Source organism: Variovorax ureilyticus, from assembly GCF_050632185.1.
GTDB lineage: Bacteria > Pseudomonadota > Gammaproteobacteria > Burkholderiales > Burkholderiaceae_C > Variovorax > Variovorax ureilyticus_A.
This window is the reverse complement of sequence record NZ_CP192579.1, coordinates 2256686-2313797: the sequence shown is the minus strand read 5'-3', so window position 1 is coordinate 2313797 and position 57112 is coordinate 2256686. Positions and strand designations below refer to the sequence as shown.

At 66.5% G+C, this 57112-nt stretch carries 43 protein-coding genes, 2 tRNA genes, 1 other RNA gene and 10 pseudogenes (1 of these 56 only partly in view); 35 read left to right on the top strand and 21 right to left on the bottom strand.

Annotated elements, in window-relative coordinates; all coding sequences use genetic code 11:
* Positions 1-285 precede the first annotated feature (285 nt).
* Both ACQ858_RS11440 and ACQ858_RS11435 read right to left on the bottom strand, forming a co-directional pair.
* A tRNA-Arg gene (locus tag ACQ858_RS11440) sits at positions 286-362 on the bottom strand.
* Between the two features lie 52 nt (positions 363-414).
* Positions 415-1203 (bottom strand): SDR family oxidoreductase, encoded by a 789-nt coding sequence (locus tag ACQ858_RS11435; RefSeq protein WP_431276719.1) that lies wholly within the window; start codon positions 1201-1203, stop codon positions 415-417.
* A gap of 103 nt (positions 1204-1306) precedes the next feature.
* On the opposite strand from ACQ858_RS11435, the gene ACQ858_RS11430 reads away from it, so the two are divergent.
* Entirely contained in the window at positions 1307-1561 is a 255-nt protein-coding gene (locus ACQ858_RS11430; RefSeq protein WP_431276718.1) for a hypothetical protein, read from the top strand.
* 45 nt (positions 1562-1606) lie between these two features.
* Here ACQ858_RS11430 and ACQ858_RS11425 read toward each other — a convergent pair.
* The 3 genes and pseudogenes from ACQ858_RS11425 to ACQ858_RS11415 all read right to left on the bottom strand — a co-directional run bounded on the left by ACQ858_RS11425 (position 1607) and on the right by ACQ858_RS11415 (position 4195).
* Positions 1607-1683 (bottom strand) — tRNA-Pro (locus ACQ858_RS11425).
* Between the two features lie 50 nt (positions 1684-1733).
* Positions 1734-2438, bottom strand: coding sequence for a glutathione binding-like protein (locus ACQ858_RS11420; protein ID WP_431276717.1), 705 nt, complete (start codon positions 2436-2438; stop codon positions 1734-1736).
* Between the two features lie 75 nt (positions 2439-2513).
* Positions 2514-4195 (bottom strand): annotated as a pseudogene (locus ACQ858_RS11415) (FAD-dependent oxidoreductase).
* Between the two features lie 143 nt (positions 4196-4338).
* Between ACQ858_RS11415 and ACQ858_RS11410 the strand changes: the two are divergent.
* From ACQ858_RS11410 to ACQ858_RS11400, 3 genes are all read left to right on the top strand, one after another.
* On the top strand, positions 4339-5214 hold the full coding sequence (locus ACQ858_RS11410; protein ID WP_431276716.1) for a GNAT family N-acetyltransferase: 876 nt from the start codon (positions 4339-4341) through the stop codon (positions 5212-5214).
* Between the two features lie 74 nt (positions 5215-5288).
* Complete coding sequence (gene ppk1 / locus ACQ858_RS11405) at positions 5289-7466, top strand: polyphosphate kinase 1 (protein ID WP_431276715.1); 2178 nt, start codon at positions 5289-5291, stop codon at positions 7464-7466.
* A gap of 4 nt (positions 7467-7470) precedes the next feature.
* Positions 7471-7932, top strand: coding sequence for a SixA phosphatase family protein (locus tag ACQ858_RS11400; RefSeq protein ID WP_431276714.1), 462 nt, complete (start codon positions 7471-7473; stop codon positions 7930-7932).
* A gap of 20 nt (positions 7933-7952) precedes the next feature.
* On the opposite strand, the pseudogene ACQ858_RS11395 reads toward ACQ858_RS11400, so the two are convergent.
* Positions 7953-9487, bottom strand: a pseudogene (locus ACQ858_RS11395) (exopolyphosphatase).
* A 235-nt stretch (positions 9488-9722) separates the two neighbouring features.
* Between ACQ858_RS11395 and pstS the strand changes: the two are divergent.
* From pstS to phoR, 7 genes and pseudogenes are all read left to right on the top strand, one after another.
* Positions 9723-10766, top strand: a complete 1044-nt coding sequence (gene pstS / locus ACQ858_RS11390; protein ID WP_431276713.1) for a phosphate ABC transporter substrate-binding protein PstS — start codon at positions 9723-9725, stop codon at positions 10764-10766.
* A 17-nt stretch (positions 10767-10783) separates the two neighbouring features.
* Positions 10784-11854, top strand: coding sequence for a phosphate ABC transporter permease subunit PstC (pstC, locus tag ACQ858_RS11385; RefSeq protein ID WP_431276712.1), 1071 nt, complete (start codon positions 10784-10786; stop codon positions 11852-11854).
* The gene (gene pstA / locus ACQ858_RS11380; RefSeq protein ID WP_431276711.1) at positions 11851-12735 is read left to right on the top strand and encodes a phosphate ABC transporter permease PstA; all 885 of its coding nucleotides are present in this window, start codon (positions 11851-11853) and stop codon (positions 12733-12735) included. Before pstC ends, pstA begins: the two co-directional genes overlap by 4 nt.
* 5 nt (positions 12736-12740) lie before the next feature.
* On the top strand, positions 12741-13520 hold the full coding sequence (gene pstB / locus ACQ858_RS11375) for a phosphate ABC transporter ATP-binding protein PstB (RefSeq protein WP_431276710.1): 780 nt from the start codon (positions 12741-12743) through the stop codon (positions 13518-13520).
* A 9-nt stretch (positions 13521-13529) separates the two neighbouring features.
* Positions 13530-14231, top strand: a complete 702-nt coding sequence (gene phoU, locus ACQ858_RS11370; protein ID WP_431276709.1) for a phosphate signaling complex protein PhoU — start codon at positions 13530-13532, stop codon at positions 14229-14231.
* A 130-nt stretch (positions 14232-14361) separates the two neighbouring features.
* Positions 14362-15053: pseudogene (gene phoB, locus ACQ858_RS11365) on the top strand (phosphate regulon transcriptional regulator PhoB).
* 39 nt (positions 15054-15092) lie between these two features.
* Positions 15093-16427 (top strand): phosphate regulon sensor histidine kinase PhoR, encoded by a 1335-nt coding sequence (gene phoR, locus ACQ858_RS11360; RefSeq protein ID WP_431276708.1) that lies wholly within the window; start codon positions 15093-15095, stop codon positions 16425-16427.
* Here the strand turns inward: phoR and ACQ858_RS11355 are convergent.
* The 3 genes and pseudogenes from ACQ858_RS11355 to ACQ858_RS11345 form a co-directional block, all read right to left on the bottom strand.
* Positions 16411-17751, bottom strand: a complete 1341-nt coding sequence (locus ACQ858_RS11355) for an MATE family efflux transporter (RefSeq protein ID WP_431276707.1) — start codon at positions 17749-17751, stop codon at positions 16411-16413. The two genes, phoR and ACQ858_RS11355, sit on opposite strands and share 17 nt — an antisense overlap.
* Positions 17744-19474, bottom strand: a pseudogene (locus ACQ858_RS11350) (hypothetical protein). The gene ACQ858_RS11355 and the pseudogene ACQ858_RS11350 overlap by 8 nt, the downstream one beginning before the upstream one ends.
* Before the next feature lie 81 nt (positions 19475-19555).
* The gene (locus tag ACQ858_RS11345) at positions 19556-19813 is read right to left on the bottom strand and encodes a type B 50S ribosomal protein L31 (protein ID WP_088957310.1); all 258 of its coding nucleotides are present in this window, start codon (positions 19811-19813) and stop codon (positions 19556-19558) included.
* Between the two features lie 117 nt (positions 19814-19930).
* Between ACQ858_RS11345 and ACQ858_RS11340 the strand changes: the two genes are divergently transcribed.
* Positions 19931-20992, top strand: a complete 1062-nt coding sequence (locus ACQ858_RS11340; protein WP_431276706.1) for an oxidoreductase — start codon at positions 19931-19933, stop codon at positions 20990-20992.
* Here the strand turns inward: ACQ858_RS11340 and rho are convergent, their stop codons facing one another.
* Together rho and trxA are read right to left on the bottom strand one after the other, a co-directional pair.
* Positions 20993-22258, bottom strand: coding sequence for a transcription termination factor Rho (rho, locus tag ACQ858_RS11335; RefSeq protein ID WP_088957308.1), 1266 nt, complete (start codon positions 22256-22258; stop codon positions 20993-20995). It abuts the gene before it with no gap.
* A 180-nt stretch (positions 22259-22438) separates the two neighbouring features.
* The gene (gene trxA, locus ACQ858_RS11330; RefSeq protein ID WP_340358648.1) at positions 22439-22771 is read right to left on the bottom strand and encodes a thioredoxin TrxA; all 333 of its coding nucleotides are present in this window, start codon (positions 22769-22771) and stop codon (positions 22439-22441) included.
* A gap of 93 nt (positions 22772-22864) precedes the next feature.
* Between trxA and ACQ858_RS11325 the strand changes: the two are divergent.
* From ACQ858_RS11325 to ACQ858_RS11315, 3 genes and pseudogenes are all read left to right on the top strand, one after another.
* Positions 22865-25449, top strand: a pseudogene (locus ACQ858_RS11325) (PD-(D/E)XK nuclease family protein).
* Positions 25446-28690, top strand: a pseudogene (locus ACQ858_RS11320) (UvrD-helicase domain-containing protein). Before ACQ858_RS11325 ends, ACQ858_RS11320 begins: the two co-directional pseudogenes overlap by 4 nt.
* Entirely contained in the window at positions 28687-29925 is a 1239-nt protein-coding gene (locus ACQ858_RS11315) for a TIGR03862 family flavoprotein (RefSeq protein WP_431276705.1), read from the top strand. The pseudogene ACQ858_RS11320 and the gene ACQ858_RS11315 overlap by 4 nt, the downstream one beginning before the upstream one ends.
* Positions 29926-30212: 287 nt before the next feature.
* Here ACQ858_RS11315 and ffs read toward each other — a convergent pair.
* Positions 30213-30308, bottom strand: an RNA gene (ffs, locus tag ACQ858_RS11310) — signal recognition particle sRNA small type.
* A gap of 68 nt (positions 30309-30376) precedes the next feature.
* Between ffs and dnaX the strand changes: the two are divergent.
* From dnaX to ACQ858_RS11275, 7 genes and pseudogenes are all read left to right on the top strand, one after another.
* Positions 30377-32213: pseudogene (dnaX, locus tag ACQ858_RS11305) on the top strand (DNA polymerase III subunit gamma/tau).
* Between the two features lie 40 nt (positions 32214-32253).
* Positions 32254-32586 (top strand): YbaB/EbfC family nucleoid-associated protein, encoded by a 333-nt coding sequence (locus ACQ858_RS11300; protein WP_431276704.1) that lies wholly within the window; start codon positions 32254-32256, stop codon positions 32584-32586.
* A gap of 14 nt (positions 32587-32600) precedes the next feature.
* Positions 32601-33191, top strand: a complete 591-nt coding sequence (gene recR / locus ACQ858_RS11295; RefSeq protein WP_431276703.1) for a recombination mediator RecR — start codon at positions 32601-32603, stop codon at positions 33189-33191.
* Between the two features lie 62 nt (positions 33192-33253).
* A complete protein-coding gene (locus ACQ858_RS11290) occupies positions 33254-33610 on the top strand; it encodes an MAPEG family protein (RefSeq protein WP_431276702.1) in 357 nt (118 codons plus the stop codon).
* A 112-nt stretch (positions 33611-33722) separates the two neighbouring features.
* Positions 33723-34761, top strand: a pseudogene (locus ACQ858_RS11285) (ABC transporter substrate-binding protein).
* Between the two features lie 47 nt (positions 34762-34808).
* The gene (locus ACQ858_RS11280) at positions 34809-35624 is read left to right on the top strand and encodes an ABC transporter ATP-binding protein (protein ID WP_431276701.1); all 816 of its coding nucleotides are present in this window, start codon (positions 34809-34811) and stop codon (positions 35622-35624) included.
* Between the two features lies 1 nt (position 35625).
* A pseudogene (locus ACQ858_RS11275) lies at positions 35626-36458 on the top strand (ABC transporter permease).
* Between the two features lie 13 nt (positions 36459-36471).
* Here the strand turns inward: ACQ858_RS11275 and ACQ858_RS11270 are convergent.
* The gene (locus tag ACQ858_RS11270; protein WP_431276700.1) at positions 36472-38040 is read right to left on the bottom strand and encodes a transglycosylase SLT domain-containing protein; all 1569 of its coding nucleotides are present in this window, start codon (positions 38038-38040) and stop codon (positions 36472-36474) included.
* A complete protein-coding gene (gene gloB, locus ACQ858_RS11265) occupies positions 38037-38834 on the bottom strand; it encodes a hydroxyacylglutathione hydrolase (protein ID WP_431276699.1) in 798 nt (265 codons plus the stop codon). Before gloB ends, ACQ858_RS11270 begins: the two co-directional genes overlap by 4 nt.
* Here gloB and ACQ858_RS11260 point away from each other — a divergent pair.
* Together ACQ858_RS11260 and rnhA are read left to right on the top strand one after the other, a co-directional pair.
* On the top strand, positions 38833-39648 hold the full coding sequence (locus ACQ858_RS11260; protein WP_431276698.1) for a class I SAM-dependent methyltransferase: 816 nt from the start codon (positions 38833-38835) through the stop codon (positions 39646-39648). The genes gloB and ACQ858_RS11260 overlap by 2 nt on opposite strands.
* A complete protein-coding gene (gene rnhA / locus ACQ858_RS11255) occupies positions 39645-40094 on the top strand; it encodes a ribonuclease HI (protein WP_431276697.1) in 450 nt (149 codons plus the stop codon). The genes ACQ858_RS11260 and rnhA overlap by 4 nt, the downstream gene beginning before the upstream one ends.
* Here rnhA and ACQ858_RS11250 read toward each other — a convergent pair.
* The 6 genes and pseudogenes from ACQ858_RS11250 to ACQ858_RS11225 all read right to left on the bottom strand — a co-directional run bounded on the left by ACQ858_RS11250 (position 40091) and on the right by ACQ858_RS11225 (position 45790).
* The gene (locus ACQ858_RS11250; RefSeq protein WP_431276696.1) at positions 40091-40570 is read right to left on the bottom strand and encodes a Crp/Fnr family transcriptional regulator; all 480 of its coding nucleotides are present in this window, start codon (positions 40568-40570) and stop codon (positions 40091-40093) included. The two genes, rnhA and ACQ858_RS11250, sit on opposite strands and share 4 nt — an antisense overlap.
* Before the next feature lie 34 nt (positions 40571-40604).
* Entirely contained in the window at positions 40605-41915 is a 1311-nt protein-coding gene (gene moeA, locus ACQ858_RS11245; RefSeq protein ID WP_431276695.1) for a molybdopterin molybdotransferase MoeA, read from the bottom strand.
* 16 nt (positions 41916-41931) lie between these two features.
* A complete protein-coding gene (gene mobA / locus ACQ858_RS11240) occupies positions 41932-42582 on the bottom strand; it encodes a molybdenum cofactor guanylyltransferase MobA (RefSeq protein ID WP_431276694.1) in 651 nt (216 codons plus the stop codon).
* The gene (gene moaA, locus ACQ858_RS11235) at positions 42579-43697 is read right to left on the bottom strand and encodes a GTP 3',8-cyclase MoaA (RefSeq protein WP_431276693.1); all 1119 of its coding nucleotides are present in this window, start codon (positions 43695-43697) and stop codon (positions 42579-42581) included. Before moaA ends, mobA begins: the two co-directional genes overlap by 4 nt.
* Positions 43698-43781: 84 nt before the next feature.
* Entirely contained in the window at positions 43782-45215 is a 1434-nt protein-coding gene (locus tag ACQ858_RS11230) for an aldehyde dehydrogenase family protein (protein WP_431276692.1), read from the bottom strand.
* Between the two features lie 24 nt (positions 45216-45239).
* Positions 45240-45790 (bottom strand): annotated as a pseudogene (locus ACQ858_RS11225) (peroxiredoxin).
* A 90-nt stretch (positions 45791-45880) separates the two neighbouring features.
* Here ACQ858_RS11225 and ACQ858_RS11220 point away from each other — a divergent pair.
* From ACQ858_RS11220 to ACQ858_RS11205, 4 genes are all read left to right on the top strand, one after another.
* On the top strand, positions 45881-47467 hold the full coding sequence (locus tag ACQ858_RS11220) for a phospholipase D family protein (RefSeq protein WP_431276691.1): 1587 nt from the start codon (positions 45881-45883) through the stop codon (positions 47465-47467).
* Between the two features lie 64 nt (positions 47468-47531).
* Positions 47532-47876, top strand: coding sequence for a hypothetical protein (locus ACQ858_RS11215; protein WP_431276690.1), 345 nt, complete (start codon positions 47532-47534; stop codon positions 47874-47876).
* The gene (locus ACQ858_RS11210; protein ID WP_431276689.1) at positions 47869-48114 is read left to right on the top strand and encodes a hypothetical protein; all 246 of its coding nucleotides are present in this window, start codon (positions 47869-47871) and stop codon (positions 48112-48114) included. The genes ACQ858_RS11215 and ACQ858_RS11210 overlap by 8 nt, the downstream gene beginning before the upstream one ends.
* A 176-nt stretch (positions 48115-48290) precedes the next feature.
* Positions 48291-48851, top strand: a complete 561-nt coding sequence (locus ACQ858_RS11205; protein ID WP_431276688.1) for a hypothetical protein — start codon at positions 48291-48293, stop codon at positions 48849-48851.
* Between the two features lie 64 nt (positions 48852-48915).
* Here the strand turns inward: ACQ858_RS11205 and ACQ858_RS11200 are convergent, their stop codons facing one another.
* On the bottom strand, positions 48916-51117 hold the full coding sequence (locus ACQ858_RS11200) for a sodium-translocating pyrophosphatase (protein ID WP_431276687.1): 2202 nt from the start codon (positions 51115-51117) through the stop codon (positions 48916-48918).
* A gap of 318 nt (positions 51118-51435) precedes the next feature.
* Here ACQ858_RS11200 and ppa point away from each other — a divergent pair, with 318 nt between their 5' ends.
* The 7 genes from ppa to ccoP all read left to right on the top strand — a co-directional run.
* Positions 51436-51894: an inorganic diphosphatase gene (gene ppa, locus ACQ858_RS11195; protein WP_431276686.1), complete on the top strand. Its 459-nt coding sequence runs from the start codon at positions 51436-51438 to the stop codon at positions 51892-51894.
* Positions 51895-52018: 124 nt separating this feature from the next.
* Positions 52019-54343: a heavy metal translocating P-type ATPase gene (locus tag ACQ858_RS11190; RefSeq protein WP_431276685.1), complete on the top strand. Its 2325-nt coding sequence runs from the start codon at positions 52019-52021 to the stop codon at positions 54341-54343.
* A 5-nt stretch (positions 54344-54348) separates the two neighbouring features.
* Positions 54349-54486, top strand: coding sequence for a cbb3-type cytochrome oxidase assembly protein CcoS (gene ccoS / locus ACQ858_RS11185; RefSeq protein WP_431276684.1), 138 nt, complete (start codon positions 54349-54351; stop codon positions 54484-54486).
* Between the two features lie 68 nt (positions 54487-54554).
* A complete protein-coding gene (ccoN, locus tag ACQ858_RS11180; RefSeq protein ID WP_431276683.1) occupies positions 54555-55994 on the top strand; it encodes a cytochrome-c oxidase, cbb3-type subunit I in 1440 nt (479 codons plus the stop codon).
* 19 nt (positions 55995-56013) lie between these two features.
* Positions 56014-56643: a cytochrome-c oxidase, cbb3-type subunit II gene (gene ccoO / locus ACQ858_RS11175; RefSeq protein ID WP_431276682.1), complete on the top strand. Its 630-nt coding sequence runs from the start codon at positions 56014-56016 to the stop codon at positions 56641-56643.
* A gap of 11 nt (positions 56644-56654) precedes the next feature.
* Positions 56655-56792, top strand: a complete 138-nt coding sequence (locus tag ACQ858_RS11170; RefSeq protein WP_431276681.1) for a cbb3-type cytochrome oxidase subunit 3 — start codon at positions 56655-56657, stop codon at positions 56790-56792.
* Positions 56793-56796: 4 nt separating this feature from the next.
* Positions 56797-57112: the 5' end (the start) of a cytochrome-c oxidase, cbb3-type subunit III gene (gene ccoP, locus ACQ858_RS11165; RefSeq protein WP_431276680.1), read on the top strand. Its footprint extends 608 nt past the window's final position; only the first 316 of its 924 coding nucleotides appear in the window; the start codon lies at positions 56797-56799; its stop codon lies beyond the right edge, outside the window.

Sequence of the window (57112 nt, the reverse complement as noted above, 5' to 3'; positions counted from 1 at the left end):
AGACTGGAATTCCGGTGTTCAAGAACAATTGGAAACGTGCGCTTTTGGACGAGTTTATTGATCGCTATCCGAGGTCTCGCGGAACCTCTACAGGATCTAGCTAAGGTTCTCATGGCGGGCGGGCGGTTAGCCATGGGCTCATCCGGCTTGCCGTCTAGGTTAGAGCGCGTTGGAGCCGTATCTGTCTGCGGCGTTTGCCTCCCCTTTTTCCGGCATATCTTGTCATTCCGGCCAAGTTATGCCGGAATCCACAACGACGGCGGCGCCGGTTCTCGACGAAATGGGTGGCCTGCCCGGAGGGGATCGAACCCCCGACAACCTGCTTAGAAGGCAGGTGCTCTATCCAACTGAGCTACGGGCAGTGAGTGTGGGTGCGAGATTCTAAGGCGGCGAGGGGGCGCAGGCCCGCGGGGCTCAGACCACCATCGGTGTCGCCGCGCCGTCCATCGAGACAATCGCGCCGGAGATGTAGCCCGCGCCCGGCGATGCGAGGAAGACGACCGCGTTGGCGATGTCCTCCGCCTGGGCGAGGCGGCCGAGCGGCATGCGAGCCTCTGCGTCGCGCAACACCTCGGCTTCGGGAATCTTGCGCAGGCGCGCATCGGCCGCAATGCCTTCGGCCATGCGGTCGGTCAGCGTCAGGGCCGGATTGACTGCGTTGACGCGAACGCCGCGGGGCCCGTAGGCCGCGGCGAGACCGGCCGTGGCCAGCATCAGCGCCGCATTTGCGGCCCCGCCCGCGAGATGCGTCGGCGTGGCCACCTTGCCGCCCATGCCGATCACGTTCACGATCGCGCCCGAGCCCCGTTCGCCCATGCGCTTGATCACGGGGTCCATCACGTTGATGTAGGTGAAGAATTTCGCCTGCATCGCGTCCCGCCAGGTTTGCGGCTGCAGTTCGTCGAACGGCGTCCGCCGTGCGGCGCCGGCGGAGTTGACGAGGATGTCGATCGGGCCGGACGCTGCCTGTACCGCGTCGACCATGTGCTGCGCGGCGCGCGGATCGCTCAGGTCCGCGCTGTAGCCGCCGACCGCGTGCCCTTCCGCCAAGAGCTGCGCAGCAGCCGCTTCGAGATGCGCCGGGCTTCGGCCCGCGATGCTGACCTTCGCGCCTTCCTTGAGGAAGGCTCGCGCGCAGGCCAGCCCGATGCCCCGGCTGCCGCCCGTGACGAGTACGTGTTTGCCGGTCAGTTGAAGGTCCATGCCGTCTCCAGGAGGTTGTTCGCAATCGGTGGATTGTGCGGTGTTGCCGGGATGGGGACTCGTCCATACTGCGGGCACCTGAATCGTCACGTGGGGATTCCCGATGAGATCTCTTCTGCTTGCCGCGATGGTGTTGTTGTTCGCCGGGTGCGCCAATCTCGGAAAGCCCGAGGGCAGCGCGCTGGCCCCGCCCTTGATGGGCCACTACTGCGATGCACCGGTGGACGGGGCCTGCCTTGGCTGCGACATCCGCTGCTCGTACTACGAGCGTGCAAGCTGCAAGGCCGGCGTGACGACGCGCGTGGCGGGAAGTGCCCAAGGGGTGTGCACGCGCGGCGCGGTGTGCGAATGCAAATGAAGAATGCCCGCAACGACTGACGTCGATGCGGGCATTGCGTTTTGATGGTCGGGGCGGCGGGATTCGAACTCGCGACCCTCTGCTCCCAAAGCAGATGCGCTACCAGGCTGCGCTACACCCCGACAAGCCTTCTATTCTAACCTGATGGCGGAGCGCCCCGGGACGCAGCACATCAGCGACGCTGATATTGCGTCTTGCCGAAGAGAATCTCGCGTTCCTTGTCGCCCGTGATCGGCGTGCGCAGGTCCGCAAGAACCTTGACGCCGCGCTGCACCGCAGGCCGTGCTGCGATGCCTTCGAACCATTGCTTCAGGTGCGGGAAGTCCTCGAGCGTGATGCCCTGGTTTTCATAGCTGCGCAGCCACGGGAAGATCGCGATGTCCGCGATCGAATAGCTGTCGCCTGCGATGAACTTGTGCGTCGAGAGCTGCTTGTCGATCACGCCATAGAGGCGCTTGGCCTCGTTCGAGTAGCGGTCGATGGCGTATTGGATCTTCTCCGGCGCGTAGTTTCGGAAGTGGTGCGTCTGCCCGAGCATCGGTCCGACGCTGCCCATCTGGAACATCAGCCACTGCAGCACCGCAAATCGGCCGCGGTCATCTTCGGGCAGGAACTTGCCGGTCTTGCCGGCGAGGTAGACGAGGATCGCGCCGGATTCGAAGAGCGAGATCGGCTTGCCGTCCGGTCCTTGCGGATCGGTGATCGCGGGGATCTTGTTGTTGGGGCTGATCTTCAGGAAGGCGGGCTCGAACTGGTCGCCCTTGCCGATGTTGACCGGATGCGCACGATAGGGGAGGCCGCATTCCTCCAACATAATGTGAACCTTGTGGCCGTTCGGCGTGGCCCACGAATAGACGTCGATGGGTGCTTGGGACATGTCTCGGGATTCCAGGAAGAGTGATGACGGGCCGGCCAGCATAGCCGCCGTCGTCGATTCGTGCAGGCATTGCCTTCAGGCCACCGCGCCCTCGCGTGCCGCGAGGTGCTGATGGATGAGCGCCACGACCGCCGCGCCTTCGCCGATGGCGCCGCCCACGCGCTTGACGGAGCCCGAGCGCACGTCGCCGACCGCGAACACGCCGGGGACGCTGGATTCGAGCGGCGCAGCCACCTTCGCCGGAAAGCCGCCGCGCGCCGCGGGCCCGGTCAGCACGAAGCCGCTTCTGTCGAGCGTGATGCCGCAGCCTCCGAGCCAGTCCGTTTCCGGCACCGCCCCGATGAAGAGAAAGATGTTGCGTGCCGGGCAGTCCTGCTGGTCACCGCTGCGGCGGTCGCGCCAGGTGGCGCCGTTCAGCCCGGTCGCCGGCTCGCCGTGCAAGTGAACGAGCTCGGTGTAGGGCCGCAGCGAGATGTTGGGCGTGGCCTCGATGCGGTCGATCAGATAGCGCGACATCGTGGCCGCGAGCGACGGGCCGCGCACCAGCACGTTCACCTTCGCGGCGTGCTGCGAGAGGAATACGGCCGCTTGTCCCGCGGAGTTGCCACCGCCCACCAGCGCGACTTCCTGCTGCGCACACAGTTTCGCTTCGAGGGCGGAGGCCCAGTACCAGATGCCGCGCCCTTCGAATTCCGCAAGGCGGGGACCTCGGGCCGCCGGTAGCGCGCGCCGCTTGCAATCACCACCGTCTTCGAGCGCAGCCGCCGGCCGTCGACCAGTTGCACTGCGACCTCGCCCTTCGATTCCGCATCCGCGCAGTCAAGCGAGGACACCTGCGCCGGGATCAGCATCTCGACACCGAACTTCTGCGCCTGCACGTAGGCGCGGCCGGCCAGCGCGCCGCCCGAGATGCCGGTGGGAAAGCCAAGGTAGTTCTCGATGCGCGCGCTTGCGCCGGCTTGTCCGCCGAAGAAGCGGCAATCGACGACGATGACGCGAAGCCCTTCCGACGCCGCATAGACCGCCGTCGCGAGCCCGGCCGGGCCGGCGCCGACCACGAGGACGTCGAAGAGCTCCTGCCGCTCGATGGAGTCGACCATGCCCAGGCAGCGCGCCAGGGCGTTCTCCGTCGGATTGACCGAGACCGAGCCGTCGGGGCAGACCACCAGCAGCTGTGCCTCGCCGTATTGTTCGAGCAGGGCCGCCGCGTCGCGGTCTTGCGTGGCGTCGACGACGTGGTAGGGATGGCCGTTGCGGCCGAGGAAGTTCTGGATCCGCAGCAGGTCGGCCGACTGCGGCGGGCCGATGAGGACCGGCCCGCTCGCGCCCGATTCGATCAGCGCGACCCGCCGCAGGATCATGGCGCGCACCAGGCGCTCGCCCAGGTCGGCCTCGGCGATGATCAGCGCGCGCAACTGGTCCGGTGGCACCAGCAGGGTCTCGACCCGGCCTTCGGCATGGCCATCGACCAGCGCGGGGCGTCCGGAAAGCTGGGCGACTTCGGCCAGGAACTGGCCGGGCCCCTGCCGTTCGATCGGCACCACGTGCCCCAGGCCGTCGCGCTGCGTGATCGCCACCACGCCATCCAGAACGACGAACATGCCCGGCCCGGGCTCGCCGGCCGTGAAGAGGCACGCACCGTCGTCATAGCGGCGGACGGTGCCGAAGCGGCGGATGCGCTCGATGTCCGCGGCGCTCAGCACCGGAAACATCTGGTGGCGGCGGGTCTCGACCTCGATGCGTGCTTCGTTGGTCATGAAAACTCCAGGACTCCGTTGAGCGAATTCCCGGCATTAAACGCCGATGCGCCGGATTTGGTTCGAGTCACGCAATTGCCACCGGACTGACACGCTTGTTTCACCGCGGGTGCCGAGACTCCCTCCGCAGAAAGGGACCCCGCATGAAAGAACTGCCCACTCCGACGTTTCCGTTCTCGCAACTGGGCCTGCGTGCCGCCCTCTGGCCTGCCCAGGCTCCGGCGCCTCGTTCCGAGGCAATCGCCGTGCCGCACGCAGCGCAGCCGGCAGAGAAGGAGGGGGCGGGTGGCATCAGTGTGAGCTGGGCGCGTCATCTGGATGAAGTGCGTGCGGCGCAGCGCCTGCGCTACGAGGTCTTCGCCGGCGAAATGGGCGCGCGCCTCTCGACCTCGATCGAGGGACATGACGTGGACCTGTTCGATGACTTCTGCGAGCACCTGCTCGTGCGCGACGACGCGACCGGCCAAGTGATCGGTACCTACCGGGTGCTCACCCCCGCGCAGGCCCGGCGGGTCGGCAGCACTTACAGCGACACCGAATTCGACCTGACCCGGCTGCGCGACCTGCGCGAGCGGATGGTCGAACTCGGCCGCAGTTGCGTCCATGCCGAGCATCGTCAGGGCGGCGTGATCCTCGCGCTCTGGGGCGCGTTGGCCGGTTTCATGAGCCGCAACGGGCTCGACACCATGATCGGCTGCGCCAGTATCCCGATGTGCCACAACGGCGTGACGAGCGGCGACGCGGCGGCAAGCATCTGGCGCCAGTTGTCGGAAACCCACCTTGCACCTATTCAATATCACGTGCAGCCGCGCTTGCCGCTTCCGGTGCATCGGCTCGACGACTCGCTCGCCATCGAGCCGCCCGCGCTGATCAAGGGTTACCTGCGGCTCGGCGCCAAGGTGCTCGGGCCGCCGGCCTGGGACCCGGACTTCAATAGTGCCGACCTGCCCATGATGATGCGCATCGAAGACCTGCCCGCGCGCTATCGCAAGCACTTCCTTGGCAACCCGGCCGATTGAGGCCGATTGAGACAGCGGGGAAATACCGTCATATGACTGTCACTCAACTGTCATAAGCTGTCACCTTTTGGTCTATGGTTGCGTCTGTGTCGGCTGCTCCTGAGTTCGTATCCCCATCGCCGGAACCCGGCGACAACCCGATCGTCCCCGTCAAGCCCGGGCTCACGCTGCTCGATCGCGACCACAGCATCCTGGCCTTCAACGAGCGCGTGCTCGACTGGGCGCATCGACCGGAGGTGCCGCTGATCGAGCGGCTGCGCTACCTCACCATCGTTTCGTCGAATCTCGACGAGTTTTTCGAGGTTCGGGCCGCGCCGCATCTGGACGCTCACCTCGCCGGCGAGCACAAGGGCAACTACAGCATCGATTCGTTCGAGCGGCTGGCCGACGCGGCGCATGCGCTGGTGGACCGGCAGTACGCGCTGTACAACGACGAGCTCATCCCGGCGTTCGCGGCCAAGGGCATCCAGATCATCTCGCACGGCGAACGCAATGCGGTGCAGCGCAAATGGGTGCACGACTATTTCGAGCGCGAGGTTCGCCCGTTGCTCATCCCGGTCGGGCTGGATCCTGCCCATCCGTTCCCGCAGGTCGCGAACAAGTCGCTGAACTTCATCGTGCGGCTGGGCGGCAAGGACGCCTTCGGCCGCGAAAACCCGATCGCGATCCTGAAGGTGCCGCGCGTGCTGCCGCGCATGATCCGCATGCCGAGCAAGGTGTCGGGCGGCAAGACACTGTTCATCGCGCTGTCGAGCGTGGTGCGGGCGCATCTGTCGAGCATGTTCCCGGGGCGCGAGGTTGGCGAGTTCTCCCAGTTCCGGGTGACGCGCCATTCCGACCTCGCGGTCGACGAGGAAGATGTCAAGAACCTGCGCACCGCGCTGCGGCAAGGTCTTCAGCACCGTCATTTCGGGCAGGCCGTTCGCCTGGAGGTGTCGTCGAGCTGCGCCGAGTCGCTCGCGAGCTTCCTGCTCGCGCAGTTCGATTTGCCGCCGCAGGCGCTCTATCGCGTGCACGGGCCGGTCAACCTCGCGCGCGTCGCTCAGATGATCGACCTGATCGACGAGCCGCAGCTCAGGTTTCCGCCGTACCAGGCGTCCTACCCGGTGACGCTGTCGCCGGGGCAGTCCTTCTTCGAGCGGCTGCAGCAAGGCGATGTGCTCATTCACCAGCCTTTCGAGAGCTTCGAAGGCGTGCTCGCATTCCTGCGCGAAGCGGTGCAGGACCCGCAGGTGCTCGCGATCAAGCAGACGATCTACCGCACCGGCGCGGACTCGCAGATGATGGATCTGCTGCGCGAAGCGGTGCGTCGGGGCAAGGAAGTGACCGCGGTCGTGGAGCTCAAGGCGCGCTTCGACGAAGAGGCCAACATCAACTGGGCCGAGATGCTCGAATCGATCGGCGCCCAGGTGGTCTATGGCGTGGTCGGCCTGAAGACCCACGCGAAGATGCTGCTGGTCACGCGCCGCGAGGGCAAGCAAATGCGCCGCTACGGGCACCTGTCGACCGGCAACTACAACCCGCGCACCGCGGCGCTCTACACCGACATCAGCCATCTGACGGCCGATCCGCTGCTCACGGCCGACATGGAGGCGGTGTTCGTCCACATGGCCAGCCAGAGCCGCCTGCCGAAGCTCAACCGGATGTGGCTCGCGCCCTTCGATCTGCATCGCAACCTGATCGCACGCATCGACGCGCTGGGCGCGGCATCGGTCGCCGGGGAACCGACGCGCATCGTCGTGAAGATGAACGCCCTGACCGACGAGGCCCTGATTGCCGCGCTGGTGAAGGCGGGACAGAACGGCGTCAAGATCGACCTGATCGTGCGCGGCGCCTGTACCTTGCCGGCGAAGGTGCCGGGGCTGACCGACAACATCCGCGTGCGCTCGGTGATCGGCCGCTTCCTTGAACATTCGCGCGTGTTCTATTTCCGGCAGGGCAACGATGAATCGCTCTATCTGTCGAGCGCCGACTGGATGAACCGCAACATGATGCGGCGTATCGAGCTGGCCTGGCCCGTGACCGACCCGGTGCTGCGCCAGCGGCTCATCGACGAATGCCTGGTGGCCTACCTGCATGACGGACGCGATGCCTGGAACCTGGACCCCGATGGCGTGTATCACCGCGTCAACGGGGACACCCACGCGGGCGAGGAGGGGGCGAAGCGCTCCGATGAAGGCCATGGCGCTCAGACGGCGCTCATGAATCGTTATGCATCGCGCGGATTCCGACGCGCCGCACCCCGGAGCTGACACCATGGATCTGATTTTCTGGCGCCACGCCGAGGCCGAGGAGTGGGTCGAGGGCATGGACGACATGCAGCGCTCGTTGACCCCGCGCGGCGAGAAGCAGGCCAAGCGCATGGCCGCATGGCTCGACCGTCAACTGCCGGAAGGCACTCGCATCGTCTGCAGCCCCGCCCGGCGCTGCGAGCAGACGGTGCTCGCGCTCGGCCGCAGATACAAGTTGCGCAGCGAGCTCGCGCCCGACACGACGCCCGACGCCTTGCTCTCCGCCACGGGTTGGCCCAACGGCAAGTCGGTGGTGCTGATGGTCGGCCACCAGCCCTCGCTCGGCCAGGCCATTTCGCTGCTGCTGGGCTTGCAGCAGGACAGTTGCCCGGTGCGAAAGGGCTCGGTCTGGTGGATTCGCACGCGCGAACGAGACGGCGACGTGCAGACCGTGGTGGTGACGGTGCAGGCGCCCGAGCTGCTGTAGCTCGGTTCCTCGGGGTGGCCCTAGGCGGCTGCCTTCAGCCCGCCGGCGAGCTCGACCCGCCAGTTGGTCTTCTGCCACGACAGGGCCTCTTCCCGCAAGAGGTGGCTCGACTGGGGATAGATTTCGGCCCATTCCGGCCGCGTGGTGATCGTGAAGAGTCTGCTGCCGGGGGGTGGGTGATCCTGAAGCCCGACAGGTCCGGGTCCCGCCGCGCGTGGCAGAGGATCACCGCCAGGCGCAGGGCGAGGAGTTGCCAGACGAAGGTCTCGTCGTCCAGCACCATCTCCAGCTTGCGCAGCTTGCCCCGGTGGCCGAGCACGAGTTGGCTGAGCCAGTGCATCTCGTTGACCGCGAAACCCGGCGCCTCGGCGTTGTCGAGGATGTAGGCGCCGTGCTTGTGATAGTCGCTGTGCGAGACGTGGGTGCCGATCTCGTGGAGCTTGGCGGCCCATCCCAGCTTGCGTAGCGAGCGGCCGGCGCGGCTGGTGGTGCTGGCACCCCGCGCGCGTGGCTCGAGCTGCAGGAACAGTTCGGCCGCGGTCTCGCCGACCCGCCCGGCCTGCGCAGCGTCGGCCGCAAAGCGGTTCGCCAGCCGGGCGACCGTGGAACTGCGCAAATCGGCCACGACGTCGTCGCGTTCCAGCAATTCATAGAGCACGCCGTGCCGCAGGGCGCCCTGGGCGACGCGCATCTCCTCGATTTCGAGCAGGTCGAACACCGCGCGCAGCACGCTCACACCGCCGCCGATCACGGCCTTGCGGTCCTCGCGCATGCCTTCGATGCGCAGGCGGTCGGCACTGCCGGCCTTCAGGAGCTTGTCGAGCAGCCAGTCCAGCCCTTCGCGTGTGACGAGCCCGGGCTCGCTGCCGGAGGCCGCGAGCACGTCGCCGACCGCGCCGATCGTGCCCGATGAGCCATAGGCCACGTCCCAGCGGTCCGGCACGTAGGTGGATAGCGCTTCGTCGAGCACCGCCTTGGCCGCGACCTCCGCGGCACGGAAGGCCGCGGGCGTGAACAGGCCTTGCCCGAAGTGTTTCATCGACCATGCGACGCTGCCCACGCGGTAGGACTCCATGGCCTCGGGCTTGAGCCCCTGCCCGAGGATGATTTCCGTCGAGCGGCCGCCGATGTCGACGACCAGCCGGCGCTCGCTGTTCGAGGCGTCGGTGTGCGGCAGCATGTGGGCGACGCCCAGGTAGATCAGGCGCGCTTCCTCGTGACCGGAAATCACGTCGATCCCGAACCCCAGAATGGTGCGCGCGCGCAGCAGGAACTCCTCGCGGTTGCGCGCCTCGCGCAGCGTTTGCGTGGCGACTGCGCGGACCTCCGAGCGCTTGAAGCCTGCCAATCGCTCGGCGAAGCGGGCGAGGGTGTCCCAGCCCCGCTGCATCGCTTCGGGGGTGAGATTGCGGGCGCCGTCGAGGCCGTTGCCCTGGCGGACGGTCTCTTTGATGTACTCGGTACGGTGGATCTGGCCGTGATCGACCCGGCCGATTTCCAGTCGATAGCTGTTCGAGCCCAGATCGACCGCGGCGAGGCGGGTTCCGTTTTGCATGTTGAAGTGGAGATTTCGGGGCTTGATCGTAGCCGGATGGGCGCGATGGCCGTATCTGGCGAGGGGACAAGGCTAGGCGCGCTGTGTGACGATTCAATGACAGCGTCACACACTGACGCCCGTTCGGGAGGATGATTCTCCTCTGTCGAGTATGTCATCGCACTGTCACACAAGCTTTCTAGAGTGCATGCCAACCCCTGAAAGGGGGCATTTGTGCATTTCAAAGGAAGCCTTTATGAAAATGACGTTCAAGTTCGCAGCCGCCGCCGGCCTGATCGCCGCCGCATTTGCCGCGCATGTTTCCGCCTTCGCCGAGGAGGCCACGGGCGCCGGTGCCAGCTTCCCGGCGCCGCTGTACTCGAAGTGGGCGGCTGACTTCAACAAGGCCACCGGCGCCAAGATCAACTACCAGTCCGTGGGTTCCGGCGCGGGCATCAAGCAGATCGACGCCAAGACCGTGGACTTCGGCGCTTCGGACATGCCGCTGTCGGACGACGAGCTCAAGAACAAGGGCCTGATGCAGTTCCCCACCGTCATCGGCGGCGTGGTGCCGGTGATCAACATCCAGGGCATCAAGTCGGGCGAGCTCAAGCTCAGCGGCGCGGTGCTGGGCGACATCTACCTGGGCAAGATCGCCAAGTGGAACGACCCGGCCATCAAGGCGCTGAACCCGTCGCTGAACCTGCCGGACGCGGCCATCGCCCCGGTCCGTCGTGCGGACGGCTCGGGCACCACGTTCCTGTTTACCAACTACCTGAGCAAGGCCAACCCCGAGTGGAAGGCCAAGGTGGGCGACGGCACGGCGGTCAACTGGCCCACCGGCGCGGGCGGCAAGGGCAACGAAGGCGTTGCGGCGTTCGTGAACCGCCTGCCCAACTCGATCGGCTACGTGGAGTACGCCTACGTCAAGCAGAACAAGATGAACTACGCCCAGATGCAGAACAAGGAGGGCCACTTCGTGTCGCCGGACGATTCGGCATTCAAGGCGGCTGCGGCGGGCGCGGACTGGAGCAAGAGCTTCTACCAGGTGCTGACGGACCAGTCGGGCAAGGAATCGTGGCCGATCACCGGCGCGACCTTCATCCTGATGCACAAGACGCAGGACAAGCCGGCGCAGGCGACGACCACGCTGAAGTTCTTCGACTGGGCCTACAAGAACGGTGACAAGACCGCCGGCGACCTCGACTACGTGCCGATGCCCGACAAGGTCAAGGGCGCGATCGCCACCGCGTGGGGCGACATCAAGGATGCGTCGGGCAAGCCCGTCGCTTACAAGTAAGCAAGACCGGCGTGCCTATGGGCAAACCGCTTGACGGCACGCCGCTTTCGGAGCGCCCTGTGTCATCCACATTTCCTGCGAACGCCACGCCGCTCGACATCAATGCCGAGCGCCGGCGCGTGAAGGCGAGTCCGCCGCCGGCCAAGCGCCCGCGCTCCGGCCCTGCGGCCGACCGCCTGTTCGGCCTCGCCGCCAAAGGCGCGGCGCTGCTCACGCTGGCGATGCTGATCGGCATCCTCCTTTCCTTGCTGGTCGGCGCCTGGCCGGCCATCGCCAAATTCGGTCTGGGGTTCCTCACCAGCAGCGTGTGGGACCCCGTCCAGAACGAATTCGGCGGCCTCGTGATGATCTACGGCACGCTGGCCACTTCCTTCATCGCTCTGATGATCGCCGTGCCGGTGAGCTTCGGCATCGCGCTCTTCCTCACCGAGATGTCGCCGGCCTGGCTCAAGCGGCCGCTCGGCACCGCCATCGAACTCCTTGCGGCCGTGCCTTCGATCGTCTATGGCATGTGGGGCCTCTTGGTTTTCGGCCCGATCCTTTCCACCTACGTGCAGCAGCCGCTGCAGAAGCTCTTCGCGGGCGTGCCATACCTCGGTGCGCTGGTTTCCGGGCCGCCGGTGGGCATCGGCATCCTGTCGGCGGGGATCATCCTCGCGATCATGATCATTCCGTTCATCGCCTCGGTCATGCGCGACGTGTTCGAGGTCACGCCTTCCCTGCTCAAGGAATCGGCCTACGGGCTCGGCTCCACGACGTGGGAAGTGGTCTCCAAGGTCGTGCTGCCCTACACCAAGGCCGGCGTGGTCGGCGGCGTCATGCTCGGCCTCGGCCGTGCGCTCGGCGAGACGATGGCCGTGACCTTCGTGATCGGCAACACCAACCAGCTCGCATCGCTGTCGGTTTTCGAAGCGGCGAACAGCATCACATCGGTGCTTGCGAACGAGTTCGCCGAAGCCGGCGCAGGCCTGCATCAGGCATCGCTGATGTATCTCGGCCTCGTGCTGTTCTTCATCACGTTCGTGGTGCTGTCGCTGTCGAAGCTGCTGCTGGCGCAGATGCGCAAGAGTGAAGGGAAGAAGGCATGACCACCGTTGAACGCCTGCAGAGCGCCAAGGCGCTCGAGGAAACGCGCGCGGCCAAGTTTGCCGGCCGCAAGCGCGTCAACGTCATCGCGCTGGGGCTGTCGCTCGCTGCGATGGCCTTCGGCGTCTTCTGGCTCATCTGGATCCTCTGGGAGACGCTGCGCCTGGGCTTCGGCGGGCTCACGCTCTCTGCGTTGACGGAGATGACCCCACCGCCGAACGACGCCGGCGGCATCGCCAACGCGATCTTCGGGTCGGTGGTGATGGTGGCGCTTGCCACCTTTATCGGCGCACCGATCGGCATCATGGCCGGCATCTACCTGGCCGAGTACAACCCCAAGGGCTGGCTGTCGAGCGTCATTCGCTTCGTCAACGACATCCTCTTGTCGGCACCATCGATCGTGATCGGCCTGTTCGTCTACGCGCTTGTCGTGGCCCAGTTCAGGTCGTTCTCGGGGATCGCCGGCGCGGTGGCGCTTGCGCTGATCGTGATCCCGGTCGTGATCCGAACGACCGAGAACATGCTGCAGCTCGTGCCGCCCGGTTTGCGTGAAGCGGCCTATGCGCTGGGCACGCCGAAGTGGCGGGTCATCCTGAGCATCACCCTGCGTGCCGCGCGTGCGGGCGTCGTGACCGGCGTGCTGCTGGCGGTGGCGCGGATCGCGGGCGAAACCGCGCCGCTGCTCTTCACCGCACTGAGCAACCAGTTCTGGACTGCCGACCTGACGCAGCCGATGGCCAGCCTGCCGGTGACGATCTTCAAGTTCGCGATGAGCCCCTACGAGAACTGGCAGCAGCTCGCCTGGGCGGGTGTGTTCCTGATCACGCTCGCGGTTCTCGCACTCAACATCCTCGCGCGGGTTCTCACGCGCAACAAGCTCTGATCCACATGCCATCCACCATCGCTCAACCCACGCGCGCGAAGATCTCGGTCAAGGACCTGAACTTCTACTACGGCAAGTTCCACGCGCTCAAGGGCATCAACCTCGACATCCCCGAGAACAAGGTCACGGCCTTCATCGGCCCGTCGGGCTGCGGCAAGTCGACCTTGCTGCGCACTTTCAACCGCATGTTCGAGTTGTATCCGGAGCAGCGCGCCGAAGGCGTGATCGCGCTCGACGGCGAGAACCTGCTGACCTCCAAGCAGGACGTGGCGCTGATCCGCGCCAAGGTCGGCATGGTGTTCCAGAAGCCGACCCCGTTCCCGATGTCGATCTACGACAACATCGCCTTTGGCGTGAAGCTGTTCGAGAACCTCAGCGCTTCCGAGATGGACGACCGTGTCGAGTGGGCACTCAAGAAGGCCGCGCTGTGGACCGAGGTGCGCGACAAGCTGCAGCAGAGTGGCTCGGGCCTCTCCGGCGGCCAGCAGCAGCGCCTGTGCATCGCGCGTGGCATCGCGATCAAGCCCGAAGTGCTGCTGCTCGACGAGCCGTGCTCGGCGCTCGATCCGATCTCGACCGCGAAGATCGAGGAACTGATCGCCGAGCTCAAGAACGAGTACACGGTGGTCATCGTGACACACAACATGCAGCAGGCCGCACGCTGCAGCGATTACACCGCCTACATGTACCTCGGCGATCTGATCGAGTTCGGCGCGACTGAAGAGATGTTCTTCAAGCCCAAGCGCAAGGAGACCGAGGACTACATCACGGGCCGTTTCGGCTAAGGAGCTCGAATGACCGAAAAACACCTTTCCAGCCAGTTCGACAGTGAACTCAACATGGTGTCGTCGCGCGTGATGGAGCTCGGCGGCATCGTGGAATCGCAGATCAACCAGGCCGTCTACGCGCTGCAGGAGTTCGACTCCGAGACGGCGGAGCGCGTCATGGAGACGGAGAACCGCGTCAACGCGATGGAGATCGAGATCGACCGCGAACTGTCGTCGATCATCGCGCGCCGCCAGCCGACCGCGCGCGACCTGCGCCTCCTGATCGCGATCTCGAAGACCACCGCCAACCTCGAGCGCGTGGGCGACGAGGCGAACAAGATCGCGCGCATGGTCAAGTCGATCATCGAGAGCGGTGCGGCGCGCGCCTTGCCGTCGACCGAGCTGCGCATCGCCGCGGACCTGGCCGCGGGCCTGCTGCGCAAGGCGCTCGATGCGTTCGCGCGGCTCGATACCGCCGCGGCGCTGTCGATCCTCAAGGACGACGATCTGATCGACAAGGAGTTCGACGGCTTCGTGCGCAAGCTGGTCACCTACATGATGGAAGACCCGCGCACGATCTCCGCCAGCCTCGACCTGCTGTTCCTCGCCAAGGCGATCGAGCGCATCGGCGACCATGCGAAGAACATCGCCGAGTTCATCATCTACATCGTGAAGGGCGCGGACGTCCGCCACGCCTCGATGAACGAGATCGAAGCACAGCTGCAATGAGCTCGCCCGCAGGCTTGCCCACTTCGTGTGGCCGCCAACCCCCTGCTGGGAGCAACACCAGCGGACCGGCAAAGCCGGGGCCGCGGTGTTTCCGGACTTCGTTCGCTGACACACTCCAGCCTTGCTCTCTATGAAGAAACCACGCATTCTGATCGTCGAGGACGAGTCGTCGATCGCCGAGCTGATTGCCGTCAACCTCCGGCACAACGGCTTCGAGCCGATCTGGGCCGAAGACGGCGAATCCGCGCAGCGCGAGATCGATGCGTTTCTGCCGGACCTGGTTCTGCTGGACTGGATGCTTCCGGGCCAGAGCGGACTGCAGCTCGCGCGCCAATGGCGCAAGGATCCGCGCACCAAGACCATCCCGATCCTGATGCTGACCGCGCGCGGCGACGAGCCCGACAAGGTCGCCGGGCTGGACGCCGGCGCCGACGACTACATCACCAAGCCTTTCTCGACGCAGGAGATGCTCGCTCGCATCCGGGCGGTGCTGCGCCGCCGCGCGCCCGAAGTCGTGACCGAGCGCGTCGAGATCGGCGAACTCGCGCTCGATACCGCGACGCACCGCGTCACCGGCAAGGCAATCCGCTGAAGGTGGGGCCGACCGAGTTCAAGCTGCTGGGCTTCCTGATGCAGCACGCCGAGCGCGTGCACAGCCGGGCGCAACTGCTCGACAAGGTCTGGGGCGACCACGTCTATATCGAGGAGCGGACGGTCGACGTCCACGTCAAGCGCCTGCGCGAATCTCTCGGCCCGGCCGCGCCTATGGTCGAAACGGTCCGGGGTGCGGGTTACCGGCTCACCGCGCAGGCCACCGTCTGAGAGGCCCGCCCGCTGAGGTGGGCGGGATAATGTCCGGGCATGCCGTTTCGTATCGCGACTTTTCTTCTGGCTTCGCTCGTCGGCGGCGGCGTTGCTGCATTCGCTGCCTGGCGCTTCGTCTGGCTCGGTGCATGGCTTGGCGCCGTGGTGTGGCTCGCGCTCGACGCATGGCGCGCACACAGGCTCCTGTACGTGCTGCGGAACGACGCCGTCGGCCTGCCATCGCGTGGCCCGGGAATCTGGGTCGAACTGGCTGAGCGCATTCGCAAGTTGTTGCGCGATCGCGAAAAGCTCGCGCAGCAGGCCGAGGAGCGGCTGCAGGAGTTCCTCGCTGCGATCCAGGCCTCGCCCAACGGCGTGGTGCTGCTCGACGAGCAGGGCCGCATCGAATGGTGCAACCAGACGGCGGGGGAGCAACTCGGCATCGACACCGAGCGCGACCTGCTGCAGCACCTTTCGAACCTGGTGCGCGACCCGGCCTTTGTCGCCTACCTGGCTTCGTGGAACTACAGCCGGGATGTGGTGATCGATGCGCCCTCGAAGGCGATGCATCGCAATCAGCCCTGCCGTTTGTCCGTGCAAGTGCATCCTTATTCCGGCAACCGCCGCATGCTCCTGACGCGCGATGTCACGTCCCTCGAGCAGGCCGAGGCCATGCGCCGCGATTTCGTCGCCAACGTCTCGCACGAGATCCGCACGCCGCTGACCGTATTGGCCGGTTTCGTCGAGACCTTGCAGAACCTGCCGCTGGATGCCGAGGAGCGCGCCCGCTACCTCAACCTGATGAGCCAGCAGTCGCACCGCATGGAAACGCTGGTCAACGATCTGCTGACCCTGTCGCGCCTCGAGGGCAGTACCGCACCGCCGCAGAACCGGTGGATTCGCGTGCGTGCCTTGCTGGCCCAGTGCGAGGACGAAGCGCGCGGTCTTTCGAATCGTCTGTCGCAGCAGGGCCATCGTCTGTCGTTCACCCTGGAGGCGGACTCCGAGATCGCAGGCGTACCCACCGAGCTGCAAAGCGCCATGTCGAATCTGGTGAGCAACGCCGTGCGCTACACGCCGCCAGGCGGCGAGGTGGCCGTGGTGTGGCGCGTGCTGCCCGATGGCCGCGGCGAGTATTCCGTGCGTGACACCGGCCCCGGGATCGCCGCCGAGCACATCCCGCGGCTCACGGAGCGCTTCTACCGCATCGACCGCAGCCGCTCGCGCGAGACCGGCGGCACCGGTCTTGGCCTCGCGATCGTCAAGCACATCGCGCAGCGGCACGGCGCCGAATTGCGCATCGAAAGCAAGGTGGGCGAGGGTTCGCGCTTCGCGCTGATCTTTCCGGTCGCGCGGCTGCGCAAGACGGCGGCGGTCAGCGCCGTCGCCTGAGGGTCCACGCGAGCAGCAAGAGAAAGAGCACGGCCGTGATGAAGAGCGCCGCGGCGCTCATCAGCCAGAACGCGAGCGGGGACTGCATCGCGGCCCACGGCCCGATCCCGCGATAGGCCAGCAGATAGCTGCCTCCCAGGCCCACGCCCCACAGCAGGGTGCAGTACAGGATCAGCGGCATCACCGTCACCTGATAGCAGCGCAGCACGAAGACGCACAGCGTCTGCAGCGCGTCGGCGAGGTGATAAAGGGAGGTTGCGAGGAGCAGCGTGGTGCCGAGCGCGATGACCGCAGGATTCGCAGAGTAGATGCTGGCCAGCTGCCAGCGGAACAGCGCCATCGCCGAGGCGATCAGCAACGCGAAGAGCACGGCCAGCTGGAAGCCCTTGCGCCCCGCCTCCCGCGCGCGCTTCGGATCGCCCGCACCGAGCCAGAAGCTCACCCGTGCGCTCGTGGCGATGGCGAGCGACAGCGGCACCATGTAGGCGACCGCCGTGAGGTTCGAGGCGATCTGGTGCGCTGCCGAGGCCGTCGTCCCGAGGCGGGCGATGAACAGTGCCATCAGCGTGAAGGAGGTCACTTCCACCAGCACGGCAAGCCCCGCGGGAATGCCCAGCCTTGCGAACTGGCGCAGCTGCGCCCAGTCCGGCGCCTCGATCCGCTGCCAGAGGCGGTATTCGCGGTATGAAGGCTCGGAGCGCAGGAGCCAGAGTGCCGCGCCGAGCATCGCGTAGTTCACCACCAGCGTGGACCAGCCGCATCCGACGAGGCCCATCGCGGGCAGGCCCGCGCCGCCGAAGGCGAACCAGATCGACAGCGGCAGCTTGATGCCCAACGCTGCCAGTTGCAGCCAGGTTACGAGCCGTGGCTTGCCCAGGCTCTGGTTGAGCGTGCTGAAAAGACGAAAGAGCAGGGCCGGCGCCAGCGCGAAGGCCAGCACGCCGAGATAGGTCTCGATGTCGCCGCGCAAGCCCTGGGGGACATCGGTCCAGCGCAGCATCGGCGCCGGGAACAGCAGGATCGCCATGCCCAGCGCGATCGCGGCGCCGCAGACGTAAAGGGCTTGCCGGACCGATCGGCCGACCTCGGAGGTGCGCCGTGCGCCGTGGAGTTCCGCCCAGACCGGCAGCAGCGCCTGGAGCGCGCCCATGAGCGAGACGAAGACGCTAATGAAGATCGCGGACCCCACCGACAGCGCCGCCAGCGCGCCTTCGGCGTAGCGCCCCGCGACGATCGTGTCGGTGACGCCGAAAGCCATGACCGCCATCTGCCCGACGAACACCGTCGTGGCGTGGCGTCCGATGACGCCCCGTTCGCTAGTCACCGACGGGCGTCAGGCGTTGATACAGCAGCAGGTCGTCCGCGGCGCTGGTCGGACGGCGCAAGGTACCGACGAGGCGCCAGCTTTCGAGATTGACGATCTCGTGGAGCTTCGCGATCGCGTCGGGGTTGACCAGCAGCCAGGGGCAGGGGGACCGCCGATCAGCGGCTGGACATTGAAATTGCCGTGATAGCGCAGCGCCGCGATGTGCGGCCGGCCGAGCGCGAGCTCGGAGATGCAGCCCGGCTGGCCGACGCGCTCGGCAATCGCGTTGACCTGCGGCACGTAGCTGCGGGCAAAGTCGAGCACGGGCAGCCACAACGTCATGACCAGCATCCAGCAGAGGGCGGCACCGCCGGCGGGCAGGACGAGGGTCTTCCACAGCGCCGCGCGATGGCGGCCGGTGCGCCACCGTACCAGCCAGGCCCAGGCCAGCGTCGCCGTCAGCGCGAAGAGGAAGGGTGCCAACGAAAAATGGGGGACGAATCCGGGTGCCAGCCTCGGCGACGTTGGCCGCAGGCTTGGCTGGCACGCCGGTCTGCATCGCAACCCAGATCACCCAGATGACGATCGCCGAGCCGCTGAAGAACAGGAGGGTGAACCAGTCGATCAGCGCGGCCACGCTGCGCCGGAAGGTCGGCAGCGCGAAGGCGGCGAGCGTGGCGAACGCCGGCAGGCCGAGCAGCAGTGAACGTTCCGAGAAGTCGGTGGTCCAGGTCGCCATCAGCGGCACGACCGCAAACCACAGGGGCAGTGCGACGTGCCGTGCGGTCAACTGCCGGCGCCACCGCCAGAGGGTCCAGATCGCGAGCGGCCAGGTCGGCCAGGTGAACCAGAGCAGGAGCTTGGCCTGGCTGCGCACTTCGGGCAGCAAGCGTTGGGAGGTCGGCAGATCGATCCTCCACTGGAGCAATCCGAGCGCGGCTGCCAGCGCCAATGCGAGCAGCGTGATGCCGAAGACCGCCGCGATCGAGGCCGTGGTGTAGGTGGGTTCGGACTCGGGCACTTCCTCGGCCGGCCAGCGCTTGCGTTCGACCAGCAGGATCACGCCGCAGCCGATCCCGAGGGTCAAGCCCACCGTCGGGCCGCCGCTGAGCGCCAGCCCGAAGGTGCCCACGATCAGCGCGGCGAGCGGAGCGATGCGCCGGTACGGCAGGGCCGCGACGCCGAAGAACAGGTTCGAGGCGAAGAACAGTTGCCCGAGGGCGGGCGTGGTTTCGTGCCCGAGCTGGGCCAGTCCGAGCGATGCGATCAGCGCGAGGAGCGCGCCGTCGGCGATGGCGCGCGCATAGTCGGCCGGCAGCGCCTCGCCGCCGAAGGCGAACGCCACCGGCTGCGCGCGGTAGGTGCGTGCCAGGTAGTAGACGGCATACCACGTGGCGGTGAGGGTGCCCGCCAGAAGCAGCGCGAAGGCGATGCGGACCGCCAGGTCAGGATTGATCCACGAGGGGGCGATCTTGATCGCCCAGGCCCCGATCCAGTAGGGAATCAGTGCCGGCGTCTCGGGGCGCAAGCCGAGCAGAACCGGGTCGAACCAGGCGGCGATGCCGCCCTTGCTCTGGGCGAGTTCGGCCATATAGCCGAACGAAGTGATGTCCGCGCTCTTCCACGGACCGCGACCGAGCAGGCCGGGCATCAGGTACGCCGCGCACAGAAGCAACAGTGCAATGCGCGGCAGGCGGCGCACTGCGCTCTGGGCAACGATTGCGGGCGTCGGGTGGTTCACCTCGGGAGGAGAGTGTGCTCGTTGGAAAAGAAAAAGGGCAGCGCGGTAAACCGGGCTGCCCTCGACACGGAAGCGCCGTCCTTACTTGGAGGCCGTCTTGCCGAAGCGGTTGCGGAATTTCTCGACGCGGCCGCCCATGTTGTCGACCGACTTCTGCGTGCCGGTGTAGAAGGGATGCGATTCGCTCGAGGTATCGAGCTTGAAGAGAGGCAGTTCACGACCATCGTCGGTCTTGCCGGTTTCCTTGGTGTTGACGCACGAACGGGTCACGAACTTGAAGCCGTTCGACAGGTCGACGAACAGAACTTCGCGGTAGTTCGGGTGAATGCCTTCTTTCATGATGTTTCCTTTGGTCGATGCGAGAGCCACAACCACGCAGCACAACGCTGCGGCGCACTTTTCGCGAAGCCTGCAATTATCGCATACTGACCCTTTTCTGCGCCAGAGGCCCCACTCATGCCCAAAACCACCCTGCGTGCCGGCCTGGTCGGCTATGGATTCGCCGGTCAGACCTTTCACGCTCCGGTGCTGTCGGCCGTGTCCGGCTTGGAACTCGGCGCCGTGGCAAGCTCCCAGCCGCACAAGGTCCATGCGGATTGGCCGGGGGTGGATGTGGTCCCGGACGTGGGCGCGCTGTTGCGCCGATCCGACATCGACCTGATCGTCGTCGCGACGCCCAACGCCCAGCACCACCCGGTCGCCAAAGCGGCACTGACGGCCGGCAAGCATGTGGTCGTGGACAAGCCGTTCACGCTCGATGCGGGGCAGGCACGCGAACTGGCGGCGCTGGCCGAGCGGCAGGGGCGGGTGCTTTCCGTCTACCAGAATCGCCGCTTCGATTCGGACTTCCTGACCTTGCGGGACGTCCTGGCCAGTGGCGACCTGGGGCGTCCGGTGTACTTCGAATCGCACTTCGACCGCTTCCGACCCGAGGTGCGGGCCCGCTGGCGCGAGCAGCCTGTGCCGGGTGCCGGTCTCTGGGTCGACCTGGGGTCGCATCTGCTCGACCAGACGGTCCAGCTGTTCGGCCGTCCCGATGCGCTTCAACTCGATAGCGCGGTGCTGCGCGATGGGGCGCTTGTCGAAGACTACTTTCATGCCGTCCTGCGCTACGAGAGTGGCGAGCACGCGCCGCTGCGGGTCGTCCTGCACGCGACCACGCTGGCAGCGCACGCGGCGCCGCGCTACATCGTGCACGGCACCCGGGGCAGTTACGTGAAGCGTGGCGTCGATCCGCAGGAAGACGCGCTGCGCGCCGGTGGGCGTCCTTTGGACGCGGCATGGGGTGCGGATCCGATCGACGGCGAACTCACGCTGTGCGCAGCCGACGGCCGCATGCAGACACGCAAGCTGCCCACCAAGGCGGGCAACTACGTGCGCTACTACGCCGCGGTGTGCGATGCGATTCTGGGAGATGGCCCGAATCCGGTCCCGCCGGAACAGGCGGTCGAGCTGATGGAACTGCTCGACCTCGGCCGCCAAAGCGCCGCCGAAGGGCGGGCTCTGCCGGCGCGCTGATCAGCCGCCGCGACGCATCATGTCGAAGAACTCGACATTGGTCTTGGTGGCCTTCATGTTCTTGAGCATCAGCTCCATCGCCTCGATCTCGTCCATGTTGTACATGAGCTGACGCAGGATCCGGGTCTTCTGCAGGATCTCGGGCGGCAGCAGCAGCTCTTCGCGACGGGTGCCGCTGCGGTTGAGCTGGATCGACGGGAACACGCGCTTCTCGTAGAGGCGGCGGTCGAGGTGGATTTCGGAGTTGCCGGTGCCCTTGAACTCTTCGAAGATCACTTCGTCCATGCGGCTGCCGGTGTCGATCAGGGCGGTGCCGATGATGGTCAGCGAGCCGCCTTCCTCGACATTGCGCGCAGCGCCGAGGAAGCGCTTGGGACGTTGCAGGGCGTTGGAGTCCACGCCGCCGGTCAGCACCTTGCCGGACGAGGGCACCACGTTGTTGTAGGCACGGGCGAGGCGGGTGATCGAGTCGAGCAGGATCACCACGTCCTTCTTGAGCTCGACCAGGCGCTTGGCGCGTTCGATGACCATTTCGGCGACATGCACGTGGCGGGCGGCGGGTTCGTCGAAGGTCGAGGCAATGACCTCGCCCTTCACGGTGCGCTGCATTTCGGTCACTTCCTCGGGCCGCTCGTCCACGAGCAGCACCATCATGTGCACCTCGGGGTAGTTGGCGCTGATCGCGTGCGCGATGTGCTGCATCATGACCGTCTTGCCGCTCTTGGGCGGGGCCACCAGCAGTGCGCGCTGGCCTTTGCCGATCGGGGCGATGATGTCGATGATCCGGCCGGTGATGTTCTCGTCGCCCTTGAAGTTGTCGCGTTCGAGGCGCATCAGCTGCTTGGGGAACAGCGGGGTCAGGTTCTCGAACATGACCTTGTGCTTGTTCGCCTCCGGCGGGCCGTCGTTGACCTTGTCGAGCTTGGTCAGCGCGAAGTAGCGCTCGCCGTCCTTGGGCGTGCGCACTTCGCCTTCGATCATGTCGCCGGTGTGCAGGTTGAAACGGCGGACCTGGCTCGGCGAGATGTAGATGTCGTCCGTGCTCGCGGTGAAGCTGGTGTCGGGACTGCGCAGGAAGCCGAAGCCGTCGGGCAGGATTTCGAGCACGCCATCGGCGAACACCTGCTCACCGGCCTTCGCGCGCTTCTTGATGATCGCGAACATCAGTTCCTGCTTGCGCATGCGACCGACGTTTTCGATCTCCAGGGCCTCGGCCTGCTTGAGGACTTCGGAGACGTGAAGTGCCTTGAGTTCGTTTAAGTGCATGGAACGACCCCTTGCGGGGATAGCTGTCAAAACTTTGGGGGGAGGTTTGATGTGAAGCGAGAAATGCCTCACAACCCGGGGAACTCGAACCGGGCCCGGAAAGGGCCGGTGATCTGTGGGGAATTATGACAGGAAAAAAGCCGCCAACGCATTGCGCGCTGGCGGCCTGGAGGCTCTTTTTCAGGCGAGCTGCTGGTCGATGAAGGCGGTCAGTTGCGCCTTGCTCATCGCGCCGACCTTGGTGGCGGCGAGCTGGCCGTCCTTGAACAGCATCAGGGTCGGGATGCCGCGGATGCCGAACTTGGCGGGGATGTCGCGGTTCTCGTCGACATTCATCTTGGCGATCTGCAGCTTGCCTTCGTAGGCGCTGGAGACTTCGTCGAGGATCGGCGCGATCATCTTGCAGGGGCCGCACCATTCGGCCCAGTAATCCACGAGCACAGGCTTGCCGGACTTGAGCACGTCGGCTTCGAAAGAAGAGTCGGAGATGTGTTTGATGAGTTCGCTGGCCATGGGATGTGTCCTTCTGCGCTGAGAGTTTCGGTGCAGCTAAAGTGCGGGTCATTGTGACAGAAACCAAGTTCCGGCGTGGCCGGCGCGCAAGCTATGGCTGCGATAGCCAAAGCACTCCTTCGACATCCCATGCGTCCTTCTGAGCACCACCCTGCGCACGCGCTCTGGTGCGACCCCGACCGCGGCATTATCGGGCGCATTGCGCGCCTTCTGGCCGAGCGTGACCTGCATCCTTCCCGCACGGTGGTCCTGGTGCCGTATGCGCAACTCATGCAGGCTGCGCGCGACATGTGGGCGACCTGCGCTGCGCCGGGCTTCGCGCCGCGCTTCGAGACCACGCGCAACTGGGCGCGCAGCATCGGCGGCTTCGTGCCGGACGTGGATGACATCGCCTTCGACATGGCGCGCGATCTCCTCACCGCGCAATCGCTTCTGGGGCGGGCCGGGTTCGGTGCATCGCGCAATGCGCTGGCAGGGCGCCTGGTCGAGATCGCATTGCAGCTGGCGCCTCTGGCCGCAGCCGAGCTGCCGGACGAACGCATGGCATGGATGCAGCGCGTTCGCGGATCGATCGAGGCCGGGCGCGGTTCGGAGTGGTTCGACGTTGAAAGTGCCCTGAACGGCGTTGCGCTCGCCTGGGCTGGCAGTTCGGGCTACGCGACCGATGTCCTCTTCGCCTCCGGCGCTTTGGCGCAGGTGGATCAGCTGGTCGTGCTCGACGGTCTCCAGCCCGATCCGATCATCCGGAAGCTCGCGGCGCGATTCGGCGAACGTTGCCTGCACCTGCCGCTCGTGACGGCGAGCTTGCCTTCGCACGTCGCCCTTCACGCGGCTGCCGATCCCGAAGACGAGGCGGAACGGGCGGCCGCCTGCGTGCTGCGCCACTTGGCGGAGGGCCGGGCGCCGGTCGCGCTGGTCGCAACCGACCGGGCCCTCACGCGACGCATCAGCGCGCATCTCGGCCTGCACGGCGTTGCGCCGCACGACGAGACGGGCTGGAAGCTGTCGACCACACGAGCAGCGGCCGGACTGATGAGCGCGTTGCGCGCCTGCGTCCACGACGCAGGCAGCGACCAGGTGCTGGACTGGCTCAAGCACGCCGATGCCTTCGAGCGTGGCGCGGTGCTCTCGCTCGAGTCGCGCCTGCGCGATCGCGGCATGCGTGACTGGCGCGGCTGGTGCACTTTCGTTGCGGCCAGCGAGAAGCCACAGGACGTGGCAACGAGGACGTTGACGGAAACCATCGAGGCGATGCGTGCCACGCTGTCGCGCCCGCGTCCTCTCGGCGAGTGGCTCGTCGCCACGCGCGCGCTGCTCGACGCCAGTGGCCAGTGGCTCGGCCTGATGAGCGATGTCGCTGGCGCGGAGGCGATCTCCGCGCTGCATCTGGATGCCGAAGCCGAGGAGATTCGCGGTTCGCGCTGCACGCTGGTCGAATTCACGGCGTGGGTGCGGGATGTGCTCGAAGCGGCGAGCTTCGTGCTGGTGCCCGATGAATCGGAGCCGCTTCAGGTCGTCATCCTGCCGCTCCATCATCTTCTGGGTCGCGCCTTCGCCGCCGTGGTCGTGCCGGGCTGCGACGATCAGCGTCTGCCGGCGTCACCCGAACCGCCGGGCGACTGGAGTGCTTCCCAGCGCGAAGTACTGGCACTGCCCTCGCGTGAGGCTCTGGGGGCAGCGCAGCGGGCCGGATGGGCCGTCGCGATGGACGCACCGCATCGCGACGTGCTCTGGCGCCGGTTCGATGCGAGCGGCGAGCCGGTGCGGCCGAGTCCGCTCGTGCAGATGCTTCATCTCGACGGCGCCGGCGAATCCGCGGCCGATCCACGCAAGCTCGTGCAAGTGGCGACGCAGCCGACGCCGAATCCGCGCCCCCGCGGCGACGCGCTGATGCCGGCCACGCTCTCGTCGACGGCGTACGAAGACCTGCGCCGCTGCCCCTACCGGTTCTTCGCGCTGCGGCAACTCGGGCTGCGCAGCAGCGACGAGCTCGACGCCGAACTCGACAAGCGCGACTTCGGAAACTGGCTTCACGCGGTGCTCGGCCATTTCCACGAGGCGCTGAAGAACGACCCGACTCCCGAACTGCAGGCGCGGCGGCGCATGATGGCCGCCGCCGAAGAGCAGGCGACGCGCGAATTCGGCCTTTCCGAAGCCGAGTTCCTGCCGTTCGCCGCCGCCTGGCCCGCCACGCGGGACGGCTACCGGCCTGGCTCTCGGGCCACGAGGCGGGCGAGGGCGCGGTGTTCGTCGAATCCGAACCCTGGAAGGAAGTACCGCTGGCGCGCATCAGGCTGGTGGGCCGGCTGGATCGCGTCGATGCGACGCCCGACGGCCGGGCTTTCGTGATCGACTACAAGACCGAGTCCGCCGACAAGACACGCGAGCGGGTGAAGGACCCCTACGAGGACACGCAACTCGCGTTCTACGCCGCCCTTTTTCCGGACGACACCCTGCGCGGCGCCTACGTCAACGTGGGCGAGAAGTCGTCCGGCACGCGCACGTTCGAGCAACTGGACATCGTGCAGGCGCGCGACGCGCTGGTGAATGGCGTGATCGGCGATCTCGAACGCATTGCCGGCGGGGCGCCGCTGCCGGCGCTCGGCGAGGGGCCGGTTTGCGAGCACTGCGCCGCGCGCGGCCTCTGTCGCAAGGATTTCTGGGGAATTACCCGATGAGCGCCCCGGCCTATGAGCACAACAGCGTGCATGTTTCGCGCGAGCGCTTCTACGAGATCGCGTGCGACCCGCGCCGTTCGGTCGCCGTGGAGGCCTGTGCCGGCGCCGGCAAGACATGGATGCTGGTTTCGCGCATCCTTCGCGCCCTGCTCGAGGAGGGCGACGCCGCCTGTGCACCGCACGAGATCCTTGCGATCACCTTCACGAAAAAGGCCGCCGGCGAGATGCGCGAGCGGCTGGACCAATGGCTCGAGAAATTTGCCGGCCAACCGATCGATGCGTTGGTGCCCGAACTGAGGATGCGTGGCATGTCGCCTGAAGCCGCGCAGGCGGCCGCGCCGCGGCTGAAGGGCCTCTATCGCGAGCTTCTGGGACACGGCCGGCCGGTGCAGTTCCGCACCTTTCACGCCTGGTTCGCCGGTCTGCTGCGCAGTGCGCCGGTCGCGGTGCTCGAGCGATTGCGGCTGCCCGCCAACTACCAGTTGCTCGAAGACGACGCCGAGGCACGCATGCGCGTCTGGCGCCCCTTCTACGCAGCGGTGACGGCGGACGCGGAGGCCTCGGCGGACTACCGTGCGCTGGTCGCGACGCATGGCCGATCGCAGGTTGCCAAGGCGCTCGACGAAGCGCTCACGCGCCGCGTCGAGTTCGCGCTCGCCGACGTGAATGGTGCCGTCGATAGCGCCGTCACGCCGATGCAGACGATGTATCCCGCCTTCGACGGCGCTGGGTCGCCGGATGATGTCCTGCTGCACGACCCCGCCTGGCGCGGCACGCTGCTGGCCGCTGCGCGGGCGCTGGGCCGCGCGAGCGCACCAACGTTCTCGCGCCGCGGTGTCGAACTCGAGCAGGCCGTGACCGATGGCGATGCCGAGGGGGTGCTCGATGCGCTGCTCACGCAAAAGGGCGAGCCGCGCAGGTTCGGCGAGAAGCTCGCCGGCATCGAGGATGTGCGCGCAGCGCAGGAGCGCGTGCAGCAGTACTGCGCGGCGCGCGCCCAGCATGAGGCGTGGCTGTACCAGCAACGCATGGCCCGGCTGACGCGGCTGCTCGTCAAGTGCTTCGCGGACGTGAAGGTCTCCAACGGCTGGGTCGACATGAACGATGTCGAACAGGCCGCGCACATGCTGCTGGGCAACGCGGAACTCTGGGGCTGGGTGCAGGAGCGACTCGACGCGGGCGTGCGGCACCTGCTCATCGACGAGTTCCAGGACACGAACCCGCTGCAATGGCAGGCGCTCAGCGGCTGGCTCGGCAGTTATGCCGGCGCGGGAGCGCGGCGGCCGGGCGTATTCATCGTGGGCGACCCGAAGCAGAGCATCTACCGCTTCCGCCGTGCGGAGCCGCAGGTCTTCATCGCCGCCAAGGACTTCGTACAGCGGGGGCTTGGCGGCGACCTGCTCAACTGCGACCACACGCATCGCAACGCGCAGGCCGTGATCGGCCTCGTGAATGCCGCGATGCAGGAGGCGCAACAGGCGGGCGAGTTCAGCGGCTTCCGCGATCACACGACCGAATCCGGCGCCGCGGGGCGCATTCTCAAGCTGCCGATGATCGGGCGCGACGCGATCGCGTCGGCATCGCCGAACGATGCGACGGCGGACATCGCGCCTGCGTGGCGCGACAGCCTGACGACGCCGCGCCTGCTGCCCGAGGAGAAGCTGCTGCAGAAGGAATGCCAGCAGGCCGCCCGCTGGATCGCGGCGCGCATCGCGGAGGGCCTCGCGCCGAGCCAGATCATGGTGCTCGCGCGACGCCGCAGCCGATTGGCGGCCATGCAGGACGAGTTGCGCAAGCTTCACATCGCGGTCCAGCAGCCGGAAAAAACGAGTTGCACGACGCACCGGAAGTGCAGGACATGGTCGCGCTCATCGATGTGCTGGTGTCGCCCGACCACGACTTGTCGCTCGCGCGTGCGCTCAAGTCGCCGCTGTGGGGCCTGCACGACGACGCGCTGGTGCAGATCGCACGCCGGCAGCGCGAAACCCGCATGAGTTGGTTCGATCTGCTGCAGTCGCCGGACTGGCCTGCGCCGCTGGCCGGCATCGGTCCACGGTTGCGTGAATGGCAGCAGTGGCTGCAGGACCTGCCGCCGCACGATGCGTTGAGCGCGATCTATCACGACGCCAACGTGCTTCCGGCCTTTGCCGCAGCCGCGCCGGCGGCGATGCGCGCATCCGTTCTCGCCAACCTCCGAGGGCTTCTTTCCGCCTCGCTCGAACTCGATGGCGCGCGTTTCGCGACGCCCTATGGTTTCGTGCGTGCACTGCGCGCCGGCGGCGTGCGCGCGCCTTCGTTGTCCGTAGCGGAGGCGGTGCAACTGCTCACGGTCCACGGCGCGAAGGGTTTGGAGGCCAAGGTGGTGCTCCTGCTCGACACGGACGCATCGGCGCAGCGCGCGCAGACCATGGGCGTGCTCGTGAAGTGGCCTGGTCATGCGAGCGCGCCCGAGCGCTTCGTCTTCATCGCGAGCGAAAAGAATCCGCCGGCCTGCGCGACGGACGACCTCGCGGAGGAACAGTCGGCAAGACATCGCGAAGAGATCAACGCGCTTTACGTGGCGACCACGCGCGCGCGGGAGGAATTGGTCGTTTCAGCCGTCGCCGCCGCGCGTGCCAACGGACAAAGCTGGTGGGCGCGGCTCGAGCCTCGCTGCGATGCCATCGAGGATGTGGCGGCGGCTGGTGGGGCATCGGCCGGGTTGGCGCCCTCGTCCTTCGAGATGCTCGGCCTTCCCGATCTGGCGACGGAGGCGACCGTGAAGCCGTCCAGCCCTGCGCTTCGTCGCGGCGATACACGCGCTTCGGCACTCGGCCAGGCGATGCATCGCTTGCTCGAATGGACGCGGCCGGGCGAGCCGCTGCCGATGGAGCATCTGCGCGCCGCCGCGCGGGAGTTCGCGCTCGATCTCCCGGCCACGCGCGCGGCGGCTGCGATGGCGCAGCGCATCCGCGTCGGCGCCGGTGCCTGGGCGTGGGACATCGAATCGCTGGACTGGCACGGCAACGAAGTCACGCTGGTCCATCAGGGCCAGGTGCTGCGCATCGACCGGCTGGTGCGCCATCGCGAGAGCGGCGCGTGGTGGGTGCTCGACTACAAGTCGGCCGCCCGCCCCGAACGCGACGCGGCGCTGATTGCGCAACTCAACCGCTACCGCGATGCGGTCCAGGAAGCCTACCCAGGCGAAACCGTCCGCGCGGCATTCCTGACGGGGCAGGGCGAACTGGTCACACTCCAATGAACAAAGACAAGTCAGTCGCCATCGTCGGCGGCGGTCCCGCGGGATTGATGGCGGCCGAGGTTCTGAGCCGCGAGCGCGCACAGGTTCATCTCTATGACGCCATGCCCTCGGTGGGGCGCAAGTTCCTGCTCGCGGGGCGCGGTGGGCTCAACCTCACGCATTCCGAACCTCTCGACCGGTTCATCGAACGCTTCGGCGAGCGACGTGCGCAGGTCGAGCCGCTGTTGCGCCGTTTCGGCCCCGACGCGCTGCGCGAATGGGCCCATGGGCTCGGGATCGAAACCTTCGTGGGGACATCGGGCCGGGTCTTTCCGAAGGACATGAAAGCCGCGCCGCTGCTGCGTGCCTGGCTGCACCGGCTGCGGCAGGCCGGTGTGCAGTTCCACATGCGTCATCGATGGGGCGGTTGGGCGGATGCTCCCGCGTCGGCGACCACCTTGCGTTTCGCGACGCCGGGCGGCGATGTCGAGGTGTCGCACGATGCGGTCGTGCTCGCGCTCGGCGGCGCGAGCTGGGCGCGGCTGGGGTCCGACGGCGCGTGGGTGCCGTGGCTGGCAGCGCGCGGCATCGATCTCGCGCCGCTGATCCCGGCGAATTGCGGTTTCGATCTCGGGTGGACGTCTTACTTCGCCGAACGTTTCGCCGGCATGCCATTCAAGTCGATTGCGATTTCGTTCGTCGACACACGGGGGCGTCGCTTTGCGCGCAAGGGTGAATTCGTCGCGACTGCCACGGGCATCGAAGGAAGCCTGGTCTACGCCGCGTCCGCTTTGCTGCGTGACGAGATCGCGTCGCATGGCAGCGCCACACTGATGCTCGACCTGCTGCCCGACCGCACGCCGGAGCAGGTGCGCGCCGCCGTGCTCCATCCGCGCGGTTCGCGAACGGTCGCGAGCCATCTGAAGAGCCGCCTGGGCCTCGATGGCATCAAGATGGCCGTGCTGCATGAGGTGCTCGCGAAAGACGCGATGCATTCGCCCGAAAGGCTGGCCGAAACGATCAAGGCCGTCCCGCTTCGGCTCGTCGCGGCGAGGCCGATCGACGAGGCCATCAGTACCGCCGGCGGTGTGCGCTTCGAGGCGCTCGATGACAAGCTGATGAGCCTTGCGCTGCCGGGCGTCTTCGTTGCCGGCGAGATGCTCGATTGGGAAGCGCCCACGGGCGGCTATCTGCTGACTGCGTGCATGGCGAGCGGCGTCGTCGCCGCAGAGGGCATGCTTCGCACCCTGGACTGAGCGCTACACCGCGGTCGGACGAAGCTGCCAGTGCCTCACGGTGGTTGCGATGACTCGCGCCGCGTGGGCCTGAAGATTGACCGCGTGCGCAGCCGGTGCCGCGGATGCAACGGAAAAGGGCCACGAAGACCGGGCCACCCGCGGCCGAGGTGCGAACGGAAGCACGCGTGCAGCGGCTTGAGGGAAGGGGTGGGTGGTCATGTCGTCGCCTCGAGTTGTTCTTGGAGACGACGCATTTTACTCGCATCACTGTATTTTCATACAGTATTTTCGAGCCTTGAAATGAGGTTGACGAGCCTTACCCCGGCACTGGCTACGCAGTTAGGGCTGCTTGGTTCCCCACCTGACCCGGTTGGCCGCTTCACCATGCGGGGAGGCCCGTCAACCGACGATTGTAGGCGACGATTGATCGCCGCCAGGACGCCCTTGCGGTCGACCCTAAAATGCGCCGATGGCCTATCTCGTGCTCGCTCGCAAACACCGTCCAAAAACCTTCAGCGAGATGGTGGGGCAGGAGCATGTCGTGCAGGCCCTCGAGAACGCGCTGACCTCGCAGCGCCTGCACCACGCCTATCTCTTCACGGGGACGCGCGGCGTCGGCAAGACGACGGTGTCGCGCATCCTGGCCAAGTCGCTCAACTGCCAGGGCCCGGACGGGCAGGGTGGCATCACCGCCACGCCGTGCGGCCTGTGCCAGGCGTGCAGGGACATCGATGCGGGCCGCTTTGTCGACTACACCGAGCTCGATGCGGCGTCCAATCGCGGCGTGGACGAAGTGCAGGCATTGCTCGAACAGGCGGTCTACAAGCCGGTGCAGGGGCGCTTCAAGGTCTTCATGATCGACGAAGTGCACATGCTCACCGGCCATGCGTTCAACGCCATGCTGAAGACGCTGGAGGAGCCGCCCGAATACCTCAAGTTCGTGCTGGCCACGACTGATCCGCAGAAGGTGCCGGTCACCGTGCTGTCGCGCTGCCTGCAGTTCAACCTGCGGCCGATGGCGCCCGAGACCGTGCTCGAACATCTCACGCGCGTGCTTGAATCCGAATCGGTGCCGGCCGAGCCTCAGGCGCTGCGCCTTATCGCGCGCGCCGCGCGCGGGTCCATGCGCGATGCGCTGTCGCTCACCGACCAGGCGATCGCCTTCGGCAACGGCGAGATCCAGGAGGCCGGCGTGCGCCACATGCTGGGCAGCGTCGACCGCGGCCATGTGTTCCGGTTGATCGAGGCGCTGGCGCAGGGCGACGGCAAGACCGTCGTCGAAACCGCCGAGGGATTGCGGCGCGATGGCTTGTCGGCCGCGTCGACGCTCGAGGAAATGACGGCTGTGCTGCAGGGCATGGCCGTGCTGCAGGCCGTTCCTTCCCGCGCGGGCGCGGACACGAGCGGCGATCCCGATGCGGCCGAGACTGCGCGCCTCGCCGCGGTGATGCCCGCTGACGAGACGCAACTGCTCTACAGCCTGTGCCTGCATGGCCGCACCGAACTGGGACTTGCGCCGGACGAGTACGCGGCGCTCACGATGGTGCTGCTGCGACTTCTGGCGTTCAGGCCGAGCGGCGCGGCCGCCGAGGAAAAAAACTCTGAATGAAGCGCCGCGGCGCGAAGTGCCGGTGGCGCGCGCCGTGCCTGCGGAGGTCGTCCCTGCGCCCGTTGCGGAACCGCCGCGCGTCGAGCCGGCGGCGATCGCCGCGCCTTCGGCCCCTGCCGCGCGGCCGGGCCATCGTCTTCCGGTGGTCGATGCACCGGCGCTGAATGCCGCCGCTTCCCCGCGGCCGATGGCCACCGATGAACCCGAACCGGCTCCGGCCAAGGTCATGGCCGTGCCGGTGCGCGTGCAACCGCCGGCGGGCGTGCGCGAGGGTGAATCGACAGCCGCAGCCGCATCGCACCCGATTCCGCCCAGCGAAGAGGGGGATTTCTGGTACGCCACTGTCACGCAGATGGTGGCGGCCGAATCCATCACGGCGTTGGCGCGGGAACTCGCATTGCAGTCGCAACTGGTGGCGCGCGACGTCGACCAGTGGCTGTTGCGGGTCGAGCGCGAATCGCTCAACCAGGCCGGCAGCCGCGACAAGGTCCAGGCGGCGCTCGCCGCGCTCGGTCATGACGTGAGAATCGCGATCGAGATCGGCACCGTCGTCGACAGCCCGGCCCGCCGCAACAAGCAGGCTGCCGAAGCGCGCCAGCGCGTTGCCGAAGAGGCGATACGCAACGATCCCGAGGTCCAGTCGATGATGCGCGACTGGGACGCGAGGATCGTTCCGGGCACGCTCCGGCCCGCCTAGTGTTTTCAATTTCTTTTCTCAACGATCGACAGGACCAACGATGTTCAACAAAGGACAACTGGCCGGCCTCATGAAGCAGGCGCAGGCGATGCAGGACAACCTCAAGAAGGCGCAGGAAGAGCTCGCCACGATCGAGGTCGAGGGCGAATCGGGTGCCGGCCTCGTGAAGGTAGTGATGACGTGCAAGCACGACGTCAAGCGCATCACGATCGACCCGAGCCTGCTGACCGACGACAAGGACATGCTCGAGGATCTCGTGGCGGCGGCCTTCAACGCCGCGGTCCGCAAGGCCGAGGAAACGAGCGAGCAGAAGATGGGCAAGATCGCCGCCGGCATGCCTGGCCTTCCTGCCGGCATGAAGCTGCCGTTCTGATCGCCCGGGCCTCGATGGCGGATTCCAGTTCGCTCGATGCGCTGGTCGATGCGTTGCGCCGCCTTCCCGGCGTGGGTGCGAAGTCGGCTTCGCGCATGGCGTTCCATCTGTTGCAGCACGACCGGGAGGGCGCGCAGATGCTCTCGCGCGCGCTGCAGCAGGCTGCGAGCAGCGTGCGGCATTGCGAGCGGTGCAACACCTTCACGGAAGCATCGATCTGCAACGTGTGCAGCGACCCGCGGCGCGATGCGAGCAAGCTGTGCGTCGTCGAGACGCCCGCCGATCAGGCGGCGCTGGAGCGCACCGGCGCGTTCAAGGGTTACTACTTCGTGCTGATGGGCAAGCTCAGCCCGCTCGATGGCATCGGTCCCAAGGACATCGGACTCGCCAGGCTCTTCGACCGCGCGCTCGACGGCACGGTGACCGAGGTGATCCTCGCGACCAACTTCACCGCCGAAGGCGAGGCGACCGCTCATGTCATCGGCGAGGCGCTCAAGCAGCGCGGACTTGCGGTGACGCGCCTGGCGCGCGGCGTTCCGGCCGGCAGCGAGCTCGAATACGTCGACCTGGGGACCATCGCGCACGCATTGGTCGATCGGCGCTGAACGGAAAGTCATCGCGAGGAATACGCAATGAGCTTCCCCACCTGACGCTGGCCTATTGGTGCGTGCTGGCCGCAGCCTTGCTGCCCTACATCTCGGCCTACATCGCGAAGGCCGGTGCATTCGATCTCAAGGACAACAATGCGCCGCGTGAATGGGCTGCGCGGCAGGCGGGCTGGCGCGCGAGGGCGAACAGCTCGCAGGCCAACGGCTTCGAAGGGCTGCCCTTCTTCATCGGCGCGGTCGTCATCGCGCATCAGCTCGGTGCGGCGCAGGGAACGCTCGACATGCTGGCCCTCGCCTATGTCGTGCTGCGTGTGATCTACATCGGCGCGTACATCTCGGGCATCGGCGCGCTGCGCAGCGCGGTGTGGACGCTGGGCTTCGTGGTCAATATCGCGATCCTGTTCGCCGGCCGATAGAAGTCTTCATGTTTACGTGAAAACCCGCACGGGATGTCCCCGATGCAGGCGCTGAATCGCGCCCCTAAGCTCATTTCGAACCTCGAATACAGAGCCTTAGGCATCGCCATTCATGCTGCTCAATCGCCGTACCTTCACCATCGCTGCGGCCCTGGGAGCGGCCGCAGTTGGCGCACCCCTGGTCCATGGACAGCCGAAGCTCGAGAAGTCGAGAATTTCGATCGCTGTCGGCGGCAAGGCGGCGTTCTACTACCTGCCGCTGACCATCTCCGAGCAGCTCGGCTACTTCCAGGCGGAAGGGCTCGACGTCGAAATATCCGACTTCGCCGGCGGCTCGCGCGCATTGCAGGCGGTGGTGGGCGGCTCTGCCGATGTCTGCTCGGGTGCCTTCGAGCACACCATCAACCTCCAGGCCAAGAACCAGTACTTCCAGTCCTTCGTGCTGCAGGGGCGCGCACCGCAGATTGCCATCGGCGTGTCGACGAAGAACATGCCGGCGTACGGCAGCGTTGCCGATCTCAAGGGCAAGAAGATCGGCGTCTCCGCGCCCGGCTCGTCGACCAACATGGTGGCCAACCTCGTTCTCTCGCGCGCAGGCCTCAAGGCCAGCGATGTGAGCTACATCGGCGTCGGTGTCGCGGCCGGCGCGCTGACCGCGCTGCGTTCGGGCCAGATCGATGCCATCAGCAACACCGATCCGGTGATGACGATGCTCGAGCAGAAGGGCGACGTGAAGATCATCAGCGACACGCGCACGCTCAAGGGCACGCAGGAGGTGTTCGGCGGGCTGATGCCGGCGGCGTGCCTCTATGCATCGTCCGAGTTCGTGCAGAAGCATCCCAACACCTGCCAGTGCGCTGGCCAACGCGATCGTGCACGGCCTCAAGTGGCTGCAGACGGCGGGCCCGGGCGACATCATCAAGACGGTGCCCGAGACCTATCTGCTCGGCGATCGCGCGCTGTATCTCGCTTCGTTCGACAAGGTGCGCGAGGCCATTGCCACCGACGGGATCGTCCCGGCCGAAGGGCCGAAGACCGCATTGAACGCCATCGCGAGCTTCGACCCGACGGTCAAGGCCGACAAGATCGACCTCTCGAAGCTCTATACCAACGAGTTTGCGCGGCGTGCGAAGGACAGGTTCAAGGCCTGACTTGCGCGTCCAGCAACCCGGCTTCGGCCGGGTTTTTCTTTGCCCTCATGGTGGACTACGCACTCGAACTCCTGAACATCAGCTGCATCTTCCGCGCGAAGGACGACCGGACGCAGCGCTACACGGCCGTGGCAGATGCCACCCTTCGCGTGCGCGCGGGAGAGTTCGTGTCGGTGGTCGGGCCGACGGGATGCGGCAAGTCGACGTTGCTCAACGTGGGTGCCGGCCTGCTCGAGCCTTCATCGGGCGTGGTGAAGGTCTTCGGGCGGCCGCTCAAGGGCATCAACGCGCGCGCGGGGTACATGTTCCAGAGCGAGGCATTGATGCCGTGGCGCAGCGCGATGGACAACGTGATGCTCGGCCTGCAGTACCGGGGCGTTGCCGATGCGAAGGCACGCGACCTGGCGAGCGAATGGCTCGCGCGCGTGGGGCTCGCGGGCTTCGGCGATCGCTATCCGCATCAGCTTTCCGGCGGCATGCGCAAGCGTGCCGCCCTCGCCCAGGTGCTGGCGCTGGATCCCGACATCATCCTCATGGACGAGCCTTTCAGCGCGCTCGACATCCAGACGCGGCAGTTGATGGAGAACGAGGTGCTCGCGCTCTGGGCGAGCAAGAAGAAGGCGGTGCTCTTCATCACGCACGACCTCGACGAAGCCATCGCGATGAGCGACCGCGTGGTCGTGCTGTCCGCCGGACCGGCCACGCGGCCGATCGGTGAGTTCGAGATCGACCTGCCGCGTCCGCGCGATGTGGCCGAGGTACGCACGCATCCGCGATTCGTCGAACTGCATTCGCAGATCTGGGCCGTGCTTCGCGACGAAGTCCTGACGGGCTATGCGCAGCAATTGAAGAAGGCGGCCTGACATGAAGCTTCGCCCCAATGAAGGCAATGCCGGGTTCTGGCAGGGCGTGCTGTTGCTGCTCCTGCTGGCGGCGTGGCATCTCGCTTCGCGCAACGAGCAGTTCGCGTTCTTCGTCGGCGAGCCGATCAAGGTCGCGGGACGGATCTGGAGCTGGTTCATGCCGGTCGCGATTGCGCCGAACCCCTGTTTCCAGAAGGGCTGCCGGGCAATGCGGATGTCTACCTGCATCTCGGCGTGACGCTCCTCGAGACGGTGCTGGCCTTTGTCATCGGCACCGTGCTGGGGCTGGCCTTCGGCCTCTGGCTCGCGCTGGCGCCGACGGCGAGCCTGGTCTTCGATCCCTACATCAAGGCGGCCAATTCGATGCCGCGCGTGATCCTCGCGCCGATCTTCGCGCTGTGGTTCGGCCTCGGCATCTGGAGCAAGGTCGCGCTCGCGGTCACGCTGGTGTTCTTCATCGTGTTCTTCAACGTCTACCAGGGGGTGCGCGAGGTGAGCCCGGTGGTGCTCGCCAACGCACGCATGCTCGGTGCGAACCAGCGCCAGCTCCTGCGCACGGTGTACCTGCCGAGCGCGACGAGCTGGGTGTTCTCGAGCCTGCACACCTCGGTCGGACTGGCCTTCGTGGGCGCTGTGGTCGGCGAATACCTGGGTTCGGCGCGCGGCGTCGGCTACCTCATCCTGCAGGCCGAAGGAACCTTCGACGTGAACACGGTGTTCGCCGGCATCGTGGTGCTGACCGGCTTCGCGCTCGCGCTCGACGGCATCGTCGGCGTGCTGGAGCGGCGGCTCATGAAATGGCAGCCGCGCAGCGGCGAGACCGAAAAGCTCTGAGCGACTGGCGCGCTCAGCGCTGTTTCTTCGAGGGCGTCCCGCCGCGTGGCTCGCGCACGACCTGCTTCTCGGCCGGCTTCTTGGTCGTCTTGCCTGGGGTGCCCTTCGGCTCCCTCGAAGTCACGCTGCCGGCATTGAGCGTCTTGAGCGTCTTGCCGCCGGTGAGGTGCGCGAGTCCGGCGCCGACGCGTGTGGTGGGGGCTGCCTTCACCGGCAGGTACACCACCACCTCATAGCCCTTCGGGAAGGCGTGATTGGTCTTCACGTCGTTCCATTCGGCCACGCTTGCCGGACTCAGTCGGTAGCGCTGGGCGATGCTCGCGACGCTGTCCCGCTTGCCTGCCTTGATGATGGTGCGGCGCGTGACGATCTCGGGCTGGAAGCTCAGGTGCCCGGTGTCGGCCACCACCGCGTCCACGTCTTCCTGAACGCGCGAGGTGCGCGGCACGATCAGCGTCGAGCCGGCCTTGATCAGCATTCGCGGCGGCACGCTGTTGATCGCGCGCAGGTCGGCTTCGCTCATGCCCGAGCGCTGGGCCGCGTCTGCCACGGTCATCGTGGAGGGAACGGTCCATGCCGTCCAGCTCGCGTACTGGCCTTGCGAATAGGCCTCGAAGTTGCGTTTGAAGACGGCCGCGTTGTCCCACGGCAACAGGATCTCGGGCGTGCCGGCGGCCAGCAGCACCGGTTTGTGCGCTGACGGATTGAGCGCGCGGAAGTCGTCGATCTTGACGTCCGCCAGCTTCGCCGCCAAGTCGACGTCGAGGTCGCGCTTGAGTTCGACGGTCTGGAAGTACGGGTGATTGGCGATGAGCGGCAGATCGGTGTTGAAGCGCTCCGGATTGGCGACGATGTTCTTCACGGCCTGCAGCTTGGGCACGTACATGCGTGTCTCGGCGGGCATCGACAGGTCGTTGTAGCCGGTGGGCAGGCCGGCGCGCTGGTTCTTCGCGATGGCGCGGCTCACGTTGCCTTCGCCCCAGTTGTAGGCGGCGAGTGCCAGATGCCAGTCGCCGAACATGCCGTAGAGCTTCTGCAGGTAGTCGAGCGCCGCACGCGTGGAAGCGACCACGTCGCGGCGGTCGTCGCGGAAGATGTTCTGCTTGAGGTCGTAGTCGGTTCCGGTGGCCGGCATGAATTGCCACATGCCCGCCGCGCGGGCGCTCGACACCGCCTGCGGGTTGAAGGCGCTCTCGACGAACGGCAGCAGCGCGATCTCGGTGGGCATGTCGCGGCGCTCGAGTTCCTCGACGATGTGGAAGATGTAGCGGCTGGAGCGCGCGGTCATGCGCTGCATGTAGTCGGGCCGGCTCGCGTACCACTGCTCGCGGTCATGCACGGCGTCGTTGTCGAGGTCCGGCATCTTGAAGCCGCGGCGGATGCGGTCCCACATGTCGGTGGGCGGCGCGAGCGTCACGACGGCGCGTGATCTCGTCTGGCCGGAAGTGATCGGCGTGAGGGCACCGCCCGGATAGACCGGCGCGGCACCGCCCGATCCAGCAGAGGACGAATAACCGGTACCGGTGGCGCAGCCCGCGAGAAAGAGGGAGCCCGCGAGGCAGGCCGCAACGATGAGTCTCATCGAAAGTCGTTCTTCCATTGGCGCAGCGCAGCGAACACCTCGGTCTCGGGGGCATGTGCCGACAGGCCGGCATGGGCCTGAACTGCCAGGCGGACGGTGGATTCGCGGCTGCGAAGAAAAGGGTTGATACGGCGCTCGGTCGCGAGCTGCGATGGCAGCGTCGGCTCGCCGCGCGCACGCAAGGCTTCGCATTGCGCCGTGTACTGAGCGAGATCCGCGTTGCCGGGTTCCACGGCGTGCGCGAATCTCAGGTTAGCAAGTGTGTATTCGTGGGTGCAGCACACGCGCGTGCTGCCCGGCAGCGCGGAAAGCGCATCGAGCGATGCAAGCATCTGCGCGGGTGTGCCCTCGAAAAGTCGCCCGCACCCGCCGGAAAACAAAGTGTCACCACAAAAGACCAGCGGAGCGAGGTCGCCCGCCGACGTGTTGATCGCGTTGGCCGGAAGGAAGTAGGCGATATGTCCGGCGGTATGGCCCGGAACATCGATGATCTCGAAGCGCAGACCCAGCACGTCGGCGCGATCGCCATGCGCGAGCGGGGTGAAGGGTTCGGGGATCCGCTCGCGGGCAGGGCCGAACACCGGGGCGCCGGTGGCTTCGTGCAACGCGGCCACGCCGCCTGTGTGATCGGCGTGATGGTGCGTGACTAGAATCGCGGCCAACTGCAGATTGTCGCGCTGGAGTGCTTCGAACACCGGCGCGGCGTCCCCTGGGTCGACCACGATCGCGTTGCGTCCGTCCTGCAGCATCCAGATGTAGTTGTCGGCAAAGGCGGGCAGCGGAACGAGGGTCATGAGCGGTCAAATTATAGGTTTGCACGATTGGTTCGAGACCCCTCCAGGGCGCTATCTGCTGGAGTGGGAGCAGGGCCAGTTCGATCAGGCCGTGGCGGACGTCTTCGGCTATCACGCGCTCCAGCTCGGGTTGCCGGAGGTGCAGGGCCTGCGCGCCAACCGCATGCCGCATCGCTGGCTGGCGCTGTCGGAGTCGGCGATGGCGCCGCGCAGTTCGCTCGTCACCGACTTCTCGGCGCTGCCGTTTCCGGCGAACAGCCTCGACCTCGTCGTGCTGCCGCACACGCTCGAACTGAGTCCGGACCCGCATGCGACGCTGCGGGAGGTCGAACGGGTGCTGGTGCCAGAAGGGCGTGTCGTCGTCTGCGGGCTCAACCCGGCGAGCCTGTGGGGCATGCGGCAACGGCGGGCGCGGCTCTACCAGCGGCTGGGGTTCGGCGAACTCTTCCTGCCGGACGCGGGTGAATTCATTGGCTACCGGCGCATGCGCGACTGGCTGCGCCTGTTGAGCTTCGAGGTCGAATCGGGTCGCTTCGGTGTCTATCGGCCCGCCGTGCGCAGCGAGGCGTGGCTCGAGCGCTGCCACTGGTTCGATGCGGCCGGCGAGCGCTGGTGGCCGATCTTCGGCGCGGTCTATTTCCTGGTGGCGGTGAAGCGGGTGCGCGGCATGCGGCTCTTGAGCGCTGACTGGCGCCGGCCGGCCGCCCGGACCAGCGCGCCGGTGCCGATCGCGGGTGCCGGGCGGATGCACCGGGATCACCGCGACCACGCGCGCCGCTCGTCGCATCGAAAGAAACAAGGAAAAGGTTCTTGAACGAAGTACAGATCTACACCGATGGCGCCTGCAAGGGCAATCCCGGTCCTGGCGGCTGGGGCGCATGGCTGAAATCGGGGGCGAGCGAGAAGGAGTTGTTCGGGGGCGAGCTCAACACCACCAACAACCGCATGGAGCTGCAGGCCGTGATCGAGGGGCTCGCGGCGCTGAAGCGGCCCTGCAAGGTCACGCTGTATCTCGACAGCCAGTACGTGCGCATGGGCATCACCGAGTGGATCCGCGGCTGGAAGGCCAAGGGCTGGCGGACCTCGACCAAGCAGCCTGTCAAGAACGTGGAGCTGTGGCAGCAGCTGGACAAGCTGGTGTCGGAAGGCGGTCACCGGATCGAGTGGCGCTGGGTCAAGGGGCACTCGGGCGATCCGGGCAACGAGCGTGCGGATGCGCTGGCCAACAAGGGCGTCGAGCGCGCGCTGGGGCGCATCTAGAGTCGCTCGGGCACTTCCAGTGCTTCGCCCATCTGGGCGCGGAACAACAGGTCGTCGGTGATGCGGAGCCGGCGGCTCATCTCGCGCGCGATGTTCATCTGGATCAGTGCGAACTGCTCGACGTCGTGCTCGAACAGCCGGTAGAGGTTGGCCGAGGTGAGCCCGATGGCGCTGCAGTCTTCGTCGGCTCGCACGGTCGCGCTACGGGGACAGAGGTCGAGCAGGGCCATTTCGCCGAAGCAGTCGCCGGGGCCGAGGCGCCGGATGAGCAGTTCGTGCGTCTGCCAGCTCTTCGACACGGTGACGTGGCCGCTTTCCAGGACGAACATGCAGGTGGGCGTGTCGTTCTCCTGGAAGAAGAAATCGCCCCGCCGCACATGCCTCACCGACGCTTCGCCGAGCAGGAACTCGATGGTCGCCGCACCGATGGCGCCGAAGATGGGCATCTGCTGGATCAACTCGATTCTTGATGCCATGCACCGCTCCTTGCCGGTTGGGAGGCGGACGACGCTAGATCACGCCGTCGAACATCATGACGTCGACCGGGTCGCCGTCGGCCACGCTGCCCTGGTCATGATGCAGCACGACGAGGCCGTTGGCTTCGACCATCGAGCTCAGCACGCCCGAGCCCTGGTTGCCCGCGATGCGCACTTCGGGCAATGACCCGGCCACCGGCCGGACGTAGCCGCGCTGGTATTCGGTGCGCCCTGGCTTCTTGCGGATGGCGCCGACGCTCTTGGCGCGAAGCAGCGGCGGCGGGGCGGCGCAGGCGTCGTTGCAGCCCATCATGCGCAGAAGCGCGGGTCGCACGAATGCCAGGAAGGTGACCATGACCGCGACCGGATTGCCGGGCAGGCCGAAGAGCACGGCCGGTCCGCGATCCGGCTTCTCCACGGGGATCAGGCCGACCGCCATCGGCCGGCCGGGCCGCATCGCGACGCGCCAGAACGCCATGTCGCCGAGGCGCTGCATCACGGCCCGCGTGTGGTCGGCCTCGCCGACGCTGACGCCGCCGCTGGTGATGATCGCGTCGGCTTCGTTCGCGGCGCGGCAGAGCGCCGATTCGAGCGCGGCCGGATCGTCCCGCACGAGCCCGAGATCGATCACCTCGCAGCCGAGCCGGTTCAGAAGCCCGAAGACGGTGTAGCGGTTGCTGTCGTATACAGCACCTTCGCGCGGCAGTTCGCCGAGGCTCAGGATCTCGTCGCCGGTCGAGAAGTAGGCAACGCGCAGGCGCCGCAGCACCGGCACCATCGGCAGCCCGAGGCTCGCCACCATGCCGAGCGCGGCGGGGGAAATGATCTCGCCGCGCCGCAGGGCGGGCTTGCCTTGCATGAGGTCCTCGCCCGCAAGACGCCGGTTGTCGCCGCGCCGCAGGGCCTTGGCGGGGAAGCGGACGCCGTCGCCCTCGATCGTGCAGAACTCCTGGGGAACGACCGTGTCGAGGCCTGCCGGCATCACGGCGCCGGTCATGATCTTGACCGTGTCGCCGGCGCCCACGCTGCCCCGCCAGGCTGCGCCGGCCAGGGCGGTGCCGACGATGCGCAACTGCACCGATTCATCGTCTGCTGCGCCATCGAGCAGGCTGCCGTCGAACGCGAAGCCGTCCATGGCCGAGTTGTCGTGCGGCGGCACGCTGACCGGCGAAATGATGTCTTCGGCCAGCACCCGGCCCAGTGCGTCGCGCAGGGCGATGCGCTGGACCTGCGTGACCGCGGCCGGTTCCGCGAGCCGCGCGAGGAAGGCCTGCACGGCATCGACGCCCAGCGCCTTCGGGTCGTAGCCCGCCAGTGCGGCGGCGATGTCTGCGATACGGCTCATGGAAGCAGCGGGGAATTCAGGTGCGCTGGGATTCGAGCGCGTGCAGCTCGGCCAGCGTGTTGGCATTGAAGAAGGCGTCCGGCGCGTCGCCGGGGCGATCGAATGGCACGAGCACCGTGCGATGCTGCGCGGTCCAGGAGTCGATCTTGCGCCCGCCCGCCTGGGTGAACCGCACGAGGCTTTCGAGCAGGGTAGCGCTCAACAGGCAGAACACGGGCTGCGCACGCAGGGCAGGGGCGCCGCCGGGTTCTTCGGAAGGCTCCGGCGCCGAGACCATCGCGATTTCCGCATCGTTGGCGACCAACGCCTCGGACAGGCGGCCCGCCAGATCGAGCGGGAAAAGCGGCGTGTCGCACGGCACCGTCAGCAGATAGGGCGTCTCGCAACGCTCCATCCCGGTCAGGAAGCCGGCCAGCGGCCCCGCATAGTCGGCCAGTGCGTCGGGCCACACCGGCACCCCGAACGACTCGTAGGCCGAGAGGTTGCGGTTGGCGTTGATCATGATCTCGCCGACCTGCATGCCCAGCCGCATCACGGCGTGCATCGCGAGCGCCGTGCCGTTGAAGTTCTGCAAGCCCTTGTCGACGCCACCCATGCGGGTGCCGCGTCCGCCGGCGAGCACGAGGCCGGTGATCTCGCCGGTGGCGATGGCTGGTGGGGTGGTCATCCGCCGATGTAGCTCATTTCGACCCGCCGCGGCGCGCTGCCATCGGTCTCGGGTCCGCGCAGTGCGCGAAGTTCGGAATAGCGATCGCTCCGGCCCTGCCAGATGTGGCCGATCGCGGAGGTGATCTCTTCGTCGCTTGCGCCGCCGCGCAGCAGCGGGCGCAGGTCATGGCCCGTATTGGCGAACAGGCAGAGGTAGAGCTTGCCTTCGGTCGACAGCCGCGCGCGGTTGCAGTCGTGGCAGAAGGCCTGCGTGACGCTGCTGATCGCGCCGATCTCGCCGCCGCCGTCCTGGTAGGCCCAGCGCTGCGCGGTCTCGCCCGGCGCGGTGGCTTCGAGGGGCGCAAGAGGGAACACCTCGGCGATGCGCCGCACGACCTCCGCCGAAGGCAGGACCTCGTCCATGCGCCAGCCATTGGTGGCGCCGACGTCCATGTACTCGATGAAGCGCAGCACCACGCCGGTGCCGCGGAAGTGGCGGGCCATCGGCAGGATCTCCTGCTCGTTGGTGCCGCGCTTGACGACCATGTTCACCTTGATCGGCCCGAGGCCCGCGGCCTTGGCCGCCTCGATGCCGGCGAGGACTTCCTCGACCGGGAAATCCACGTCGTTCATGCTGCGGAACACGGTGTCGTCGAGGCCGTCGAGGCTGACCGTCACGCGCCGCAGCCCGGCCGCCCTGAGCGCCTGGGCCTTGCGGGCGAGCAGCGAACCGTTGGTGGTCAGCGTGAGATCGAGCGGCTGGCCGTCCGGCGTGCGCAGGGCCGCGAGCTGCTCGACGAGCACTTCGAGATTCTTGCGAAGCAGAGGCTCGCCGCCGGTGAGCCGGATCTTGTGCACGCCATGGGTGGCGAATAGGCGCGCGAGCCGCGTGATTTCCTCGAAGCTCAGCAGCGCGCTGTGCGGGAGGTACTGATAGTCCTTGTCGAAGACTTCCTTCGGCATGCAGTAGCTGCAGCGGAAGTTGCACCGGTCCGTGACGCTGATGCGCAGATCGGTCAGCGGGCGCTGCAGGCGATCGAGCAGTACGCCGGTCGCCGGGATCGCAGGCCCGGCCATCCCCGCCGCTGGACGGGCGCGGCCAATCTCGGAAACGGGGATGACGTGCTGGCTCATGGGGCAGGCAAATTTAACCGATCGCCCCAGAAGCCGGCAGGCGGAAAACGCTTGACCCTGAGGCGATGAGGCCGGGGCTGGCGGTCATCCGTGCCGGATGGCAACGGTCTTGAGCGCCGTGAATCCATAGAGCGCCTCGAAGCCCTTTTCGCGCCCATAGCCCGAGGACTTGACGCCGCCGAAGGGCAACTCGACGCCGCCGCCCGCGCCGTAGTTGTTGATGAACACCTGACCGCTCCGGACGCGCTTGGCCATGCGAAGCTGGCGCGCACCGTTTTCGGTCCAGATGCCGGCGACCAGCCCGAAGCGCGTGGCGTTCGCGAGTGCGACCGCTTCGTCCTCGTCGCGGAAGGGCATCGCGGCGAGCACGGGGCCGAAGACTTCCTCCTGTGCGAGCCGGTGGCCGACCGGCACGTCGCGCAGCAGGGTCGGCGCCTGGTAGAAGCCGCTTTGGGGCGCTTCGTCGACCACGGTGCCCTGGCCGACCATCGGGATGCCGGCGACCTGGGCGTCGGAAAGGAAATCCCACACGCGCTGCTGCTGCGTCTGGCGGATCAGCGGGCCGACGTCGAGGTCCATCGCGGCCGGGCCGACGCGCAGCGCCTCGAAGGCGTGTCCGAGGCGCTCGAGCAGCGGCTCGTAGATGTCCTGCTGGATCAGCACGCGCGAGCCGGCCGAGCAGGTCTGGCCCGCGTTCTGCACGATCGCGTTGATCAGCACCGGGATGGCTGCATTCAGATCGGCATCCGCAAAGACGATCTGCGGGCTCTTGCCGCCGAGCTCGAGCGTGACCGGGCAGTGCCGCTCGGCCGCCACCTGCTGGATGATCGTGCCCACCGAGGGGCTGCCGGTGAAGCTGATGTGGTCGATGCCCTCGTGCCGCGCGAGCGCGTCGCCGACTTCATGGCCGTAGCCGGTGACGATGTTGATCGCGCCCGGCGGAAACCCCACCTCGGCCGCCAGTTGCGCCACGCGGATCAGCGAGAGGCAGGCATCTTCCGAAGGCTTGACCACGCAGACGTTGCCCGCCGCCAGCGCGCCGCCCACGCTGCGGCCGAAGATCTGCATCGGGTAGTTCCACGGGATGATGTGGCCGGTGACGCCGTGTGGTTCGCGCCACGTCAGCACGCTGTAGCCGTCCTGGTAGGGGATGGTTTCGCCGTGCAGCTTGTCGCAGGCGCCGGCATAGAACTCGAAGTAGCGCACCAGGGCCAGCGCATCGGCGCGCGCCTGCTTGACCGGCTTGCCGCAATCGCGCTGCTCGATCAGCGCGAGTTCGTCGGTGTGCGCAGCGATCTTCTGCGAGAGCTTGTAGAGCAGCCGTCCGCGCTCGGCCGCGCTGACTTTCTGCCAGTTCGACTCGAAGCAATGGCGCGCGGCCTGCACCGCGGCATCGATGTCCGCCGCGTTGCTGCGCTGCAGCTCGTCGAACGGTTGACCATCGGAGGGATCGATCACCGGCAGCGTACGGCCGGACGAGGAGGCAACGCTTTCGTTGCCGATGTAGTTGAGTTGCATGGGGGAAATCTTAGCGCTCAGCGCTCAGCGCGCGGCCGTCGCCCTGGGCAGCGCGCGCAGCGCATTCAGCATGCGCTCGACGTGCTTGTCGGGGTTGAGGTTCTGGTAGTAGTAGGCGACGCGCCCGTTGGGCGTGACCACGTACGAGAGCCGGTTCGCGAAATCCGGCCGGGTCTGCATCACCGCATCGAAGCCCTGGATGACCGCCTTGGACGGGTCGGACGCGACCGGGAAGCGGCTCTGGCAGGACTTGACGGAGAACTTGGTCAGCGTTTCGATGTCGTCGGCCGACACGCCGATCACCGTCGCACCGAGGGCGGCGAACTGGTCGATGGCCTCGGCGAAGGCGTGCGCCTCGATCGAGCAATCGGCGGTGTCCGCCGCCGGGAAAAATACACCACGACCGGCCCCTTGGCCAGCGCTTCGGCGAGCGAGTAGCTGAAGACCTTGCCGCCCAGCGCCGCGGTGGCGGTGAATTTCGGAACGGCATCGCCGATGTCGAGTGCCGCGAAGGCGGTTGGAGCCAAGGCTGCAGCCAGGGCAACAAGCGCGGAGCGCACGGAGGTCTGGAGCATCATGATGTAACCCCGGAGGAAGGCGTTCCGAATTCTAGGACCCGGGGCAGACGCGATCCGCCAGCAACCACAAGAGAAGGGAAATCGAACATGACGTCCGTGCTCTTCGCTTTCGCCCGCATTTTGAGTTTCGCGGCCCTGTCCGGGGCGGTTGCCTTGCTTGCGGCCTGCGGCTCGCTGCCGAAGATGCCCGAGCGGCCGGACGAACACGCTGCCGCGCCCGATCCGTCCACCATGCTTGCGACGATCGCTGCGGCCTCGACGCCGCCCGGCGAGCACTCCGGCTTCCGGCTGATGCCGCTGGGCGTCTATTCGCTCGATGCCCGCATCCAGCTGGCGCAGCGCGCGCAGCATTCGCTCGTGGTGCAGTATTACCAGTTCGAGAACGACGCCACCGGCCGGCTACTGATGCGGGCCTTGCGCGAAGCCGGTGCGCGCGGCGTGAAGGTGAGGGTGCTGGTGGACGACCTCTACACCAGCAAGAGTCAGCAGCCGCTGCTGGCGCTCGCGCAGACGCCGAACGTGGAGGTGCGGCTTTTCAACCCATTCTGCTGCGGGCGCGGGGGCATCGTCTCGCGCTTCGCGGCGTCGCCGCAGGACATTCCGCGGCTCAATCACCGCATGCACAACAAGCTGTTCATTGCCGACGGCGTGATGGCGGTGGTCGGCGGGCGCAACATCGCGGACGAGTATTTCGTGCTGAGCGAGGCGCAGAACTTCATCGACATGGACGCGCTCGTGGTCGGCAAGGTGGTCGCCGAGCTGGAGGCGGTCTTCGATGCCTTCTGGAATGCCGAGCAGGTCTGGCCGATCCAGGACATCGTGACGGGGGAGGGCGGCCGGAAACCCACCGCGCAGGACTTCGACGACTGGATCGGCATGGCCTCGCCGCCGCCGAAGCTGCAGATTCCACCTGTCGACGTGCTGGGTTACGGCCCGATCGCCGAGGAGCTTGACGCCGGCCGCATGGGCCTGCTGTGGGGCGAGGCGCACGCCATCGCCGATCCGCCGAGCAAGCCCAGGTCCATGAGCGCCGACGAGGCGCTGGCGACCAGCGTGACGATGAAGGTCTGGGGCCTGCTGCTCGATGCGAAGTCCGAGGTGGACCTGACTTCGCCCTACCTGGTGCCCGGCGAAAAAGGCATGGCGGCCTTCGACGACCTGATGCAACGCAAGGTCAAGCTGACGCTCCTGACCAATTCGCTGGCGGCCAACGACGAGCCACTGGTCCACACAGGCTATGCGCGCTATCGCGAACGGCTGCTGCGCAGCGGTGCGGATCTCTACGAGCTCAGCCCGCAGCGGACCACCGCCAACAAGCGCTTCGGGATGTTCGGCAATTCGCTTGGCAGGCTGCATGCGAAGACGGCGGCGATTGACAGGCAGCGAATCTTCGTGGGCTCGATGAACCTCGATCCGCGCTCGGCGACGCAGAACACGGAAATGGGCGTCGTCGTTCACAGCCCGCAACTGGCGCGCGAAATGCTCCGGGTGATCAACATCAGCAAACTCCAGAATTCCTACCGCCTTCGTCTGGACGCGGAAACCGGATCACTGCAATGGCTGAGCACCGATGGTGAGAAGGAAATAATCCTGACGTCGGAGCCGGAGGCGGGATTTTTCCAGCGTTTCTACAACTCCCTGGTCGCGCCGCTGGTGCCGGAAATGCTGTTGTAATCCCGGGATGCTCCTGTCGCTTCCTCCCCCTTGCAATCCCCCGGTGGCACCCCACATGCTTCGCATGAACGCTACCAACACCCCTGCTCCCAAGACCGATCTGGCGGTGACGCACGTCCTGGCCCAGCTCCTCGAGCGGCTCGAGCACAGCCCCGTGCCGGTGGGCGCCGAACAATACCGCTCGGTCGTCATGCATCTGGTCGATGAATTCCGCGATGTGGAATCGGGCGTCCAGCTCGGCCAGTTGCTGGATGCCTATCCGGCCGCGGCCGAGGTGTACGAGAACATGAACTATCAGCACGCCGGGCTGTGCCGCTCGGGACTGGATGCTTCGCTGAGCGCCGAACTGGCTGCCAAGAAAGCCATCGAGCGCGCCATGCGCCACGGCCCGGAGACCGCGCATGAGTAAGGGCGAGGTCAAGACGACCGTGGTGGCCGACGGGCTGCGCTACAAGGCCAAGGCGCCGGGTTCGCCGTTCCGCGCTTCCGCCTCCTTCAGCGGCGCGACGATGTCGTGCTTCATGTGCGGCAAGCACCGCGTTCGCTCGCAGTTGCGTACGCGCCAGTTGCTGGGCAAGGCCCAGACGGTTTGCGCTCCGTCGTGCAAGGCGCTCGACGAACTCATGGCCAGCGGCGAGGGCAGCTGATCCTCCGGCCCGTGTGACTTGTTTCACAGACGAGGCCAATTGAGCGCATTGAATGAGTACTTCATACCGCCTATCAATTCGGAAAAAATCGATCTACAGTTAGAAACAATTGATGCAGATTGCATCAATACCATAGTTTTAATTAATGATTGATTGAACGCGAAAGGACGGGCCCAGTGAGCCGACAACGCCACGTCATCATGCAAGTCGTCAAGCGCTCCGGCGGATCGACTCATCACGTCGAGTTCGTGATGGATGACACCTTCGCAGAGCGCTTGAAGCAGTTGCGCTCGTTGGTGCCGCCGTTGAATTCGCTCAACAAGCAGCGCGATCTGGTCATCGACAAGGTCCGGGTGCGCATGCCGTCGGCAGTGTGGCGCTACGGCAGCGACATCGACAGCCAGGTCGACGGCTCGTGCATCGTCATCGCCTCGGAAGGCTACTTCAATTGCGGCGCCAAGGACCGCAAGACGAAGGAAAAGCTGGTGACCTACACCTTCCCGATCGCGCGGCTGATCGAACTTCACATGGAGCGCCCGGCCGGCGAAACCTTCTACATCCGCGACGGCGTCTTCACCAACGACGAGCCGGCTGAGTCGGCCGCGGGCCGCTGGGTGGCGTCCATTCACGAAATCGAGGAAATGCAGATGCGCCCGCCCGAGGCCTCTTCGGACTTCGACACCCTGCAGGGCGTGCCGCTGCGTAGCGAGCCTTCCCGCACCGTCAGCCTGAACTGAATCGCGAGCGTCCCCACGAAATCCCGCACCAGCCGGTGCGGGATTTCTTCTTTCTATAGCGCCTTCACTTCGGTGCGCCGCTATCCGCGGCGGCCACCGGCGCCGCCGGTGCGGGCGCCGCGACTTGGGGTGCGACAGGGGCTGCGGGCGCGCTCACCGGCGCGAGCGGCGCTGCTGCGGGCGCCGCTGCACCGACATCGCCGGCATGGAACTTGACCACCAGCGGCACGATGAGAAGCGCCACGATGTTGATGATCTTGATCAGCGGATTCACGGCCGGGCCGGCCGTGTCCTTGTAGGGGTCGCCCACCGTGTCGCCGGTCACTGCCGCCTTGTGCGCTTCGGAGCCCTTGCCGCCGTGATGGCCGTCCTCGATGTACTTCTTGGCGTTGTCCCATGCGCCGCCACCGGTGCACATCGAGATCGCGACAAACAGGCCCGTGACGATCGTGCCCATCAGCAGCCCACCGAGCGCCTTCGGCCCGAGCAGCAGGCCGACCAGGATCGGCACCACCACCGGCAGCAGCGAGGGGATCATCATTTCCTTGATCGCCGCGCCGGTCAGCATGCTCACGGCGCGGCCGTACTCGGGCTTGCCGGTGCCTTCCATGATGCCCTTGATCTCGCGGAACTGGCGGCGCACTTCCTCCACCACCGAGCCGGCCGCGCGGCCGACGGCTTCCATCGCCATCGCGCCGAAGAGGTAGGGGATCAGGCCGCCGATGAAGAGCCCCACGATCACCATCGGATCGCTCAGGTTGAAGCTGATTTCCTGCCCGAAGCTTTCGAGCTTGTGCGTGTAGTCGGCGAAGAGCACCAGCGAGGCGAGGCCCGCCGAGCCGATCGCATAGCCCTTGGTGACCGCCTTGGTCGTGTTGCCCACCGCGTCGAGCGGGTCGGTGATGTCGCGCACCGCGGCCGGCAACTCGGACATCTCGGCGATGCCGCCCGCGTTGTCGGTGATGGGGCCGTAGGCGTCGAGCGCGACCACGATGCCGGCCATGCTCAGCATCGCGGTTGCTGCGACCGCGATGCCGTAGAGGCCCGCGAGCATGTATGAGACGATGATCGCGATACACACGAAGATCACCGGCCATGCGGTCGAACGCATCGACACGCCAAGGCCGGCGATGATGTTCGTGCCATGGCCCGTGGTCGAGGCCTGCGCGATGTGCTGCACCGGCGAATACTGCGTGCCGGTGTAGAACTCGGTGATCCACACCAGCGCAGCCGTGAGCGCGAGGCCGACGAAGCAGGCGCCGAAGAGCTTCATCTGGCTGCCGCTCGCTGCGATCGCGTTGTCGGGGATGAGCCAGCTCGTGACGAACCAGAACGCGATCAGCGACAGGATGCCCGCCACGGCAAGCCCCCTGTAGAGCGCCGGCATCACGTTGACCATGCCCGGCTTCGCCTTCACGAAGAAGCAGCCGACGATGGACGCGATGATCGACACGCCGCCGAGCGCGAGCGGGTACATCACCGCGTTGACCGGTGCCGCGCCGACCATCAGCGCGCCCAGCACCATGGTGGCGATCAGGGTCACCGCATAGGTTTCGAACAGGTCGGCGGCCATGCCGGCGCAGTCGCCCACGTTGTCGCCCACGTTGTCTGCGATCACGGCGGGGTTGCGCGGATCGTCTTCGGGGATGCCGGCCTCCACCTTGCCCACGAGGTCCGCGCCGACGTCGGCGCCTTTGGTGAAGATGCCGCCGCCCAGACGCGCGAAGATCGAGATCAACGATGAGCCGAAGGCAAAGCCGATCAGCGGATTGAGCAGGCTCGCGAGCTTCTTGTCCGGCGTGAGCACGCCGTTGCCCGCCAGGAACCAGTAGAAGGCCGTGACGCCGAGCAGGCCCAGGCCCACCACCAGCATCCCCGTGATCGCGCCGCCGCGAAAAGCGACGTCGAGCGCGGGGCTGATGCCCTGCGTCGCGGCCTGCGCGGTGCGCACGTTGGCGCGCACCGAGACGTTCATGCCGATGAAGCCGCAGGCGCCCGAGAGCACCGCGCCGACCACGAAGCCGACGGCCGTGGTTCCGTCGAGGAAGATGCCGATGAGTATCGCGAGCACCACGCCGACGATGGCGATGGTGCGGTACTGCTTGGCGAGGTAGGCCGCCGCGCCGGTCTGGATCGCCGAGGCGATCTCCTGCATTCGCGCGTTGCCCGCGTCTTTCGAGAGGATCCAACTGCGCGCCCAGAAGCCATAGGCCACGGCCACGAGGCCGCAGACGATGGCGAGGACGAGAGGGGTGTTGCCGGTCATGCGTTGCTTCTCCAGTAGTTCGTCAGACTTGGTGGAGACGTAAGCCGGACCCGGTGCGCAGCGCGTACGGGTCAGTGCTTCCGTCGCGTTGCTTCCTCGAGGCCCCGGTGCCTGAACGGCAGGGAACGATTGGCCAACGAGCCCAATTTACAGGCAAATCCGCGGTTCTGTGCGACCGGGCCGTGACATGGAAAGTAAACTTCGGGTTTGTCCGAATCCCGCTAACACTTTCAAACTACCCAGCCAGATCATGTCCCTCGGTCAAGTTTCCCCGGTAAAGACGCCCCCGAAGCCTTCAACGTCGTCATCGAAATTCCGATGAACGCCGACCCGATCAAGTACGAAGTCGACAAGGAATCGGGCGCGATCTTCGTCGACCGCTTCATGACCACCGCCATGCACTACCCGACGAACTACGGCTACGTGCCGCAGACGCTGTCGGGCGACGGCGATCCGGTCGATGTGCTCGTGATCACGCCCTATCCGCTTGTGCCCGGTGTCGTGGTGCCGTGCCGGCCCCTCGGTATCTTGATGATGGAAGACGAGGCCGGCGTCGACGGCAAGGTGCTCGCGGTGCCGACCGACAAGGTCCTGCCCATCTACAGCCACTGGAAAAAGGTCGAGGACGTGAACCCCATGCGCCTGAAGGCCGTGACGCACTTCTTCGAGCACTACAAGGATCTCGAAGCCGGCAAGTGGGTCAAGGTGATCGGCTGGGAGGGCATCGAAGCCGCGAAGAAGGAGATCTTGGACGGCATGGCGAACTACAAGAAGTAATTTCACGAGTCGGCTATGTCGAAAAGGCGCCTCGCCGCACCAGCGGCGAGGCGCTTTTTCTTGCCGCCCCGTATCGTTTGATCCACGTCAAGTCCCGCTTCCGACCGCAGCGCTAGCCTCCCCCATGCAAGCTGCGCTGACGCACGGCCCGGCCGGGCGTTTCGATTCTTCTCCTGACGAGCCGGTGCCGCAGCCGGACTGGTCGCTGCTCGACGACCCGGCCGAATGGCCGGTGTTCGGCCGCTCGCTCGACGGCAACATGGCCGGCGAGCGCTGGGAATCCCAGGTTGTCGTCGATGGCATGCACTGCGCAGCTTGCGCGCTGGCGGTGGAGGAGGCCGTGGGGCGAGTCCCCGGGGTGGAGCGCGTGGAAGTCAACGCCACCAGCCATCGGGCGCGCATCGTCTGGTCTTCCGCCGCCGTCACACCCTCGCGCTGGTTCGCTGCCTCGGCGGCGGCAGGCTATCCGCTGGTGCCGGCCGGCGATCTGTCGGCACGGTCGCGGCGTTCGCGCGACGCAAGGGTCGCGCTCTGGCGCTGGCTGGTCGCGGGCTTCTGCATGATGCAGGTCATGATGTACGCCTACCCCGGGTACATCGCGCAGCCCGGCGACATGTCGGCCGATGCGGCCCAGCTGTTGCGATGGGCTTCCTGGGTGCTCACGCTGCCGGTGATGCTGTTTTCCTGCGGACCGTTCTTCCGCAGCGCCTGGCGCGATCTGCGCGCGCGGCGCATCGGCATGGACCTGCCGGTCTCTCTCGGCATCGCGATCGCCTTCGTCGTCAGCACTGCCGCGACCTTCGATGCGCAAGGGCCGCTCGGCCACGAGGTGTATTTCGATTCGCTCACGATGTTCGTCTTCTTCCTGCTCACCGGCAGGTGGCTGGAGGCACGGTTGCGCGACCGCACCGCCGGCGCGCTCGAAGCGGTGATGAACCGGCTGCCGGACAGCGTCGAGCGACTGGGCGAAGGCGGCCTGTTCACGCGCGTTTCGGTTCGACGACTCGTCGTGGGTGACGTGATCCGGGTGCTGCCGGGCGAGGCCTTTCCTGCAGATGGCGTCGTGATCCTCGGCGACACGACTGCCGACGAAGCGTTGCTGACCGGCGAGTCGCGCCCCGTGCCGCGTCCCTGCGGGGACCGGGTGCTGGCGGGCAGCCACAACATTGCCGCCGCGGTGCAGATACGGATCGAATCGATCGGGCAGGGTACGCGGTTCTCGCAGATCGTCGCCCTGATGGAAAGCGCATCGCTGCAGAAGCCGCGCCTCGCGCAACTGGCCGACCGCGCCGCGCGCCCCTTCCTGCTGGCGGTGCTGGTCGCCGCGGCACTCGCGGCCGCATTGTGGTGGCACATCGATTCAGGCAAGGCGCTGATGGTGGCGGTCTCGGTATTGATCGTCACATGCCCCTGCGCCCTCTCGCTGGCGACGCCTGCAGCGATGCTCGCGAGCGCCGGCTCGCTCGCACGCGACGGCGTGATGGTGCACAACCTGCAGGCGCTCGAAACGCTGTCCTCGGTCGATACGGTGGTCTTCGACAAGACCGGCACGCTCACGCATGACGTGCCTCGGCTGGAGCGCGTCTATTGCCGCAAGGGATTGCGGCCGGGCGATGCGGTGGAGCTTGCCGCCGCGCTGGCTGCGCATTCGCTTCATCCCGCGTCTCGCGCGCTGGTGAATGCGTGGAATGCGCAGTTCCGCTCACCACCGTCCTGGGACCTGGTCGAAGCGAAGGAGCACGCGGGTGAGGGTATCGCCGGCCTCCTGCGTCGCAGTGGCGACGCAGGAGGCAAGGTGCGAGCCCTGCGACTGGGCGCTTCGGACTTCTGCGGCGTCGAACCATTGCAGTCGGATGCCGCGCAGGTTCACCTGGCGGATGAGCAAGGCTGGGTCGCGAGCTTCGTCCTGGCCGAGGATCTTCGCGCCGATGCCGCAACGGCCGTGGCTGAGTTGGAGGCGCAAGGTCTGTCGGTGCGGCTTCTTTCCGGCGATCGCGATGCGGCGGCCAAGGAGGTCGCTCGGCGCGGTGGCATTCGCGACGCGCGTGGAGACTGCCTTCCGGAAGAGAAGCTCCGCGTCATTCGGCAATCGCAGGCCGAGGGCCATCGCGTGGTGATGGTCGGAGACGGTCTCAACGACGGTCCGGTGATCGCTCAAGCGGATGTTTCCTTCGCATTCGGACACGCTGTGCCGTTGACCCAGGCGCGCGCGGATTTCATCGTGATGGGCGGCGAGCTCTCCACCATCGTGCGGACCATCTGGCAGGCGAAGCGCACCATGCGCGTGGTGCGGCAGAACCTCTGGTGGGCCGGCGGCTACAACGCCCTGTGCGTGCCGCTGGCGCTCGCGGGCTGGCTGCCGCCGTGGCTCGCCGGGCTCGGCATGGCGGGGAGTTCCGTGCTGGTGGTGCTCAATGCGGCGCGTCTCGCGCGGCAGCCCGGAGGCTGAGAGCGATGGACATCCTCTTTCTGCTCATCCCGTTCTCCGTGGTGCTCGTGCTGGTGATCCTCGGCGGGCTCTGGTGGGCGGTGCACCGTGGTCAATTCGACAACGTCGACCATGAGGGCGAGCGCATTCTGCGCAACGATTGATCTGAATCAATTTGGTTCCCGCGGGCCGCTTGGAAACTCGGACCAGTTCCATAAGAAAAGGTCCGACGATGCAATCTCCGAATCCTCCCGCAGCGGTCTACAGCGACACCGCAGTGCGGCAGTTCGCCATCATGTCGGTGGTCTGGGGCGTGGTGGGCATGCTCGTCGGCGTGATCATCGCGTCGCAACTGGCTTGGCCCGAACTGAACTTCGGCATTCCCTGGCTCAGCTACGGGCGCCTGCGTCCGCTGCACACCAACGCGGTGATCTTCGCTTTCGGCGGATGCGCGCTGATGGCGACGAGCTTCCACGTGGTGCAGCGCACCTGCCAGGTTCGCCTCTTTGCGCCGGCGCTGGCTTCCTTCGTGTTCTGGGGCTGGCAGGCGGTGATCGTTGCCGCGGCCATCAGCCTGCCGATGGGCTACACCAGCGGCAAGGAATACGCTGAGCTCGAATGGCCGATCGACATCCTGATTGCGGTCGTATGGGTGGCCTATGCGATCGTGTTCTTCGGCACCATCGGAATCCGCAAAGTGAAGCACATCTACGTGGCCAACTGGTTCTACGGTGCGTTCATCATCGCGGTCGCGTTGCTGCACATCGTCAACAGCGCGGCCGTTCCCGCGGGCTGGATGAAGAGCTACTCGGCCTACGCGGGCGTGCAGGACGCGATGGTGCAGTGGTGGTACGGCCACAACGCGGTGGGCTTCTTCCTCACCGCGGGCTTCCTCGGGATGATGTACTACTACATCCCGAAGCAGGTCGGTCGTCCTGTGTACTCGTACCGCCTGTCGATCGTGCACTTCTGGGCGCTGATCTTCACTTACATGTGGGCGGGTCCACACCATCTGCACTACACGGCGCTGCCCGACTGGACGCAGTCGATCGGCATGGTTTTCTCTCTGATCCTCCTGGCGCCGAGCTGGGGCGGGATGATCAACGGGATCATGACGCTCTCGGGGGCATGGCACAAGCTGCGCACCGATCCGATCGTGCGTTTCCTGATCGTGGCGCTGTCGTTCTACGGCATGTCGACCTTCGAGGGCCCGATGATGTCGATCAAGACGGTGAATGCGCTGTCGCACTACACCGACTGGACCATCGGCCATGTGCATTCCGGCGCCCTCGGCTGGGTGGGCCTCATCACGATGGGCTCGCTCTACTATCTGATCCCGCGCCTGTACAACCGCACCGAGATGTACAGCGTGAAGGCGATCGAGCTGCATTTCTGGATGTCGACCATCGGCATCGTGCTCTATATCGCTGCCATGTGGATCGCCGGTGTGATGCAGGGGCTGATGTGGCGTTCGATCAACCCCGACGGCACGCTGACCTACACCTTCGTCGAAGGCGTGAAGGCCACATATCCCTATTACGTGGTGCGCCTGATCGGCGGCCTGTTGTATCTCTCCGGCATGCTGGTGATGGCGTGGAACGTCGTGATGACGATCGGCGCCGGTCAATCGGTGCGGGCGCGCATTCCGGCGCCTTCCGCGGCCCATGCCTGAAGGAATCGAGGAAAGAACAATGAGCTCCACGAACCCTGAATCCTCCACCTTCTCGCATCAGAAGATCGAGACCAACAACTTCCTGATGATCGTGCTGATCCTGCTGGTCGTCGCCGTCGGCGGACTGGTCGAGATCGTGCCGCTGTTCTTCCAGAAGTCGACCACGGAGCCGATCACTGGCCTCACGCCGCCCACTGCGCTGCAGGTGCTCGGCCGCGACGTGTATGTGCGTGAGGGCTGCTACAACTGCCATTCGCAGATGATCCGGCCCTTCCGTGCGGAGACGCTGCGCTACGGCCACTATTCGGTGGCCGGCGAATTCGTCTACGACCATCCCTTCCAGTGGGGCAGCAAGCGCACCGGTCCCGACCTGCATCGCGTGGGTGGCCGCTACAGCGACGAGTGGCATCGCATCCACCTGAACAACCCGCGCGACTTGGTGCCCGAGTCGAACATGCCCGCGTATCCGTGGCTGGCCAAGAACCAGGTCACGCCATCCGACGCCGCAGATCACATGCGCGCGCTGCGCCGTGTCGGTGTGCCGTTCACCGACGAGCAGATCGCTGCCGCGCCCGGCGACGTCAAGGGCAAGACGGAGCTCGATGCGCTCGTGGCCTACCTGCAGTCGCTCGGCCTCGCGCTCAAGTAAGGAGGACCACCATGGACATCACCACCTTGCGCACCATCGCCACGCTGGTTTCCTTTGTGACCTTCATCGGCATCCTCGTCTGGGCCTACTCGCGCCGCCGCGCACAGGCCTTCGACGCCGCGGCCCGCTTGCCCTTCGAGCAGGACTGACACCATGAGCGACTTCATTCACGATTTCTGGTCGCACTACATCGCGATCGCCACCATCGTCAGCATCCTGGCCTGCCTGCTGCTCCTGTGGGTCACCGCGCGCAGCAAGACCCCGGCCAGTGCGGACAACACCACCGGCCACGTCTGGGACGAGGACCTGCGCGAGATGAACAACCCGATGCCGCGCTGGTGGATGGGCTTGTTCGTCATCACCATCGTGTTCGGGCTGGGCTATCTGTTCGTCTTCCCGGGGCTCGGCAGCTACAAGGGCCGGCTCGACTGGAGCACCGGTGGCGAGTACGCCAAGGATCTCGCGAAGG

Excerpts from the sequence above, each read along its gene's own strand:
- ACQ858_RS11230 (WP_431276692.1), bottom strand. The coding sequence starts at position 45,215 with ATGCAACTCAACTACATCGGCAACGAAAGCGTTGCCTCCTCGTCCGGC.
- ACQ858_RS11340 (WP_431276706.1), top strand. The coding sequence starts at position 19,931 with ATGCCCAAAACCACCCTGCGTGCCGGCCTGGTCGGCTATGGATTCGCC.
- ACQ858_RS11170 (WP_431276681.1), top strand. The coding sequence starts at position 56,655 with ATGGACATCACCACCTTGCGCACCATCGCCACGCTGGTTTCCTTTGTG.
- ACQ858_RS11215 (WP_431276690.1), top strand. The coding sequence starts at position 47,532 with ATGAACGCTACCAACACCCCTGCTCCCAAGACCGATCTGGCGGTGACG.
- ACQ858_RS11280 (WP_431276701.1), top strand. The coding sequence starts at position 34,809 with ATGGTGGACTACGCACTCGAACTCCTGAACATCAGCTGCATCTTCCGC.
- pstB (WP_431276710.1), top strand. The coding sequence starts at position 12,741 with ATGCCATCCACCATCGCTCAACCCACGCGCGCGAAGATCTCGGTCAAG.
- ACQ858_RS11420 (WP_431276717.1), bottom strand. The coding sequence starts at position 2,438 with ATGTCCCAAGCACCCATCGACGTCTATTCGTGGGCCACGCCGAACGGC.
- rho (WP_088957308.1), bottom strand. The coding sequence starts at position 22,258 with ATGCACTTAAACGAACTCAAGGCACTTCACGTCTCCGAAGTCCTCAAG.
- phoU (WP_431276709.1), top strand. The coding sequence starts at position 13,530 with ATGACCGAAAAACACCTTTCCAGCCAGTTCGACAGTGAACTCAACATG.
- ccoN (WP_431276683.1), top strand. The coding sequence starts at position 54,555 with ATGCAATCTCCGAATCCTCCCGCAGCGGTCTACAGCGACACCGCAGTG.
- ACQ858_RS11210 (WP_431276689.1), top strand. The coding sequence starts at position 47,869 with ATGAGTAAGGGCGAGGTCAAGACGACCGTGGTGGCCGACGGGCTGCGC.
- recR (WP_431276703.1), top strand. The coding sequence starts at position 32,601 with ATGGCGGATTCCAGTTCGCTCGATGCGCTGGTCGATGCGTTGCGCCGC.
- ppa (WP_431276686.1), top strand. The coding sequence starts at position 51,436 with ATGAACGCCGACCCGATCAAGTACGAAGTCGACAAGGAATCGGGCGCG.
- gloB (WP_431276699.1), bottom strand. The coding sequence starts at position 38,834 with ATGACCCTCGTTCCGCTGCCCGCCTTTGCCGACAACTACATCTGGATG.
- trxA (WP_340358648.1), bottom strand. The coding sequence starts at position 22,771 with ATGGCCAGCGAACTCATCAAACACATCTCCGACTCTTCTTTCGAAGCC.
- moeA (WP_431276695.1), bottom strand. The coding sequence starts at position 41,915 with ATGAGCCGTATCGCAGACATCGCCGCCGCACTGGCGGGCTACGACCCG.
- ACQ858_RS11200 (WP_431276687.1), bottom strand. The coding sequence starts at position 51,117 with ATGACCGGCAACACCCCTCTCGTCCTCGCCATCGTCTGCGGCCTCGTG.
- ppk1 (WP_431276715.1), top strand. The coding sequence starts at position 5,289 with ATGGTTGCGTCTGTGTCGGCTGCTCCTGAGTTCGTATCCCCATCGCCG.
- phoR (WP_431276708.1), top strand. The coding sequence starts at position 15,093 with ATGCCGTTTCGTATCGCGACTTTTCTTCTGGCTTCGCTCGTCGGCGGC.
- ccoS (WP_431276684.1), top strand. The coding sequence starts at position 54,349 with ATGGACATCCTCTTTCTGCTCATCCCGTTCTCCGTGGTGCTCGTGCTG.
- ACQ858_RS11270 (WP_431276700.1), bottom strand. The coding sequence starts at position 38,040 with ATGAGACTCATCGTTGCGGCCTGCCTCGCGGGCTCCCTCTTTCTCGCG.
- ACQ858_RS11250 (WP_431276696.1), bottom strand. The coding sequence starts at position 40,570 with ATGGCATCAAGAATCGAGTTGATCCAGCAGATGCCCATCTTCGGCGCC.
- ACQ858_RS11260 (WP_431276698.1), top strand. The coding sequence starts at position 38,833 with ATGAGCGGTCAAATTATAGGTTTGCACGATTGGTTCGAGACCCCTCCA.
- ACQ858_RS11410 (WP_431276716.1), top strand. The coding sequence starts at position 4,339 with ATGAAAGAACTGCCCACTCCGACGTTTCCGTTCTCGCAACTGGGCCTG.
- ACQ858_RS11300 (WP_431276704.1), top strand. The coding sequence starts at position 32,254 with ATGTTCAACAAAGGACAACTGGCCGGCCTCATGAAGCAGGCGCAGGCG.
- ACQ858_RS11315 (WP_431276705.1), top strand. The coding sequence starts at position 28,687 with ATGAACAAAGACAAGTCAGTCGCCATCGTCGGCGGCGGTCCCGCGGGA.
- pstC (WP_431276712.1), top strand. The coding sequence starts at position 10,784 with ATGGGCAAACCGCTTGACGGCACGCCGCTTTCGGAGCGCCCTGTGTCA.
- ACQ858_RS11345 (WP_088957310.1), bottom strand. The coding sequence starts at position 19,813 with ATGAAAGAAGGCATTCACCCGAACTACCGCGAAGTTCTGTTCGTCGAC.
- ACQ858_RS11430 (WP_431276718.1), top strand. The coding sequence starts at position 1,307 with ATGAGATCTCTTCTGCTTGCCGCGATGGTGTTGTTGTTCGCCGGGTGC.
- ACQ858_RS11435 (WP_431276719.1), bottom strand. The coding sequence starts at position 1,203 with ATGGACCTTCAACTGACCGGCAAACACGTACTCGTCACGGGCGGCAGC.
- ACQ858_RS11190 (WP_431276685.1), top strand. The coding sequence starts at position 52,019 with ATGCAAGCTGCGCTGACGCACGGCCCGGCCGGGCGTTTCGATTCTTCT.
- pstA (WP_431276711.1), top strand. The coding sequence starts at position 11,851 with ATGACCACCGTTGAACGCCTGCAGAGCGCCAAGGCGCTCGAGGAAACG.
- ccoO (WP_431276682.1), top strand. The coding sequence starts at position 56,014 with ATGAGCTCCACGAACCCTGAATCCTCCACCTTCTCGCATCAGAAGATC.
- ACQ858_RS11400 (WP_431276714.1), top strand. The coding sequence starts at position 7,471 with ATGGATCTGATTTTCTGGCGCCACGCCGAGGCCGAGGAGTGGGTCGAG.
- moaA (WP_431276693.1), bottom strand. The coding sequence starts at position 43,697 with ATGAGCCAGCACGTCATCCCCGTTTCCGAGATTGGCCGCGCCCGTCCA.
- mobA (WP_431276694.1), bottom strand. The coding sequence starts at position 42,582 with ATGACCACCCCACCAGCCATCGCCACCGGCGAGATCACCGGCCTCGTG.
- ACQ858_RS11220 (WP_431276691.1), top strand. The coding sequence starts at position 45,881 with ATGACGTCCGTGCTCTTCGCTTTCGCCCGCATTTTGAGTTTCGCGGCC.
- pstS (WP_431276713.1), top strand. The coding sequence starts at position 9,723 with ATGAAAATGACGTTCAAGTTCGCAGCCGCCGCCGGCCTGATCGCCGCC.